Here is a 56999-nt window from a genome sequence, read left to right as displayed (position 1 = left end):
CAGCATGCTCATGGGCGCAGCGTAGTGGGCCCGGGCGGTGATGCCTACTAAATGATCATTGACCCGGCCGCAGTACTACCCGAAAGGGCCAATAAGCGTCGCGAGGAAGGCCGTCAGGCCGTCCGCCGGTGTATTCGCCGGTGCTTCCGTCAGTCCATTTCGAGGACGCGGGCGTGCAGTACCTGGCGTTGCTGGAGGGCCGCCCTGACCGCGCGGTGCAGACCGTCCTCCAGATACAGGTCGCCCTGCCACTTCACGACGTGCGCGAAGAGGTCGCCGTAGAACGTCGAGTCCTCGGCGAGGAGGGTTTCCAGGTCGAGCTGGCCCTTGGTCGTCACGAGCTGATCGAGGCGGACCGGGCGCGGCGCGACGTCCGCCCACTGCCGGGTGCTTTCCCGGCCGTGGTCGGGGTACGGCCGGCCGTTTCCGATGCGCTTGAAGATCACACGGAAAGCCTACCGGTCCAGACGTTCCGGGCGCAGCCATGGAGACGGAGTGCGACGCTGGAAAAGATGCCGTAAAGCGGGGCAAAACGGAAGAGGGGCCCGACATGAGCGACAGTGAGACCGTGCCATCGGCCACCACGGGGGCCGCCACGGGGTCCTTGCCACCGGCAAACGCGCCCGACTCGCCACCCCGCGCGCCTGGGAGCGCTCCCGCGCTGCCCCGGCCGGCCCTGGAGATCGCCGCCGGGTACGCGTTCACCGGCCCGGCGCTCGATCTGGGTGCCCTGCTGTGGGACGGGACGTGCCTCCCGGACGCCCAGATCCGGATCCCGCTTCCCATGCTCAACCGGCACGGTCTGGTCGCGGGCGCCACCGGCACCGGTAAGACCAAGACGCTCCAGCTGATCGCCGAACAGCTCAGCGCCCAGGGTGTGCCCGTTTTCCTGGCCGACGTGAAGGGCGACGTCTCCGGGATCTCCGCACCGGGCACGATGAACGACAGGGTCGGGTCCCGTGCCGCCGAGGTGCACCAGCGGTGGACGGCGACCGGATTCCCCGCCGAGTTCTACGCCCTCGGCGGTCTCGGCCACGGCATCCCGGTGCGGGCCACGATCACCAGCTTCGGCCCGCTGCTGCTGTCCAAGGTGCTCCAGCTCAACCAGACCCAGGAGCAGTCCCTCGGCCTGGTCTTCCACTACGCCGACCAGAAGGGGCTGGAGCTGGTCGACCTGAAGGACCTGCGGGCCGTCGTCGCCTTCCTCACCTCCGACGAGGGCAAGGAGGAACTGAAGGGCATCGGCGGACTGTCGACGGCCACGGCCGGGGTGATCCTGCGTTCCCTCACCGCCTTCGAGGCGCAGGGCATGGCGGACTTCTTCGGCGAACCTGAGTTCGACACGGCCGAGCTGCTGCGCATGGCGCCGGACGGGCGCGGCACGGTCTCCGTCCTCGAACTGCCCGCCGTACAGGACCGGCCGCAGCTGTTCTCGACCTTCCTGATGTGGCTGCTGGCCGACCTCTTCCACGACCTGCCGGAGGTCGGCGACGTCGACAAGCCCAAGTTGGTCTTCTTCTTCGACGAGGCGCATCTGCTCTTCAACGACGCGTCGAAGGCCTTCCTGGACGCGATCACCCAGACCGTGCGCCTCATCCGCTCGAAGGGGGTGGGCGTCTTCTTCGTGACGCAGACGCCGAAGGACGTCCCCGCCGATGTCCTCGCCCAGCTCGGCAACCGCGTCCAGCACGCGCTGCGCGCCTTCACCCCGGACGACCAGAAGGCCCTCAAGGCCACGGTGAAGACCTTCCCTAACTCGGCGTACGACCTGGAGGAACTGCTCACCGGCCTCGGAACGGGCGAGGCGGTCGTCACCGTCCTGAGCGAGAAGGGCGCCCCGACACCGGTCGCCGCGACCCGTCTGCGCGCCCCCGAGTCCCTGATGGGGCCGGTCGACGCGGCGGTCCTGGACCAGGCGGTCAGGGCCTCGCGGCTCCACGACCGTTACGCACAGGCTGTGGACAGAGAGTCGGCGTACGAGAAACTGGCGGCGGCGAAGCCCTCCGCCGGTGCCAGGGGCCCGGACGAGATGACGCCCGCGAAGCCCGATGCGCCCAAGGCACCCCATGCGTCCAAGGCGCCCAAGGAAGAGCGGTCTGTCGTCGAACAGGTGGCGGGCAGTGGCATGTTCAAGTCCCTGGCCCGTTCCCTCGGCACCCAGATCGGCCGGGAGATCACCCGCTCCCTCTTCGGCACCGCGCGGCGGGGACGGTAGTCACCGGGACCCCGCCCCCGCCGCCCGGTCAGCGGCCCGGCTCCTTCGGGGGCCGCTGCGGCTGGGCTTCCTTGGGCTGCGGTTTCGGTGCGTTGCGTGCGGCCTCGGCGCGCAGCAGGGCGCGCAGAACCGCGTAGGGGTCGATCGCCATGTCGGTGTTCCTTGTCCCGTGTGGCGTACTGGGCTTACCGGGCGTACTGACTGATGGACCGGGAGGAGCCGGTCCGTCAGCAGCGCAGGACGACCGAGCGCAGTACCACCGGGCGCAGGGCGAGCGTGGGCCGTGGCGGTGCGGGGAGCGGCCGGGCCGTCGCCGCCGACGGGCGCCGTACGGACGGTGGGCGGGGCGCGGGCCGCAGAGGTACGACGGGACGGTGGCCGTACCGGCCCGGCGGGCGCGGGGCGGTGTCGTGGACGTCGTACTCGGCGGCCGTACCGCTCGAAACGACCGACTCGGCGGTTTCGGAGTGCGCTGCCGTGCCCGGCAGGAGCAGGGCGAACAGCGCGAGCAGCGGGACGAGCACCCGGAGCCAGGCAGCCGGGCGCACGGCGTACGAGGTGTACGGGGTGCGCGCGGCGGGGCTCATGGGAGGTCATCTCCCCGCGACGGGCGCGGGGCCGATCACTCCGGCCCGAGATCCGCCCGCTCGGCCTACCGGCGGGCCCGGTCCGGCCGCCGCCTACTTGCCGGAGGCCTTCGCGGCCTTCGCCGCCGCCTTCATCTCCTGCTTGTGGGCACGGACCTTGGCCAGGGACTCGGGGCCGGTGATGTCGGCGACGGAACGGAAGGACTTCGGTTCGCCGTAGGCGCCGGCGGCCTCGCGCCAGCCCTTGGGCCGGACGCCGAGCTGCTTGCCGAGGAGGGCCAGGAAGATCTGGGCCTTCTGCTTGCCGAAGCCAGGCAGGTCGGTGAGGCGCTTCAGCAGTTCCTGGCCGGTCGCCGCGTCCCGCCAGACTCCCTCGGCGTCACCGTCGTAGTGCTCGACGAGGTACTGGCAGAGCTGCTGGACGCGCTTGGCCATCGACCCCGGGTAGCGGTGGACGGCCGGCTTGTCGGAGAGGAGCGCGGCGAAGGCGTCGGGGTCGTACGCCGCGATCTCGTGCGCGTCGAGATCGTCGGCGCCCAGGCGTTGGGCGACGGTCGCGGGCCCCTTGAACGCCCACTCCATCGGCACCTGCTGGTCGAGCAGCATGCCGGTCAGCGCGGCGAGCGGGCTGCGGCCGAGGAGTGCGTCGGCCTCGGGGTCCTGGGCGAGGTGGAGAGTGACGTCCATGGGTCGATCATGCCCCGATCGGGGCCGGGTCGCCCGGTCGCCCGGTCGCCGGGTCTCCGGGGCGCCCGGTCGTCGGCTACGGCTGCCAGTACCCGAGCCCGTGCACCCGCTGCTTCGGCAGCCCCGCCTCCTTGCGGAAGTAGCTGGTCAGGGAGCGGGTCGTGGCCGTGTCGCAGGCTATCCAGACGTACGGGTCGGCGGTGTGCCCCAGGAGGTCCGGGAAGGCGGAGCGGACCTCGGAGACCAGGTGGGCGCCCGCGTCCTTGCGGGGGACCGGGCGGAGGTCGTGGTGGCCGGGGACGGTGCGGAAGGGGTAGCCGTCGGTGCCGTGGTCCGACTCGAACCAGATCGTCGCCGGGGCCGGACCCAGCGCGTCCAGCAGGGAGTTGAGCGCGGGCAGCGATGCCGGGTCGCCGATCGCGAAGACGTGCGAGGGTTCCGGCTGGGGCCGCGTGAAGCCGGTTCCCTGGACCGTCGCCTCGATGGTGTCCCCGGGCTTCGCCGCCCGCGCCCAGTCGCTGGCGCATCCGTCGTGGAGCGCGAATTCGAGGCTGAACGTGCCCGCCTCCGGATCCGGGCCGACCAGTGTGTACGCCCGCTGGTGCGGCTTGCCCGCGTTGTCGAACCACAGCCGGACCCACATCGTGGGGTGGACGCCGGTGGCCGAGAGCATGCCCCCGTCGGTGAGGTGGAGACGCCGGTAGTGCGGCGTGACGTCCTCGGCGCCCGTCACGGTGAACACGAAGTCCTTGCCCCGGAAGAGCTTGAGGACCGCGCCCTCCCAGCCGCGTCCCTGCCCCTGCCCCTGCGCCATGGCTTCTTCACCTCTCGCGTACGCTTCCCACACGACTTACTTAGGTAAGGCTAACCTAAAGCATAGTTTCAGACCGCGTGAGGACACAGATATGGCCACCGAGCTCTACCGCGACGCCTGGGGGATCCCGCATCTGCGAGCGGGCGACGCGTTCGAACTCGCCCGTGGCCAGGGGCGCGTCACCGCCCTCGACCGGGCCTGGCAGCTGGAGGTCGAGCGCCACCGCGCGCGGGGCACCTCGGCCGCGTTCCTCGGCGCCGAGGCGGTCGCCTGGGACGTGTTCGCCCGACGCGCCCGCCTCGACGACACCGCCCGACGCTGCTACGCCACCCTGGAGGAGCGGGACCCCGAAACCGCTTCCTGGGTACGGGCGTACGTGGAGGGGGTCAACGAGGGGCTGGCGGAGGTCGGTGAGGCGCTGACGCAAGGGGCCGCCGTCGCACCGGAGTTCGCTGCGGCACCGGAGTTCGCCGCGACCGGGCTCGCCCCCGGCCGCTGGGAGCCCTGGACCCCGCTCGGCGTCTGGCTCGCCACGCACATCCTGTTCGCCGGATTCCCGGCCAAGCTCTGGCGCGAACGGGTCGCGGCTCATCTCGGCGCCGACGCCATCGCCCTGTTCGCCACCGACGGACCCGGCACCTCCGGCAGCAACGGCTGGCTGGTGAGCGGCGAACGGTCGGTCACCGGGCTCCCGTTGATCGCGGGCGACCCGCACCGCTACATCGAGGCACCCGGCGTCTACCAGCAAGTCCGGCTGTCCTGCCCCGAGTTCGACGTCGTCGGCCTGGCCGTCCCGGGCGTTCCCGGCATCGCCCACTTCGGCCACACCGGCACGGTCGCCTGGGCCATCACCAACGCCATGGCCGACTACCAGGACCTGTACGAGGAGCGCGTTCGGCGCACGGGAACTCCCCTTGCGGGCACGGGAGTCGAGGCCCTCGATCCCGATGGGGAGTGGCGGCCGGCCGACGTGCACATGGAGGTCGTCGAGGTCGCGGGCGGCGAGCCGGTCGAGGTGGAGGTGATCGAGACCGGGCGGGGACCGGTGGTGATCGGCCCGGACGAGCGCCCCCACGAGCGCCCTGACGGGCTCTCCGGTCGGCGCTCCGGTGATCATGCAGAAACGATTAGTCTGCGTTACCCGCCCCGCGTCACCGGCGACCTCGGCTTCTCCGCCCTGCTCCCCCTTCTCCGCGCCCGCCGCGTCGCCGACATCGACCGTGCCGTCGACCTGTGGGCCGAGCCCGTCAACGTCATTCAGGCCGCCGACACCGAGGGCGGGCTGCTGCACCGGGTCGCGGGCCACGTCCCCGTCCGCGCCGAGGCCAACCGGACCCGGCTCGTGCGGGCCTGGGAGCCCGGTCACGAGTGGCAGGGGCGGCACGAGACGCCGTACGGCACCGTCGACGACGGCCTCGCCGTCATGGCCAACCAGCGCGGCCCCGCGACCCCGCTCGGCGTCGAGTTCGCGCCGCCGCACCGGGCGGCCCGGATCCGCGCCCTGCTGACGGAGAAGGACCAGTGGTCGGCGGCCGACCTGCCCGCCCTCCACATGGACACCCACCTGGCCTCCGCCGCCCCGCTCCTCGACCTCCTCGCCGCCCTGGACGGCCTGACGGTCGAGGAGGCGGCCCTGCGCGACCAACTCCTGCGCTGGGACCGCCGGATGGACGCCGACAGCACACGGGCGGCGTCGTACGCGGCCCTGCGCTCCGCCGTCGTACGCCGCCTCGCCGCCCACCCGGCCTTCGCCGCCCTGGCCGCCCCGGCCGCCTGCCCGGAGGTCTTCCGCCCCTGGCTCGCCCTGCTCCCCCGGATCGGCTTCGCGCTCGAAGGGCTCCTGAAGGCACGGGAGTTGTACGGGATCGACCGTGCGGCCGCAGTGAGGGAAGCCCTTGCCGAGGTGGCTGCCGAGCCGACGACCGGCGCGGTCACCTGGGGCGAACGGCACCGCCTGTCCCCCTGGCGGGTCCCGGCCACCTCCACTCACTCCACTCACTCCACGCATTCCGCGCACGACGAGCCCGGGCTCTCCGGCGACCACGACTGCGTGCTCTGCACGTCGTCCGTCCCGGGGCTCACCGACCTCAGCGCGCGCGGGCCCGCCGCCCGGTACGTCTGGGATCTGGCCCGGCGCGAGGACAGCCTCTGGGTGGTGCCCTTCGGCGCCTCCGGGGTCCCGGGCTCCGCCCACCACCGCGACCAACTCCCCCTGTGGACAAGGGGGGACCTCGTCCCGGTCGTCACCGACTGGGCGCTGCTGACGCGGGAGCACCGCCCGGCGAGGCTTTCGAAGCCGTCGTACGCGGCCCGTGCCGCCCTGCACGAGCAGATGGCCGACGGGTTCGGGACCGTGCGCGTGCTGCGGCTCGACCCGGTCGCCGACGCCGGTGTGGTGCACGGCTGGGTGAGCGAGCCCCGGGCCGGATTCTGGGGCATGAACGGGCTCAGCGAGGAGCAGGTAGGCGAGATCTACGCCCACTTGGACACCCTCGACACCCATCACGCCCACCTGCTGGTGCAGGACGGTACGGCGGTCGGGCTCCTCCAGACGTACGAGCCCGCGGCCGACCGGGTGAGCGAGTGCTACGCCGTCGAGCCCGGCGACATCGGCGTACATCTGCTGCTCGCGCCCGCCGGGGCGGAGGGCGGGCGGCCCGGGTGGTCGGCCGCGCTGATGGCGGTGCTGGCGGAGTACGTGCTGGTCGGGCTCGGGCGGCGGCGGGTCGTGGTCGATCCCGACGTGGCGAACGAGAAGGCCGTCGCCCGGTTCCTGCGGCAGGGGTTCGTGGCCGGGCCCGTCGTCGTCCTGCCCGAGATCGACCTGCCGGACGTCTACCTGCCCGAGAAGCGCGCCCAACTGGCCTTTCTCACCCGCGAGGTAGCTTTTCCCGGGTGACTTCGACCTCAGGACAGCCGACACGTCCGACACACCCGGCAGGACACGCAACAGGACGCCCGGCAGGGCATCCGACGCCCGCCGATCTGATCGCCCACTACGGGCTGGAGCCGATCCCGCGGGAGGGCGGGCTGTTCCGGCGTACGTGGGCGGGGCCCGAGCGGGCCGACGGGCGGCCGGAGGGCTCGGCGATCGTCGCGCTGCTGACCGCCGAGCCCGGCGACTTCTCCGCGCTGCACCGGCTGCCGTCGGACGAGGTCTGGCACTTCTACCTCGGCGATCCGCTGGAACTGCTGCTCCTCGCGCCGGACGGCACCTCCCGGACGGCGCTGCTCGGACCGGGTCTTCTGCACGGCCAGGAGCCGCAGCTCACCGTTCCCGCCGGTACCTGGATGGGCGCGCGGGTCGTGGAGGGCGGCGGGTGGACGTTCTTCGGGTGCACGATGGCGCCCGGGTTCACGTACGAGGGGTACGTGCACGGGGACGCCGTCGAACTGGCCGCGCGTTATCCGGCCGAGGCGGGTCGTATCGGGGCACTGTGTCGCCCATGAGGTCTTCCGTGAGGTCGTCCATGAGGTCATCCGTGAGCCCTGCGGGTCTTCTCGCCGGTCAGGTCGCCCTGGTCACCGGGGGCGGTGGTGGGGTCGGGCGCGGGATCGCGTTGCGGTTCGCGGCGGAGGGGGCCGCCGTCGCCGTGCACTGCCGGACGTCGGACGAGGGTGCGCGGGAAGTGGCCGCCCGGATCGAGGAGTCGGGCGGACGGGCCGTCGTAGTGCGGGGAGATCTCACCGTCGAGGACGAGTGCCGGCGCGTGGTGCGGGAGGCCGCCGAGTGGGGTGGCGGGCGGCTCGACGCGCTGGTGAACAACGCGGGTGTGCAGCCGGTGCAGGAACTGGCCGGGATGACGGTCGCGGACTGGCGGGCCGTCGTCGACACCAACCTCCTCGGCGTCTTCGCCTGCACGCAGGCCGCGGCTGAGGTCATGCGCGAGCAGGACGGCGAGGGAGAGGGAGAGTGCGGGGGCGGGGGCGGGGCCGGGGGTGGGCGTGGGGGCAGTGTCACGCACATCGCGTCCATCGAGGCCGCGCACCCGGCGCCCGGCCACGCCCACTACTCCGCCTCGAAGGCGGCGGTCGTGATGCACGCCCGGTCGGCGGCTCTGGAGTACGGGCCGTACGGCATCCGAGTCAACACCGTCTCGCCCGGGCTCATCGACCGGGAAGGGCTGGCCGATGCCTGGCCGGAGGGGGTCAGGCGGTGGCAACGGGCGGCGCCCGTAGGGAGGTTGGGGCGGCCCGAGGACGTCGGTGACGCGTGCGTGTTCCTCGCCTCCCGGCTGGCGTCCTGGGTGAGCGGCCACGACCTGGTCGTGGACGGCGGGGTCTCCGCCCGTCCCACGTGGTGAAGGCCACGGCGAATACGGTTCCGGTGGGGTGAGCGGGGCGTCAGGATCGTCCGTACGTATACGAGAGCCGAAAAGTCCCGAAGACGGAGAAGGTACGTGGGCCGACTACGGAACGAAGGGCGCGACGAGCGACGAGCCGCAGGAGGCGAGCGCACGGGAATCGGCGAGTGGACGGAGATCGGCGAGCGGACGGGCGCAAGCAGCCTCCGGGGAGGAAGGTACGGCCGGGGAGTTCAGCGGCTGGCGCTGCTGGGCACCCTGTTGGTCCTGTTCCTCCTCGCCGGCGGGGCGGGTACCGCGTCCGCGCACGCCGCTCTCCGCGACACCGACCCCCGGGACGGAAGCGTCCTCAAGTCCGCGCCCCGGCAGGTCACCCTGACCTTCACCGAGTCCGTCGCCCTGCTCGACGACTCCTTCCGCCTCTTCGACCCCGGCAGCCGACGCGTGAGCACCGGCGAGGCCGAGCATGTGGACGGGCGGTCCGACGAGGTGCGCGTCAGCCTGCCGGGGGGTCTCGGCGAGGGCACGTTCACCGTGGCCTGGCGGGTCGTGTCGGCGGACAGCCACCCCATCTCGGGTGCCTTCACCTTCTCCATCGGCGAGCCTTCCGCGACCCCGGCCGCGATCGACACCGGCCCCACCGAGAACGCGGCCACCAGCGCTCTCTACGACATCGTCCGCTACCTGGCGTACGCGGCCCTGGCGTTGCTCGTCGGCACGGTCGTCTTCGTCCTCCTCTGCCGTCCGTCGAGCACGGACCCCCTGCGCAAACTGGTCCTGACGGGCTGGTGGACCCTCCTGGCGGCCACCCTCGCCCTGCTCCTGCTGCGCGGCCCGTACGAGGCCGGCACCGCACCCGCCGGCGCCTTCGACCTGTCCACCCTGGAACGGACCATGACCAGCAGGCCCGGCCTGGCACTCCTGGTCCGGCTCGCTCTGCTGGCCGCAACGGCCGTGCTGCTGACCGTGGTTGCGCGGCGAGGCCGACGTGCCGAGGACGAGACGGGCGAGCGCGGGAAACCGGTACTGCTCGCCGCCGGGGGTGTGCTCGCCCTCGGTCTCACACTGACGTGGGCCGCCGCCGAACACGCGTCGGCCGGTATCCAGGTGCCGGTGGCGATGGCGTCCTCGGTGCTGCATCTGCTCGCCATGTCCGCCTGGCTCGGCGGCCTCGCGGCCCTGCTCACCCTGCTCCAGGCGCCGGAGCCGCTCCCGGCGTCCACCGTCGCCCGCTTCTCCCGGCTGGCCTTCGCCTCCGTGGCCGTCCTGACCGTCACCGGCGTCTACCAGGCCTGGCGCGGCCTCGGCTCCTGGGACGCGATCACCGGTACGTCGTACGGCCGCATCCTGATCGCCAAGATGTGCGCGGTGGCGCTGCTGCTGGTGGCGGCCGGGTTCTCGCGCCGGTGGACGGGGCAGTCGCTGGTACCGGAGGCGGAGGCGGAGGCGGTGGAGGCGCAGACGCAGGCGAAGGTCGCGGGACGGGTGCCGGAGACGGTCGGCGGTCCGGCGACGCGGTCCGGCGCGGGCGACGCCGACGGTCCCGACGACGGCACCTCGGGCGACGGCACCTCGGGCCACGACATCTCGGCTCGCGAGGCCTCGGCTCGCGAGGCCTCGGATCACGAGATCTCCGGCCGGATCTCCGACGGCGGATCCCCGGATGACGAGTCCTCAGCTGACGGATCCTCGGACCACGTGCGTGCCTCCTACCGGCGTCGGCTCCGTCGTTCCGTGCTGGTCGAAGTGGCCGTCGGGATCGCGGTGTTGGTGATCACGACCGTCCTGACGACCACCCTGCCGGGCCGGGCCGCCGCCGAGGCGGCGGAGGCCGCCAAGGACGCGCCCGTACCCGGGGTGATCAGCGCGTCCACGACGACGATCCCCTTCGACGTCGGTACGCCGGGCGGCCACGGCAAGGTGCAGATCACTCTCGAACCCGGCCGGGTCGGCGAGAACAGTGTGCAGGCGGTGGTGTTCGGCCCCGACGACGGTTTCGCGGTCGTCCCCGAACTCCGCATCTCCTTCTCGCTCCCCAGCAAGGACATCGGCCCGCTCAACGCCGAAGTCACCGACCTGGGCGGCTATTGGGGCACCAACACCCTCAACCTGCCGATCGCCGGCACCTGGACCATGAAGGTGACGATCCGGACGTCGGACGTGGATCAGGTGAGTGTGTCCCGGAAGGTGAGGATCAGCGGCTGACCGGACGGGTCCGGGCCTGCCGGGAGCTGTCCCCGCCGTGGTCGTGCCGACGCGGAACCACACCGCCAGGACGATCGGGTACACCAGATAGCCGAACCGGGTGGCCGGTATCAGGCACATCGCCAGGCCCAGGCCGACGGCGAGCCGGTCGGCCGCCGCGCGGACCGTGTGCGGCGGCCGGACCACGAGGGAAACGGCCACCGCGACAGCGCTCGCGACCAGCAGGGCGACCGCGAGGACGAAGCCGCCGGGGACGTACTCCGCGAGCAGATGTCCGGGCAGCGGGCTCGCCGCCGGGGAGCGGACGCCGCCCCTGCCCAGCGGGAACAGGACCACGTGCTCGACGAAGGCGTGGGGGTCGGCCAGGGCGACCGGCACGACGGCCGCCGCTGACGTCAGGAGAGCGGTCGCCGTAGCCCGTACGGCCGTACGGCGTCCCGCTGTGACGGCGATCAGGGCGAGGCCGACCGGGAGGAGGGGCCAGGCGGTCCACTTCAGGGCCGCGGCGGCGCCCATCGCCAGCCCGGCCGCGATCCCGGTTCCGACCCCGGCTCTGGGCCCGGCTCCGGGCCGGGCCCCGGAACCGACTCGGCCCGCCAGTGCGAGCCCCAGGCACATCAGCCCGATCACCGGCAGGTCCACCCCGCCGACGGCGAGGGGCAGGGCCACGGCCGGGAAGGAGAGCAGCAGGCCCGCAGCGGTGCGGGGAGAGCCGACCGCAGTGCGGCGCGAGCCGGTCGCTTCGGCTTTTCCGGGCGTACGGCCCCTGATCGTGGCGTACATGCACGCGGCGAATACCGGGCAGAACCACAGCCGGGCGTCCGCGAGCGGGGCCAACGGGGTGCCGCCCAGGAGTGCGTCGGGGAGGCCGAAGAGGGCCATGCCGGGCAGGTACGGGTTGTAGTCGTCCACGGTGGCGGGGTGGGGGGAGTACGGGCTGCCCGTGTGCAGCAGCAGAGCGCCCGAGTGTTCGACGACCCCCACCTCGGGCTGGGCCCGGCCGAGCACTGTGAGCAGTGCCAGGGGAAGCAGCACCGCGCCGACGGTGGCCGTGAGCAGTGCTGCCCGGCTCTCCCAGGGGCGCGGGGCCCGGGCGGCCAGGATCGCCGCCGTGCCGTAGCCGAGGGCCGCGCAGACGCCCCACACCCGGTGCGCGGTCAGGGTCGTGGCCGACGACAGACCGAGCGCGAAGACCGCGCAGGCCAGCAGGTGGACGACGTCCCAGCGGACCGGGGGCCGGGGTGGAGACGCGCTGCGGGGACCCGCGGTGCCCGTGGGCGCCTTGGCGGTGGTCGTGCTGGGCATGGGCGGGCTCCTGCCGGTTCCGGCTGACGGTGGAGTGATCTCGCCCGACGTGTCACCTGACATCGCACCTGACATCGCGCCTCACAGGCCATCCGACGTGTCACCTGACGTGCCGCCCGACGTGATCACCACCAATGTCGCTTCCGGGCCGGTCCGCCCGCCTCGGCCGAAAGGTCGGCGTTTGTGGTGGGCGGGGCGGCGCCCTCGGCCGAACGGCCGAGGAAAGGGCTTACTCCGACTGTTTGCCGTCTGTCTGTTAGCAAACCTTCACATCCGCATGTCCATCACGTTTCAGGAACGGCGGACGTCAGCTCTTGACGCATGGCCGGACATGGGGCTGTTATTGCCGCCACGATGTTCGGTCAAGTTGATTTCTGGTCGATTTAGATCAGCATGGGCTAAGCGTAGTCGTGACCTTGCTCCCCGTTTCGGGGGGTCTGTCCTCAGGAGTCGTCATGCACCACACACCCTCCGGTCTGTCCGTCCCCGGCCCGAGCCGCCGCACCCTGCTGCGCGGCATCGGCGGCGCGGCGGCGCTCGGCGCGGCCGTTCCGCTGCTGAGCGCCTGCGGCGACAGCGACTCGGGTTCCGACACGAAGACCGTCACCCTCGGCTCGAACTCGTCGGACGCCGTCCCGAAGAAGGCCTTCGCCGAGATCTACGCGGCGTTCACGAAGAAGACCGGCGTCAAGGTCGACGTGAACACCAAGGACCACAACACGTTCCAGGAGCAGATCAACTCCTACCTCCAGGGCACCCCGGACGACGTGTTCACCTGGTTCGCCGGCTACCGCATGCAGTTCTTCGCTGGAAAGGGCCTGGCCAGCCCGATCGACGACGTGTGGCAGAAGATCGGGGGCAACTTCCCCGACGCGATGAAGCAGCTCAGCAAGGGCGCGGACGGCAAGTACTACTTCGTGCCGCTGTACACGTACCCGTGGGCGATGTTCTACCGGAAGAGCGTCTTCAAGGAGCGCGGCTACGAGGTGCCCACCACCTGGGCGCAGTTCATCGCGCTGTGCAAGCAGATGCAGAAGGACGGCCTCGTCCCGATCGCCTTCGGCGACAAGGACGCATGGCCCGCGCTCGGCACCTTCGACCAGATCAACTTCCGTACCAACGGCTACGACTTCCACGTCGAGCTGATGGCCGGAAAGGCATCCTGGACCGACGCGAAGGTTCGCGCCACGTTCGACAACTGGGCTGAAATTCTCCCCTACAGCCAGGAGGGATCGACCGGCCGCACGTGGCAGGACGCGGCCCAGACCCTCGTATCGAAGAAGGCCGGCATGTATCTGCTGGGCACCTTCGTGGGCCAGCAGTTCACGAACGCGACCGATGCGGCGGACCTCGATTTCTTCGCGTTCCCGGAGATCGACCCCTCCTTCGGGCAGGACACGGTCGAGGCGCCGACCGACGGCTTCATGCTCAGCAAGTCCCCGAAGAACAAGGCCGGTTCGGTCCAGCTGCTGGAGTTCCTGGGCACCCCGGAGGCCGAGCAGATCTACCTCAAGGCCGACCCGAACGTCGTCGCCGCCTCCAGCAACGCCGACACCTCCTCGTACAGCGCCCTTCAGAAGAAGGCGTACGCGATGATCAGCGGCGCGAAGAACCTCACCCAGTTCATGGACCGCGACAGCCGCCCGGACTTCACCTCCACGGTGATGCAGCCCGCGCTGCAGAAGTTCATCCGCGACCCCAAGGGGATCGACAGCCTGCTCTCGTCCATCGAGCGCCAGAAGAAGACGATCTTCGCCTCCTGATGAGCACCTTCGATTCGATCCCCGTGGTCCCGGGGGCGGCCGACACGCCGCCCCCGGGCGGTACCGGTACGCCCTCGTCCCCGCAGAGCCGCAAGCCGGCCTCGGGCCACCGCCGGCTGCTGACCCGCCGTGACCGGGTCGCCCTCGGCTTCATGGCGGGCCTGCCGACCTTCCTGCACATCGCCCTCGTGTGGGTGACGGCCCTCGCCTCGATCGGGCTGGCCTTCACCACCTGGGACGGCATCGGCTTCGACTCCATCAAGTGGGTCGGGCTCCAGAACTTCCGTGACCTCTTCGCCGACAACCCGCAGTTCTGGCCGGCCGTCCAGCACAACGTCATCTGGTTCGTCGTACTCATCGCGATCCCGACCCCGCTCGGCCTGTTCCTGGCCGTGCAGCTGGACAAGAACATCCGTTTCAGCCGGGTCTACCAGACGGCCTTCTTCCTCCCGGTCGTGGTCTCCATGGCCGTCATCGGCTTCGTCTGGCAGCTGGTCTACAACCCGGACACGGGCCTGATCAACAGCCTGATCGGGGCCAACAAGCCCGGCCACTACATCGACTGGATCGGCGATCCGGACCTCAACCTCTGGGCCATCCTCGTGGCCGCCTCCTGGCGGCACACCGGCTACATGATGATCCTCTACCTGGCCGGCCTGAAGGGTGTGGACCCGTCCCTGCGCGAGGCATCCTCGCTCGACGGCGCCAACGAGTGGCAGACGTTCAAGAACGTCATCTTCCCGACCCTGCGGCCCACCAACACCATCGTCCTGGTCGTCACGATCATCGAGTCGCTGCGTGCCTTCGACCTCGTGTACGTCTTCAACAAGGGCGCCCAGGGCACCGAACTCCTGTCGATCCTGGTCACGAACAACATCATCGGCGAGTCCAGCCGCATCGGATACGGCTCAGCGATCGCCGTCGTCCTGCTGGTCATCTCGCTCGTCGTGATCATCCCGTACCTGATCAGCACCTTCCGGAAGGAGCGGCGGGCATGAGCGCTCCCACCCTGGCCGCGCAGGGGCCCGTGAAGGGGCAGCGCGCCCCCGTCCGCCCCGCGCGCGTGCTGCTGCACGTGTTCCTCGTCGTCACGTCGCTGGCCTGGCTGGCGCCGCTGCTCTGGGCGGTCTACGCGGCGCTGCGCCCGTACTCCGAGACCAGCACCAAGGGCTATGTCTCCTGGCCCGACAAGCTGAGCTTCGACAACTTCACGAACGCGTTCACGCAGTCGGACATGACGCACTACTTCGTCAACACGCTGATCATCGCCGTCCCGGCGGTGCTGCTGACGCTGTTCCTGTCGTCGATGGTCGCCTTCTACGTCAGCCGCTTCGACTTCCGCGTCAACCTGTTCCTGCTGCTCCTCTTCACGGCCGGCAACCTGCTCCCGCAGCAGGTCATCATCACGCCGCTCTACCGCATGTACCTGCTCATCGACCTGCCGGGGATCACCGCGTCCGGCAAGCTGTACGACTCCGCGCTCGGCCTCGTCCTCATCCACATCGCGTTCCAGTCGGGCTTCTGCGCGTTCGTGCTCGCCAACTACATGCGGATGCTCCCGCACGAGCTGACCGAGGCCGCGCTCGTCGACGGCGCGTCGGTGTGGCGGATGTACTGGCAGATCGTGCTGCCGCTGTGCCGCCCCGCGATGGCGGCCCTCGCCACCCTCCTCTCCATCTGGATCTACAACGACTTCTTCTGGGCGCTCGTCCTGATCTCCACCGGCGAGAACATGCCGATCACCTCGGCCCTCAACAACCTCTCCGGCCAGTACTTCACCGACCCCAACCTGGTCGCCGCGGGTGCGCTGCTGACCGCGATCCCGACGCTGATCGTGTACTTCGCGCTGCAACGGCAGTTCGTCAGCGGCCTGACCCTGGGCGCCAACAAGGGCTGAGCCTTTCTCCGCTCCCCGCCCTCTGTCCTCTGCTCTCCGCTCCTTCGCCCTCCGTAAGAACAGGAATGCCGACCGATGAAGCGCGAACTCGCTGTCCCCGGTATCGCGTACGGGGGCGACTACAACCCCGAGCAGTGGCCCGAGGAGGTCTGGGCCGAGGACATGCGGCTGATGCGCGAGGCCGGGGTCACCATGGTGAGCGTCGGCATCTTCTCCTGGGCGCTGCTCGAACCGGCCGAGGGCGTCCACGACTTCGCCCGCATGGACCGTCTCCTCGACCTCCTCCACGAGAACGGCATAGCCGCCGACCTGGCCACACCCACGGCAGCGCCGCCGGCCTGGTTCTTCCGCGCCCACCCCGAGGCGCTCCCGGTGGACAAGGACGGGCGCCGGTTGTCGTACGGCAGCCGCCAGACGTTCTGCCCGAGCAGTCCGGCCTACCGGGAGGCGGCGCTGCGGATCGCGGGCGCGCTGGCGGAGCGGTACGCGGACCATCCGGCGGTCGCGATGTGGCACGTCCACAACGAGTACGGCTGCCACAACCCCGCCTGCTACTGCGACGAGAGCGCGGAGTCGTTCCGCCGCTGGCTGCGGGCACGGTACGGGGACGACCTGACGGCGCTGAACAACGCCTGGGGGACCACCTTCTGGAGCCAGTGGTACTACGACTGGGCCGAGATCATCCCGCCCCGCGCGACGGGCGCGGTGCCCAATCCGACCCACCAGCTGGACTGGCGCCGCTTCTGCAGCGACGAACTGCTCTCGCTGTACAAGGCGGAGCGGGATGTGCTGAGGGCGGCGGCCCCCGGGACTCCCGCCACCACGAACTTCATGGTGATGTACAACTTCGACGCGCTGGACTACTGGCGCTGGGCCCCGGAACTGGACGTCGTCGCGAACGACCACTACCTCCGCTCGACCGACCCCGAGTCGGAGATCGACATCGCGCTGAGCGGCGACCTGATGCGGTCGCTCGCGGGCGGCCCCTGGTTCCTGATGGAGCACTCCACGGGTGCGGTCAACTGGCAGCCGGTCAACAGGGCGAAGACGGCGGGGGAGTTGCGCCGCAACGCGCTGGCGCATGTCGCCCACGGAGCGGACGGCATCGCGTACTTCCAGTGGCGGGCCGCGAAGGCGGGCGCGGAACAGTGGCACTCGGCGATGCTCCCGCACGCCGGCACCGACAGCCGCATCTGGCAGGACGTGGTCCAACTTGGCGCGGACCTGCGGGCGTTGGCGGAGGTGCGCGGCAGCACGGGCACGGCTTCGGTGGCCATCGTCTGGGACTGGGACGCCCGTTGGGCCCTGGAACTCCCCTCCCAGCCGAACGGCGAACTCCGCTTCCAGGATCTCGTACGGGACTGGTACGAGCCGCTGTGGCGGTCGGGCGTGGCGGTGGACTTCGTACGCCCGGACGCCGAACTGGACGGATACCGGCTGGTGCTGGTCCCGAGCCTGTACCTGGTCGACGACGAGGGTGCCGTGAACCTCACGGGCTTCGCGGAGCGTGGCGGCACGCTGGCCGTCGGGTTCCACAGTGGTGCCGTGGACGCCAACTGCCATGTACGGCTGGGCGGTTACCCGGGCGCGTTCCGGGAGGCGCTGGGTGTGCGGGCCGATGAACTGTTCCCCTTGCTGCCGGGGGAGTCGGTCGGACTCGGCGATGGCGATGGCGACAGTGACGGCACGGGAACCCTCTGGTCGGAGCGGCTGCGGCTGGAGGAACCGGGGGCGGAGGCGGTGCTGTCGTACACGGACGGTCCGTTGGCCGGGGTACCGGCGGTGACGCGCAACCCGGTCGGCGCGGGCGCCGGTTGGTACCTGGCGACCCGGCCGGACGCCTCGACGCTGGGCGCGCTGCTCGCCCGTATGTGCGCGGAGGCGGGTGTCGAGGGGGTGCGGGCGACTCCGGTGGGCGTGGAGGCGGTGGTGCGGCGGGGTCCTGACGCGGACTTCCTGTTCGTCATCGACCACGCCGGGCAGGGCGCCGAGGTCGCGGTGGCGGCCGGGGCGACCGAACTCCTCACCGGGGAAGCGCCGGCCGACGGCCTGGTGCGGGTTCCGCCGGGCGGGGTGGCGGTCGTACGGGAGCCGCGACTCCCGTAGCGGGCGATGTGGTGACACTCGGTCGGGGGAACGAGTTCGCGCGGCAGTGGAAGCAGAAGTGGAAGCGGAAGCGGCCACTGGGCACACGCCACCGGAGCGCAGGTCCCGGGTTGCGGTGCGCCCGTTTGCCGAACCGGCAACGCACCTCGCGTACACCGCACCCCCACCGCACGATTGCCGGTGACCGCCGACACGGCCGTCCATCGACGACGTACGGAGACCCCCCGTGCCGCATCCACCCCCGCACCCCGGATCTCACCCCATCGCCCACCACCCCGTCGCCCATCCCCTCACCCACCGGCTCGTCCCCTCCCCCGCCGGCCGTATCCACCTGGTCGAACAGGGCACCGGCCCCCTGGTCCTGCTGGTGCACGGGTTCCCGGAGTCCTGGTACTCCTGGCGACACCAGCTGCCCGTCCTGGCCGCCGCCGGATACCGTGCCGTCGCCATCGACGTACGCGGCTACGGCCGTTCCTCGCGCCCCGAGGCGACGAGCGCGTACCGGATGCTCGACCTGGTCGACGACAACGTCGCCGTCGTGCACGCCCTGGGGGAGAGTTCCGCGGCAGTCGTCGGCCACGACTGGGGCGCGACGATCGCCGCGACCTCCGCACTGGTCCGCCCGGACGTGTTCAGCGCGGTCGCGCTGCTGAGCGTGCCGTACAGCCCACCCGGCGGACCCCGGCCCAGCGAGGTCTTCGCGCACATCGGTGGCGAGGACGAGGAGTTCTACGTCTCCTACTTCCAGGAGCCCGGCCGTGCGGAGGCCGAGATAGAACCCGACGTACGAGGCTGGCTGGCGGGCTTCTACGCCGCACTCTCCGCCGACACCATGCCCGAACCCGGCGCCCCGGACCCGCACTTCGTGACGCGCGGCGGAAGCGGGAGCGGAATCGGAAGCGGACAGGGAACACTGCGCGAGCGCTTTCCCGGCCGCCCACTGCCGGCTTGGCTCACCGAACGCGAACTCGACTTCTATGCCGGTGAGTTCGAGCGCACCGGCATGAGCGGCGCGCTCGCCCGCTACCGCAACATGGACCGCGACTGGCAGGACCTGGCGGACGGTGGCCACACCGGGGCTCCCGTCACCCGGCCGTCACTGTTCATCGGTGGCTCCCTGGACGCCTCCACCACCTGGCTGGCCGGCGCGATCGACGCCCACCCGGTCACCCTCCCCGCTCTCACCGGCTCCCACATCCTCGAAGGCTGCGGCCACTGGATCCAGCAGGAACGCCCCGAGGAGACCAACGCGCTGCTGTCTGACTGGCTCAAGTCCCTTCCCGAGTAAGGGGGTTCAACACGCACCGGCTTGGAGCAGGGGCGGAACCCGAAGCCCGACAAAGCCCAGGGTCAGGGACAGGGCCAGGGAAGAAAATCGCCGCCGTTCGAGCGAGTGCCGGCCTAGAGTCGGCGCGGTCATCAGCCTTCGGAAGGGTATGTGAATGCGCGACGCGGCCGACTTGTTGGTGGAGACCTACGCCCTCGGCGCCGGGCAGTGGACGATTACGCCCGTCACCCGTGGCGCGCTGGGCCAGATCTGGAAGCTGTCCGGAAACGGTTCCTCGTGGGCGATCAAGGAACTCCTCTTCGGCTGTGACGAGGAACAGGTCCGCCGGGAGGAGGCGTTGCGGCAGGCGGCGGAGGACCGGGGAATCGCGTCGCCGCGGCTGATCCCCGATCGCCACGGCACGTACGTCTCCCGCCTTCCGCCTTCCTTCGGCGGGTCCTGCGTCAAGCTGTACGACTGGATCGACGGCACCACGGCGGACGCGTCCGACCCGGACACCCTGGACTGGTTCGGCCGCACCATGGCACTTCTCCACAGGGCGGGAGAGGGAGCCGTTGAGGCGCCGAACCCCTGGTACGAGCGGTGCCCCCAGGAGGCCGACTGGCAGGACCTGCACCAGAGGATCCACCGGGCCGGTCTCCCGTGGGCAGACGCACTTGGTCGGTTCATCGGCACCTCCGCCGCGGAGCTGGCGCGATGGGTGACTCCCTCCGACCCCGACGGTCTGGTGATGTCGCATCTCGACCTGCAACCGCAGAACGTGCTGGTCGGTGCGAACGGGCCGGTTCTTCTCGACTGGGACAACGCGGGGCCCGCCTCGGCGGAGGGCGAACTCGCACGTGCCGTGTACGTATGGGCGGGCCGCAACCGGATCGACCCCGACGCCGCCCGGCGGCTGGCCCGGTCCTATCGACGTGCCGGAGGCCCCGCGGCCATCAGGGGCCCGCAGTCGTTCTCGATGCTCTTCGCGACGGAGCTGAACTTCATCCAGGTGCAGGCCGAGTGCGCCATCGATCCGAGCGTGACCGCCGCGCAGCGAGAGTTCGCGAGCAACCGGGTGGTCGCCTCGCTGTGCGGTCTGCCCGATCCGGCGGTCGTCTCCCGGCTGGTCGAGGCTGTGGAGGCGGTGTGGTGATCGGCGGGGCGCGAGCCGTACCGCCCGGGTGACGGGTGACCCGCGTGGAGGGCCAGGACCACGCACCGGCTCCTGGATCTCGCCGGAGTGGCGAACCCATCGCGAACCCGGTGACTCACCGAACCCGCGCCGTCCCCCTCAGGAACCTCTCGTCCTCCCGGCGGACCCACCCCCGAGGCCCAGCCGCCCGCAGCACGACGTCGAGTACGTTCTCGGCCCGGGCCGCGTAACTGTGCGAGAACCAGGGCATGTTGGCCTCCACCACCGCCCACTGCTCGCGCCCGCCCCGGTCGGGATCCTGGACGAGGCCGACGTCGACGGTGACCGCGCTGGGCAGGGAGTGCCGTTCCGCGGTGAGGAGCCGGTCCGCGAACCGGCGTACCTCCGGCTCCCGTCGGTCTCCGTCGAGCGGCGCCGGATCGAGACGCCCGTACACCGCGTACCGGCTGCCGGTCACCACCTGGCCGTCGAGCACGAACAGGCGGTACTCGACGGCGAAGGTGACGATGTCCGACACCAGTACCGGTGTGTCGGGGCCCATGTCCTCGCCCGTACGGGGAAGACGCGAACCGTCGGCGTACACCGCCGCCGGGAACGACTTGGCGCTCGGCGGTTTGACGAACACCGGGTGCCGGACCTGCCGCGCCTCCGCGAGGGTCGTCAGTTCCACGCGCCGTGCCGTGAACTCCTCCGGCAGCGCGGCGAGCCAGCCGTCCGGCGGTTCCAGCAGCCCGAGGCCGAGTGCACCGGCGACCCACCGGTCGTACGCCAGCGGGCCCCCGTACCAGTGCACCGCCCGGTCCCCAGAACCGGACAGGCCACTCAGGGCCGACGGGGTGGCCAGTGACCGCGTCTCCATGCCCCGTCCGGCCGCCGCCTCCGCGAGCAGCAGCGTCGTACTGGTCTGCTGACCGGAAGTCAGGAACACCGGAACCGGCCCTCCGTCGCCGCCCATGACTCGGCCTCCCGCCTCCCCTTGCCTGTTACGTCCCGCCCGGGAACAGGTACTCCGTCACCCGCCCCATCCCCCAAACCTCGCCGATCTTGTGCCGGATGTCGAACAGATTGGCCGCGTGCACCCCCGCGTCCCGGTCGCCCACCGCCTCCTCGACCACCACCGGGACGAACCCGTGCTGCATGGCGTCGAGCGCCGTCGCGCGTACGCAGCCGCTGGTCGTCAGGCCGGCGATGAGGAGGGTGTCGATGCCGTGGGAGGTGAGATACGTGGACAGGGCGGTGCCGAAGAAGGCGCTCGGGTACTGCTTCGTCACCGTCAACTCCGTTTCTCTCGGCGCCAGTCCCTCGATGAAGTCGGCGTACGGGCTGCCCGCGACGAACGCCCGCAGGCTCGGCACCTTGCGGTAGAAGACGCCTCCGTCGCTGCCGTCGGGGCGCAGGAGCACGCGCGTCACGATCACCGGGACTCTGGCCCGGCGGGCGACGGACAGCAGCTCCCCCATGGCCTTGGCGGCGTCCTCCGCGCCCGCCCCCGCGTAGAGGGGGCAGGCCGGATCGACGTACGCCCGGGCCGGGTCCACGAGGAGGAGCGCGGGGGAGGTGCCAGGGGTCAACCGACCGCCCAGACCGGCGCGTCGGTAGTCGTCCTCGGCGTCGTCCGCCTCACCGGTTCCCGGGACCGGGTTCACGTCGAACTCCCCCTCCCCGCACGGGACTTCATCAGTGGCTGAATGCGCGTCCCGAAGTTCTCCAGGCCCTCCAGGAAGTCGTCGAAGACCAGCATGATGCCCTTCGTGCCGGTGACTTCGGCCACCTCGTCGAGCATCCTCGCCACGCTCTCGTAGGAGCCGACCAGCGTGCCCATGTTGAAGTTGACCGCGCCCTCGGGCAGCGCGATCGTCCGCGCCGTCGACGTTCCCGTGGACGTCGTGTCGGTGGCCGTCTCGCCCGCCATGTAGGCCAGCGCCGCGCGGTCGGCGTTGTCGTGGTAGTCCTGCCACTTGGCCTGGGCTTCCTCGTCCGTCTCCGCCGCGATGATCATGAAGAGGGAGAGGGCGCCCACGTTCCGGCCCGTCCGCTCCGCCTCCGCCACCAGCGTCGCCGTGCTGCCCGCCAGCGCCGTCGGGGTGTTGACGCCGCTGCCCAGGATGAAGTTGTACTCCGCGTGCTCCGCGGCGAACTTCATGCCGGTGCCGCTCTGGCCGGCCGCGACGATGTCGATGTGCCCGTCCGCCGGGCGCGGGGAGAGGACGCAGTCGTCCATCTCGTAGAACTCGCCCTTGAAGTTGCTGACGCCGTCGCGCCACAGGTCCTTCATCACGGTGACGTACTCGACGGCTCGCGCGTAGCGGTTGCCGAAGTGGTCGTCGCCGGGCCACAGGCCCATCTGGGAGTACTCGCCGGGCGCCCAGCCCGTCACGATGTTGATGCCGAAGCGACCGGGGGCGATGGAGTCGACCGTGACCGCCATGCGCGCCACGATCGCCGGGGGCAGCGCCAGGATCGGCGTCGAGGCGTAGAGCTTGATGCGGTCGGTGACCGCCGCCAGGCCCGCCATCAGCGTGAACGACTCCAGGTTGTGGTCCCAGAACTCCGTCTCACCGCCGAAGCCCTTCAGCTTGATCATGGAGAGCGCGAAGTCCAGGTCATGGGCCTCCGCCTTCTGCACGATCGCCTTGTTGAGTTCGAAGCTCGGCATGTACTGGGGTGAACTCTTCGAGATCAGCCAGCCGTTGTTGCCGATGGGGATGAAAACGCCGATGTCCATGCCACTCCTTGGAGAGATCCTCTGGGCGGATCCTCTGGACGGATCCCAGATGTGAAGTCCTCGACAGTCAGTTACGTTCAAAAATCAACTGTCCTTCAACGGCAGGCTACTTGGCCCTGATGACGGTGGAATGTCACACAACCTGCGCACGGAGCAAGGCTGTTGACGTCTCCGGGTGCCGGTGAAGGTGGCCAGAGGTGAACGTGAGATTCCTGCAAAGTCCTGCTTGAGGTGCCATTCGAACGGTAAAACTTCAAACATGAACGCACGGCTGGCACTGCTCGGCTCGGTGGACCCCGGTGTCGCCGAGAGCGAGGTCTTCCGGCTGGCCCTCCAGCACGCGGTCGCGGAGCTGGGCGCGCTCGGGGGAACGATTCATCTCCGGGGCCCCATGTCGGCGCTGCGGCTGGTGTCGGCCACCGGTCTGCCCACGGCCCTCACCGGTCCCTGGGAGATCATCGACCAGGAGGGCCCGCTGGCCCCCGCCCGTGCCCTGTACGAGGAAAGCCACGAGGGCCGCGGGGTGTGGATACCGGGCGTGGCGGCCGACCGTGCCGATCCCACGATCCCCATCTGCCCGTCGAGCGCGCCCATTCCGGGCAGCGGACTCGCCGCCGTGCCGGTCATCCGCCGCGACCGCAGCATCGGCGCCCTCACCGTCATCACCGGTGACAACCGTGAACCGACGTACGCCCACTGGCGGTTCCTGCGGGCCGTCGTCGCCTGGGCCGAGGAACGCATGGTCCAGGCGCCGTTGCCGGCCGGTCCCGTGCACTCGGAGATGAGCGGGGACCGGCTCCGCCAGGCGCTGAAGGAGGTCCGCGTCGGGTCGTGGGACTGGCACATCAAGAACGGCGAACTCATCTGGGACGAAGCCGCGATGGAGCTGTACGGCACCCGCCCCGAGGAGTACACCGCCCGCGTCGAGAACTGGATGCGCTGCGTCCACCCCGATGATCTGGGGCCGACCCTGGCCCTCGTCGACCAGGCGATCCGCGGCCACTCGGTGTTCGAGGCCGAGTACCGCGTACGGGCCTTCGACGGAACGTACGGCTGGCACCAGGCACGCGGCCGGGCGACGTACGACGAGCACGGCGAGCCCCTGCGGATGATCGGCATGGGCTGGGACAGCAACGAGTCGCGGACCGCCCGGGACGCGCTCAGCCGCGCCCTGCGGCACATGAGCGACGGGTTCCTCGCGGTCGACGACGCCTGGCGGATCACCTTCGCCAACCTGGAGGCCGAACGCACTCTAGGTCTCTCCGAGGAGGAGCTGTTCGGACGGGTCCTGTGGGACCTGCCGACCGTGCGGGAACTGCCCGATCTGGAGAGGCGCTGCCGGAAGGCCGCCGCCGAGGACAAGTCGGTCGGCTTCGACATACGCGTGCCCGGCACCGGTCGCCGCCACCATCTGCGACTGGTCCCGGGCCCCGACGGCCGCACCCTCTACCTCCAGGACGTCACCGAGAAGCGGCGGCACGAGGAGGAACGGCGGGCCGCCGAGTACGACGCCTCCGAACGCGCCGCCCGCATCGCGGAGTTGACGGCCGGGCTCGCCAAGGCGACGACCTCGCGGGACGTCGTCGACGTGGTCGCCCGGCGCGTACTGCCGCCGTTCGCCGCAGCCGGCCTCATCGTCCAGACCATCGAGGACGACCGCCTGCGCACCGTCGGATCCATCGGCTACGACGAGGGCTTCCTCAGCCGGATCAGCGACGCCCCGCTGACGCCGGGCTGGCCCAGCTGTGACGTGATCATCAACGAGGCCCCCGCGTTCTTCACGTCCCCGGAGGAGTTCGCCGCCCACTATCCGCCGCTGGCCCGACTGCCCCGGCACAGCGGCAAATCGGCCTGGGCGTTCCTGCCGCTGACCGCGTCCGGCAACACCTTCGGGGTCTGCTCGGTCAGCTTCGACCGCCCGCGTGGTTTCACCGACGAGGAACGCACCCTCCTCACCACGATCAGCGCCCTCGTCGCCCAGGCACTGGCCCGCGCCCGCCTCTACGACGACGAGCGCAGCCGCTCCCGCGAACTCCAACGCGCCCTGCTGCCCAGCGAGTTGCCCGACCTGCCCGCCTGCACGGCCGCCGCCCGCTACCTCCCCGCCGCCCAGGGCGTGGACGTCGGCGGCGACTGGTACGACATCATCCCGCTCTCCGGCGGCCAGGTCGCCCTCGTCGTCGGCGACGTCATGGGCCACGGCCTGCCCCAGGCGGCCACCATGGGCCGGCTGCGCACCGCCGTCCACACCCTCGCCGACCTCGAACTGCCCCCCGACGAGATCATGAGCCACCTCAACGACATCGTCGGCAACATGGGCGAGGAGTCGTACGTCACCTGTCTGTACGCCCTCTACGACTCCATCACCCAGACCTGCTCCATCACCCGCGCCGGCCATCCCCCGCCGGCCGTCGTGCACCCAGACGGCACGGTGTACTTCCCGGCCCTCACCGCCGACCCGCCCCTCGGCGCAGCCGAACCCCCCTTCGAAACAGTCGAGTTGAAGGTCCCCGACGGCAGCCTGCTGGTGCTGTACACGGACGGTCTGGTCGAGTCGTCGAAGCGGGAGATCGACGAGGGCATGGGCCAACTGGCCCACCTGTTAAGAGGAGCGTACGAGGCCGGCACCGAAGGCGACCTCGCAGGACTCTGCGACACGCTCACCGCGGGACTGCTCCCCGCCGAGCAGCCGAACGCGGACGACGCGGCTCTCCTCATCGCCCGCCTGCACGCCCTGACCGGCGACCGGGTCGCCTCCTGGCCGCTGCCCGAGGACCCGAGGGCGGCCGGACAGGCCCGCCGCCATGTCCGCGAACAGCTCTCCGTCTGGGGCCTGGACGACCTCACGCCCACCACGGAACTCCTGGCCAGCGAGCTGGTCGGCAACGTCGTACGGCACGCCAAGGGACCCGTCCAACTCCGGCTGCTGCACGGCGCCGAGCTGATCTGCGAGGTATTCGACGGCAGCCTGACGATGCCTCGTATCCGCCGGGCGACGGAGACGGACGAGGGCGGCCGAGGGCTGCAACTGATCACCGCGCTGTCCCAGCGGTGGGGGACGCGTTACACGCCCACCGGCAAGTGCATCTGGACGGAACAGGCACTTCAGCCCCCGGTGGGCGGGCAGGGCGAAGCGCCCGGTGACGCGATGGAGCTGATGTTTCTGAACCCCGGCGACTTCGACGACCTGTCGGAGCTGAGAGGGCTCGGAGACCTGAACTGAGCCCTCTCGCCGGGTAGTTCCACAGCCGGGTGACTGGGTGACTGCGTGGCCGGGTGGCCGGTTGGCGTCACAGGCCCGCGCCCCTGTGGGGGCGGCTGCGGCGCGGCCTAGTTCTGGTAGACCTTGTCCGCTCCCGGGCCGCCCGAGAGGGTGTCCCTGCCGGGGCCGCCGTGCAGGGTGTCGTTGCCGCTGTTGCCGTAGAGCGTGTCGTTGCCGGCGTCACCGTAGAGACGGTCGTTGCCCTTTCCGCCGTAGAGGAAGTCGGCACCGGACTTTCCGTGCAGGATGTCGTTGCCGGCGTCGCCGTACAGCGCGTTCTCGTCCCCGTCACCGTCCCTGCCGCCGGTGAGCGAGTCGTTGCCGGCGCCGCCGTGACACACGGTCGCGCACCCGGTGAGGATGTCGTTCCCGGCGCCGCCGTACGCTCCGAGGCCCCAGACTCCGCCCCCGCCGCTGAGGCGGTCGTTGCCGTCCTGGCCGTAGAGCACGTCCCAACTGGTGCCCTGCAGAACGTCGTTGCCCTTGCCGCCGTAGATCGTGGCGTACGCGGTGTTGTCGGGGGCGATCGTCGCGGTGTCGTTGCCGTCGCCCAGGTCGACGTCGTAGATGTCGGAGTCGTCGGAGCCGACCGGGATGCCGACCGCGCAGCGGGCGACCGTGTGGTCGGCCGCCGACGGGTACACACACTCGTCGTTGCTCGCCGCGCTCGTGTCGATGGCGATGGGGGCGCGGTCGCGGAAGGTGAGGATGTAGTAGGCGTCGAACTCGTTGTCGCGGATCTCGACGGTCATCGAGACCGTCAGCCGGTTGGTCTGGCCCGAGGCGCCGTTGTACCAGAGCTCGCCGTCTGTGTGGCGCAGTGAGCCCGCGTTCGGCGTGGCCGCCTGGGCGGCGGGGGCCGTGAGCGCGGCGGCGCCCAGGGCGAAGGTGAGGGCGAGAGCGCTGGTGGTGGCGGTGGCGATCCTTCTGTGCGTACGCATGGCGAAGCAGCCCCTTCGGGGAGTGGTGCCGTGGATGGGTGTGTCGCGGGTGATCGTCGCTTCTGATTACCCGTTAGACAGCGGACCAGGGGCTGGGGTTGTACCGGAATTCCGAAACATGGTGGATCGCGGCGGAATCGCTGTGATCGACGGCTCCGGAGTGCCCCCGCACCGCCGTTCGCTCCTCTGGAGGACGGGCCTGACCTCTGGAAGTGAGGGCCGAGCGAGACGCGGGGACACACGGACACGGACACGGGTCAACGGGTCAACGGTTCAACGGATCGGCGGATCAGCAGCAGCCGCCCGCGACGGACGGTTCCTTGGAGCCGGTGTCGGCCTCGTCCGGGGCGGCGCAGCAGGTGCTGCCCCGCTGCTTGGCCAGGGAGTCGGCGTCGGCCTTGACGACGTAGACCTCCCAGGGTTCCTGGCCGGGTCCGTGGACCCAGACCTTGTCCTGGAGGGCGTAGCAACAGGTGGTGTCGTTCTCCACGTCGGTGGCCAGCCCCGACTCGCCCAGGCGGGCGGTGGCGGCGTGGACGGCCTCGGTGCTCCCGACCTCGACTCCGAGGTGGTCCATGCGCGTCGCCTCGTCCGCGCTGCCCTCGATGAGGACGAGCTTGAGCGGGGGTTCGGCGACGGCGAAGTTGGCGTATCCGTCGCGGAGTTTGGCGGGCTCGGTGCCGAAGAGCTTCGTGTAGAAGGCCACGGACGCGGCGAGGTCGGGGACGCGAAGGGCGAGTTGTACGCGTGATGTCATGGTGAACCTCCTGTGTTGGGTGGGGAGTTCAGCAGCCGCCGGACGACTCGGTGTTCTCCGGGCTCTCCGGCTCGTCGAACAGGCCCGCGCCGCCGCACACGCCGGTCTCCGGCAGGGTCAACTCGACGCGCCCGGCGGCCTCCTGGTCGCCCGCGAGCGCGGCGGCGACGGAACGGACCTGCTCGTAACCGGTCATGGCGAGGAAGGTCGGGGCGCGGCCGTACGACTTCATGCCGACCAGGTACACGCCCTCCTCGGGGTGCGAGAGCTCGTCCACGCCGTGCGGGGGGACGGTGCCGCAGGAGTGGACGTTCGGGTCGATCAGCGGGGCCAGGGCGACCGGCGCCTGGAGGCGCTCGTCGAGGCCGAGGCGGATTTCGGAGAGGAAGGTCAGATCGGGGCGGAAGCCGGTCAGGACGATGACCTCGTCGACCGGGTCGAGCCGGCGTCCGTCCTCCGCGACGAGGATCAGCCGGTCGCCGTCCCCGTCGCGGTCCACAGCCTGTGTACGGAATCCCGTGACCGCGTCGGCATGGCCGGCCTCGACGGCGGCCTGGGCGCGCAGCCCCAGCGCACCTCGGGCGGGAAGCCGATCGGCGTCCCCGCCGCCGTACGTGCCCGCCCCGATGCCGCGCCGCAGGATCCACACCGCGTGGGTGCCGTCCGCCTCCTTCGCGAGGTCGGCGAGGAGCGCGAGCGCGGTGAAGGCGGAGGCGCCCGAGCCGACGACAGCGGTGCGCCTGCCCGCGTAACGGGCGCGTACGACAGGGTCGTTGAGGTCGGGGACACGGTAGGAGACGTGCTCGGCGGCCGTCCTCTCGCCGAGCGCGGGCAGGCAGTCGGCGCCCATCGGGCCGGGGGTGGACCAGGTGCCGGAGGCGTCGACGACCGCGCGGGCGGTGATCCGCGCCTCGGCCCCGTCGACGGACCGGACGTGCACCGTGAACGGCTGCCCGGCACGCCCCGAGTCGACGATCCGGTCGCGTCCGGCGCGGGCGACGCCGGTCACCGTGGTGCCGTAGCGGACCCTGTCACCGAGGACGTCGGCGAGTGGCTGAAGGTACTTCTCGGCCCACTCTCCGCCGGTCGGGTAGGCGGCGGCGTCGGGGCGGACCCAGCCGGTCGGGGCGAGGAGTTTCTCGGCGGCCGGGTCGACTACCTCGCCCCAGGTCGAGAACAGCCGGACGTGGGACCACTCGCGCACGGCGCTGCCCGCGACCGGCCCGGCCTCCAGGACCAGGGGTTCGATGCCACGCTCGACGAGCCGGACGGCGGCGGCCAGACCGACGGGGCCGGCGCCGACGACCACGACGGGCAGCTGATCGATGGCAAGCGCGCTGGTACTGGACAAGGCCACGGGGTCCCCCTTGTTTCGATATCTGTCGATCTCCTGCGCTGCCAGCATGGCACCTGTATCGATGAGCGTCAACATAGACATTCATCGAATCAGCGGTCAGGTCACTCCGTCGCTGATTCGACATGTGTCAACATAGATGCATGTCGAATACGAATACGAAGGCGTCGCTGCTGCTGGCCCCAGCCCCAGCCCCAGCCCCAGCCCCAGACGCAGACGCAGCTCCCGCCTCCGCCTCCGTCCTCACCCTCGCCCCCAGTGAGGCTGTGGCGCCGTGCTGCCCGCCGCTGAGCGAGCGCCCGTTCACCGCGGACGAGGCCGAGACGGCCGCGCGGATGTTCAAGGCGCTCGGCGACCCGGTGCGGCTGCGGCTCTTCTCCGCCGTGGCCTCGCACGAGGGCGGCGAGGCGTGCGTCTGCGACATCTCCGACGTCGGGGTCTCCCAGCCGACCGTCTCCCACCACCTGAAGAAGCTCAAGGAGGCCGGTCTGCTCACCTCCGAGCGGCGCGGTACGTGGGTGTACTACCGGGTCGAGCCGTCGGTGCTGGCCGCGATGGGCAAGCTGCTGGGGACCGCCTCGACCGGCACCTGAGGGCGACCGACCCGGCCCTCTCCCGAGGGGGTGCCGTCAGTCGCCGGCGGGAGCGAACCTCCGCCGCCAGGCCAGGGAGACGTACACGAGCGCGACCAGGACCGGGACTTCGATGAGCGGGCCGACGACGCCGGACAGTGCCTGGCCGGAGGTGACGCCGAACGTGGCGATGGCGACCGCGATGGCCAGCTCGAAGTTGTTGCCGGCCGCGGTGAAGGCGAGGGTCGCCGTGCGGTCGTAGGGCAGGCCGATGACCCTGCCGAGGGCGAACGTGCCGAACCACATCACCGCGAAGTACACCAGCAGCGGCAGTGCGATACGGGCGACGTCGAGCGGCTGCGAGGTGATCGTCCTCCCTTGTAGGGCGAAGAGGACGACGATCGTGAAGAGCAGGCCGTACAGCGCCCAGGGGCCGATCCTCGGCAGGAAGCCGGACTCGTACCTCTCCCGGCCCAGCCTGCGCTCGCCGATACGGCGGGTGAGGAACCCGGCCAGCAGCGGGACGCCGAGGAAGACGACCACGTTCAGGGCGATCTTCCCCATGGAGATGTCCAGTCGCTCGCCGTCGCCGAGGCCCAGCCACCCCGGCAGCAGGTCCAGGTAGAACCAGCCGAGCAGGCCGAACGCCAGCACCTGGAAGACCGAGTTCAGGGCTACGAGCACGGCCGCTGCCTCGCGGTCGCCGCAGGCCAGGTCGTTCCAGATGATGACCATGGCGATGCAGCGGGCGAGGCCGACGATGATCAGGCCTGTGCGGTACTCGGGCAGGTCGGACAGGAAGATCCAGGCCAGCGCGAACATCACGGCCGGCCCGACGATCCAGTTGACGACCAGCGACGACACCATGAGCTTCTTGTCGCCGGTGACGGCGTCGAGCCTGTCGTAACGGACCTTGGCCAGGACCGGATACATCATGATCAGCAGGCCGACGGCGATCGGCAGCGAGATGCCGCCGACCTCGACCGCGGCCAGGGCGTCGTTCAGGCCGGGGACGGCGCGGCCGAGGCCGAGCCCGAGGGCCATCGCGACCAGGATCCATACCGCCAGGAAGCGGTCGAGCGTCGACAGCTTCGCGACGACCGAGGGCACCTCGGCGGTCGTGGTCGTGGTCGAGGCCGTCGTCGAGGCCGTGGACGCGGATGCTTCGGTGCTGCGGGTCACGGACAGGCCCTCTTGTTCCCGGCGGCGGTACGTGCGGACTCGGCCAGATCGGCGAACCGGCCTGCGAGTTGGGCGATGACATCCGGGCGCAGCCTGTAGTACGTGTACCGGCCGCAGGGCTCCGTCTCGACGAGACCGGCCTCGCGCAGCACCCTCAGATGGTTGGAGAGGTTGGTCTGCCGGGCACCGGTCTCCTCCATCAGGTGCGTGGTGCACAGCGTCTCTTTTGCGAGCAGGGTCACGATTTGGAGCCTGAGCGGGTCGGCCAGGACCCGGATCAGATCAGTGTCGACCGACGTCATCATGGGCTGATACTTTCACATCATTCTGTGCTGATGTCATTCTTGGCTGATGCGACCCGGGTGGGTGTCCGGGCGCGCGCAAGAACCCTTGACGAAGGAAGAATCGAAGTCGATGTCCTCCAGCTCGCCGCTCGCGTCCGTACTGTTCGTCTGTGTCCACAACGCCGGGCGCTCCCAGATGGCCGCCGGTTTCCTCGGGCACCTCGCGGGCGACCGGATCGAGGTCCGCTCCGCCGGGTCGATCCCCGGAGACCAGGTCAACCCGTCGGCGGTCGAGGCGATGAGGGAAGTCGGCGTCGACATCTCCGACGCCCAGCCGAAGATCCTCACCACCGAGGCCGTCCAGGCGTCCGACTACGTCATCACCATGGGCTGCGGCGACGCCTGCCCGGTCTTCCCCGGCAAGAAGTACCTCGACTGGGCCCTGGAGGACCCGGCGGGCAAGGGCGTCGAGGCCGTCCGCCCGATCCGGGACGAGATCAGGGGCCGTATCGAGGCCCTGATCGCGGAGATCGACGCCCAACGGGAGGCGTGACCTCCGGGATGTCGACGCCCTGTCACCCTCCCGTACCGGCTCAGCCGGCGTTCCCCTCGCCGTCCAAGTGCCGCATACCGTACGCGCGTTCCTCCGGGTGCCGCTCCAGCCGAGCCATCGTCCAGGCGGTACGGGCGTCGATGCCGGGGCCGAACGCGATCGCGCGGCGACGGGCCCGCCACGTCGTGCGCGGCGCGAGGACCCAGCGCACGAGAGGAAACCGTGGCGGGCCCGGACTGGAGCCGTACGCCACGCTTTCCGCGTTCGGCACCTGCGCCGACGCCGGCCACCGGGGCTGATCCGGCGGCCGGCCCGCCCCGGTGCCCCGGTGTCGGTTCACGCGGGGTGGTGCTGTCCGCGCAGGTCAGCACCACCCGGACGATGAGTCCTGGTCATCATGATCGGTTCTGCTTCGCCATCCGCTCACGCATCGCTCACGCACGTATCGCTCACGCATCACGCACGTATCGCTCACGCGGCTTTCGCGCGTCGCTCGCGGGTCCGGGGACTAGGCCACTACCTGCCACTGCTGGCAGTAGTTGTTCAGCCATGTCCAGAGGCGGACGTCGGTGCCGTCGGTGCTGGCGCAGTCCGCCACGTCCGCGACCTTGCCGCTGTTGGGGTTCGTCAGGCGCAGCCACCCGCTGTCGGTGTCGGTGAGCGACCACCGCTGGCAGGCGTTGTCCCACCACGTCCACTGCTGGATGTTGGTGCCGTCGGAGGTGCCGCAGTCATTGACGTCGAGCACCTTGTCGCTGACCGTGCTGACGATCCGGCTGGTGCCGTCACTCAGCGGTTCGATGCGCCAGCGCTGGTTGGCTCCGCCGGTACAGGTCCAGAGCTGGACGTTCGCCCCGTCGGCGGCCGACCAGTTGTTCACGTCGAGGCACTTGCCGGTGGCCCGGTTGACCAGCATGAAGTCGTTCGGCGTGTAGATGAAGCCGACCTTGTCGAGCTCGTCGCCGCTACGGCCGTGGAACCCGGCGATCTGCCAGCCCGCGGGCGCGTTGCGGGTGACGCAGTCCGACGTGGTGGAGCCGCCGGCGAGGGTGCGGCCGAGGCTGGTGGTGAACTTCGCGTAGAAGATCCGGGTGGTGTTGTTGTACTTGCCCTGGCACAGGTACGCGCTGGTCACGTACTCGGTGCTGCCCAGGGTCAGGGACGAGGCCGTGCCCCCGGTGCCGCCGTGGGTGAGCGTCGTGCCGTTGTTCAGGGTCACCGCGACCTGGTCGACCCGGTTCCCGGCGCGCAGGGAGATCGTGGTGGCCTGGGCGCCCCACGGCACGCCGGCGACGTCGGTGAAGTAGTCGCCGTGCGGGCCGCCGAACTGGTCGCTGAACTGGTAGGCGGGGTTCGTCTTCCAGGTGAAGGACGCGGTGATCGGGTCGTGGTCGGAGAGCATGAGACCGGTGCCGGACTCCAGGAACTTGGAGTGCTCGTTGTTGTAGCTCGTCGAGTCGAGGGTGACGAAGCTGTTGCCGCGGTAGAGGATCTTGTCGACGACCTCGCAGGTGTTGGGCACGGTGGCGCCGGTCTGGTCGCAGACGAGCGCGTCGCTGCCCTTGACGGGGGCCACGCCGCCCCGGATGTTCTTCACCCACGCGTCGGTGAGGCCGTTGGCGGCGGCGAACTCGGCGATGGTGTCGCCGGAGCGGGTGTAGCGGGTGTTGGTGTCACCCATCACGACGACGGCGTTGCCGGCGGAGTGGGACTGGATGAACGCCGTCAGCTGGTTGAGGTTGTCGGCGCGTGAGGCGAGGTCGCCGTCGCTGGTGCCGGCGTTGGTGTGCAGGTTGTAGAAGTCGACGTAGACGCCTTCGGCGAGGCGCTCACGCATGAAGGTGAACCCCTTGGGCGTCAGGCAGTCGCCGGAGTCCCACTGGCAGGAGTTCCAGCCGACCCGTTCGAAGTCGTCCTCGTCGTAGGAGATCTTCGAGAGGGTGTTGAGGCCGCTGCCGATTCCGGCGCCGCCGCTGGTGGGGGTGCGGTAGGCGTGGTTGGTGTCCCCGGCGTACAGGTAGGCGTGGTAGTTGAAGTCCTCCTGGACCTGGACGATGTCGTACGGCGCGATCCGCTGGCCGATCGCCGTCGTGGAGGTCTCGCGGTCGGTCGACGCGCTGGAGAGGATCTCCGGGAGCCCGGCGACGTTGTAGGACAGCACGTTGAACGTGCCGGATGCCGCCGCCGCGGTGGTGGTCGTAGCGGCGGCGGGCGTCGCCGTCGCGACGGTCGCGCCCAGGCCGGTGAGCGCGAGGGCGCCTGTGGCCAGACAGGAGAGAAGTCTTCGCATCGGTGTCTCCTTGGTGATGCGGTGTGGACGCCGGGCGGAAATATGTTCAGTGCATGCCAAACTGGATGCTTCGGGCATGCGTCGATCACTGCCGGGGCGCCACAGGGGAACTGGTGAGAGGGGGGCGCCTGTCCTGTCGGGGAGCGCAGGCGCGGTGCGACTGTACGCGTCGCCGGGCCTTGATGTAAGCGTTTGTGGAGGCCCTCTTCGGACTCACAGAAACGGGCCTCCACGGCACGGGTTTCCGGGAAAAGGGCCACCTCCCGCCCATCCACCGTCCGACGGTCGCCGACCCCGCAATCCGCCTCCCCCTCAGGCGGACGGAAGGCAACTCGGCCTGGAACTGAGAAGAATTGCCCGCCGACGGGACGGTGAATGGGACTGGTGCCGGTGACCATGCCGGCACCGGCATGGTCACCGGCACCGGCATGGTCATCGGAGCGCTGGGACGTCGTCTCGTCGTCGGCCGGGTCAGTACAGGGCCTTGTAGCCCTGCCAGCCGGTGGTGGCTATCGCGGTGCGGGGGCCGAAGGAGCCCCTGCCGTCGCCGTTGTTGCGCCACAGCCTGCCGGAGGTGTCACGGGAGACGATGTCGGCCTTTCCGTCCGAGGTGATGTCTCCGACGCCCACCACCACGTTGTAGGAGGTGCCCCAGTTGTCGGCCACCTTGACCCGAGCCCTGAAACCGCCGGCCGCCGTGCCCCCGTACCGCCACAGCTCGTTCGACGCGTCCTGCGCCAACAGGTCTCCGTACCCGTCACCGTTGAGGTCGCCGACGCCGACGATCTTCTTGTAGCCGGACCACTTGGCGATCCTCACTCGCGCCGAGAGGGTTCCGCTGCCGGTGGCCTTGTACAGGTAGATGTCGTTGGTGGACGCCCGGCGGGCGATCAGGTCCGCCCGGCCGTCACCGGTGATGTCGCCCGGTGAGGTCAGCACGTCGTACTGGTTCCAGCCCGTTCCCAGCGCGGTGTACGACGTGGACGTCGTCAGCGCCTTGCCGCACCCCGGCCGGTAGGCCCGCAGCGCACCGCTGCCGAGCCGCACGAGTACGTCGTCGCAGCGGTCGCCGCTCAGGTCCCCGAACGGCACCGCGGTGACCGAGGACGGCCAGCCCGATGCCGTCGTCCTCGTCGTGAACTTCCCGCTGCCGTCGCCCTGGTGGAAGGTGAGCGCGCCCGAAGGGGTGAGCGTGAGCAGGTCACCAATGCCGTCGGACCCGACATGGTCGCGTCGCACGGCGGCACCACCGGTCAGCCTCAGCGAGCCGGAAGCCGTCGCCGCCGCGCCCTGCCCGCCGGCCGGTGTCACGGTCAGCGACCAGGTGTAGGTGCCGTTCGCCACGTACGCGCCCGTCGACGTCCTGCCGTTCCAGGACGCTCGGACCGTGTCCTGGGCGGCATCGCCGGTCAGCGTGCGCACGGTGGCGCCCGTCGCCCTGTTCCTGAGCACCAGCGTCCACGACGACGCCGGCTTCGACAGCCACCACGTGCCGTCCCACGTGGACGACGGACTCAGCACGCTGACCGAGGGTTCCGTCTTCGCTCCGAGGACCGCGATGTCCGTGGATGGCGTACCACTCCGCACGATGTGGATGTCCTGGGAGTCGGGGTCCACGTAACCGACCAGTCCGGTGTACGGATCGACGTCCCAGACCCCGGCCTCGGCAGCCAGGGGCCGGCTCACCGCGGAGCCGCTGGCGACGTCCGTGAGGGTCAGTGACCCCGACGTGGAACCACGCGTAACCAGGAAGCCGTCACCGAGACGGTTCTCCCGTCCGGTCGGAGCGGCGACGAGCGTCTTCCTGCGGGCGTCGTACACGAAGGCCTTGGCCACCGACCCTTGTTGGGGAACCTCGCACGAGCCGGACCAGTACACCCAGCGTCCCACCGCCTGGAAGTCCCGGACACCGCAACCGCCGCCCACCCGGAACGAGGTGATGGCGTTGCCCGAACGCACCTCCGTGGCCGTCGCGGTGCCGCCGGACCAGGTCCACAGTGTCTCCCCCCACACGGCGGTGGGGGTGTCGAGAAGCCAGCCCTCGCGGGTGAGCACGACCTCGCGCGTGTCCAGATCCGCGACCATCAGGCCGTCTCCCGCCGCCGTGGGTCCGCGCCAGCTCGCGTACCGGCCGGCGGCGTCAAGGAGACCGTGGGTGTCATCGAGTCCGGAGGCGAACACGGTGCCGGGGAGCGACTCACCCCGGTCCAGGACGTACAGCTTCCCGTCCCAGGTCCGGTAGACGGCCCGCCCGTCACCTGTGCCCATGAGAGGGGGGCAGGACCCGTAGTCCCCGTTCATGATCCCGCATCGCGTGGTGCTCCCCCGGTCGGTGCGGGGGTCCGCGGCCAGGTCCCCTTCCGTGACCAGCGAGCGGCTGTACAGGTGCGTCGCCCCGTCGCCGGACTCGAACGTCATCAGCTGACCGCCGCTCAGATCGAGCGACTCGATCCCCATCGGCACGGCGGGCAGATCCACGATCCGGTGCATCAAGGGCAGACCGTCGGCTCCCGCCTCGATCCTGGCGATGCCGTAGTCGAGGGAGGACTCCCCACCGGCGAGAAGCAGGCCGCCGTCGGGGGTGACGAGGGCCTCGGGATTCGCCCGCCTCGCCAGGGGCAGTTCTCCGGAGCCGTCGAAGGGCAGCGCGAACACGCTCCAGACGGAGGACGCGCCGCGCCGCGCGACGACGAGCGCGTCACCGACGACCCCGAGGATCTTGTTCGCGGCATTGGCCGGGAACGGGATTTCGTGCGTGGGCACGTCGAACGCACCTACGGCGTACACCTGCACCGTTGACGCGGAGGACCTGCTGACGACGTAGTCGGGTCCCATCAGGGTGTACGAGTTCCCCACCTGCGGAGACAGGGCGGTGGCCACGCCGGTTTCGGGATCCACCCAGGCGTAGTGGGCATCGTGGTCAGGCTGGTAGGAGTGGACGAGGAGCCCGGAGGCGGTACCCCGGGGAAAGAAGGGGAACGTCGTTCCGTCCGGGAATCCGGTGACGGGCTTCTGCACCGTGCTGCCGTTCTCGTTGCGCAGCAGATACAGCTGCGTCCGTTCCCCGCCCGTGGAAGAGGCGGTCAGGACGGTGCGCCCGTACGTCTGCAGATAGCTCTGGCCCGCCGGAATCGCCACGGTCTCCGTCGTTCCGGTTCCCATGTCACGGAGCAGGACCTGCTCACCGCCGCCGTCCTGGGACGGCCCGGTGAGGGCGACGACGTCCGAAGCTGTGCCGTAGGTCCCCTGGGTCCGAGGCCCCAGCCGATCGCCTCCTTCCACCGGCTTGCGACTGCCGTCGTACCCGGTCCACCAGAGGCCGTACCCCGTGGCGGTGGAACGGTACTCAAGGAAGCCGGAGGTCCCGGCACTCTGCAGAGACGCCGTGCGCGGAGTCGTGCGCATGGTGGCCGGAAGGACGATCTCCGTTGCGGTCTCCGCGTGAGCGGGCGCCGCCAGCGGTACGGCGGACGCATAAAGCGTCAACCCGGTAATGGCGGCAAGCGAGCCACGCACGAAGGTATGACGAGTCACTTGGTTTCCCTCCCCCGCGGAGGGCCCCATCCCCCCGAACAAGCGGGCGAATGCTAGCAGTTGTGCGCTGCCGACGACCTGCCCGACCCGGTCGACCGACCCGGGCGAACGACAGCCGACGCCGCACACGCAAACACACCGACCAGGGGGCGCGCCCCACCGGTCGCCGGACTCCTCCACCATGGACAACAACCCAGGACAACGCGGCCCGAAAACCGTCGAAGGGCCCCACCGCGAACGGTGGGGCCCTTCGACATCGTGCCCGGTGAGGCACTGGCGGAGGATACGAGATTCGAACTCGTGAGGGGTTGCCCCCAACACGCTTTCCAACTGTGGTGGTGGGGCGGTGGGCTGAGTATCGGAGCGTTCACCTGCGGTCATGGGCGTTCGGCAGTGGGAGCGGCTACCGGCTTCGGTCTCGGCTGAACGACCGTGAACGGTGCTGAATGAGACGGAAACTGAGACGGGCGGCGGGGCCGGGGTCGCTAGCATCGTCGCTGTTGAAGGGGGAGTCATGGCGCTGGTCCGCAGGGGATCACGGCGGGTCGTTGTCGACAGCACGGTGTACCGCTGGCGGCTGCGGGGCAGACCAACGTACTTCCAGGGGCTGGCCTGGTCGCCGTGCGTGTTCGCGGTCGAGCACGCGGACACCCCAGGGACGACGCTCGTGGTCACCACCGACCGGCCGCATTCGAGCAACTGGATCGGTCGCGAGGCTGAGCCTGTACTGCCATCCGGTGTTGCCGCGGCTGTTCGGCTTGCCCTGCGTGAGGGCTGGAGTCCGACGGCTCCAGGCTCCGCGTTCCACCTCGACCAGTCCGCCGGCTTCACGCCCTCGTCCTGAGCGACGTAGAGACTGAGCACCGCTGTTAGGAGTTCGATCCGCACCTGCTTCGGCTGCGGTCGTCGACTGATGCAACGACCGGACGGAGTCGCTGGTGTGCGCCTCTGTCCGGCGTCGTTGATGTCAGCTGTGGATGTCAGAACCTTCTGATCTGTAGCCCTGCAGAGAGTCGGTCAGGGAGAGGCATTCCGGTCACTCGGGAGCGTCTGAAGGGGGGAGCAGGACGGCGGCAGTTGTTGGGGGTGCTGTATTCGGTTGCTGAACAGCTGCCGCAGTATCACGGGCATGGGCGAGGTTGGCACGGGTGGTGAGCGTGTCGGGGTGCTCGCTGCCCTGCAGCCGCTCCATGTCTGCCACCAACCGCTCCATCAGCTCGATCGCCTCGTCGGTCCGGCCCGCCTGCCAGTAGGAGGAGGCGAGGTTGCCGCGGGCGGTGAGCGTGGAGGGGTGCTCGCTGCCCTGCAGCCGCTCCCGATCGGCCACTACCCGCTCCTCGATCTCGATTGCCTCGTCGGTCCGGCCCGCCTGTCGGTAGGAGGAGGCGAGGTTGCCGTGGGTGGTGAGCGTGGAGGGATGCTCGCCGCCCAGCAGCCGCTCCATGTCTGCCACCAACCGCTCCATCAGCTCGATCGCCTCGTCGGTCCGGCCCGCCTGCCAGTAGGAGGAGGCGAGGTTGCCGCGGGCGGTGAGCGTGGAGGGGTGCTCGCTGCCCTGCAGCCGCTCCCGATCGGCCACTACCCGCTCCTCGATCTCGATTGCCTCGTCGGTCCGGCCCGCCTGTCGGTAGGAGGAGGCGAGGTTGCCGTGGGCGGTGAGCGTGGAGGGATGCTCGCCGCCCAGCAGCCGCTCCATGTCTGCCACCAACCGCTCCATCAGCTCGATCGCCTCGTCGGTCCGGCCCGCCAGTCGGTAGGAGATGGCGAGGTTGCCGTGGGCGGTGAGCGTGGAGGGATGCTCGCTGCCCAGCAGCCGCTCCATGTCTGCCACCAACCGCTCCATCAGCTCGATCGCCTCGCTGGTCCGGCCCGCCTGTCGGTAGGAGGTGGCGAGGTTGCCGTGGGCGGTGAGCGTGTCGGGGTGCTCGCTGCCCAGCAGCCGCTCCCGGTCGGCCACCACCCGCTCCTCGATCTCGATCACCTCACCACGCCGGCCCGCCTGTCGGTAGGAGGAGGCGAGGTTGCCGCGGGCGGTGAGCGTGGAGGGGTGCTCGCCGCCCAGCAGCCGCTCCATGTCGGCCACCAACCGCTCCTCGATCTCGATTGCCTCGCCGGTCCGGCCCGCCTGTCGGTAGGAGGTGGCGAGGTTGCCGCGGGCGATGAGCGTGTCGGGGTGCTCGCCGCCCAGCAGCCGCTCCCGGTCGGCCACTACCCGCTCCAGCAGCTCGATTGCCTCGTCGGTCCGGCCCGCCTGCTGGTAGGAGGTGGCGAGGTTGGCACGGGTGGTGAGCGTGTCGGGGTGCTCGCCGCCCAGCAGCCGCTCCCGGTCGGCCACTACCCGCTCCAGCAGCTCGATTGCCTCGTCGGTCCGGCCCGCCTGCTGGTAGGAGGAGGCGAGGTTGCCGTGGGTGGTGAGCGTGTCGGGGTGCTCGCTGCCCTGCAGCCGCTCCAGGTCGGCCACCACCCGCTCCAGCAGCTCGATCGCCTCGCTGGTCCGGCCCGCCTGCTGGTAGGCATTGGCGAGGTTGCCGCGGGCGGTGAGCGTGGAGGGGTGCTCGCTGCCCTGCAGCCGCTCCCGGTCGGCCACTACCCGCTCCAGCAGCTCGATCGCCTCGCTGGTCCGGCCCGCCTGCTGGTAGGCATTGGCGAGGTTGCCGCGGGCGGTGAGCGTGGAGGGGTGCTCGCCGCCCTGCAGCCGCTCCCAGTCGGCCACCACCCGCTCCTCGATCTCGATCACCTCACCACGCCGGCCCGCCTGTCGGTAGGAGGAGGCGAGGTTGCCGCGGGCGGTGAGCGTGGAGGGGTGCTCGCCGCCCAGCAGCCGCTCCATGTCGGCCACCAACCGCTCCTCGATCTCGATTGCCTCGCCGGTCCGGCCCGCCTGCTGGTAGGCATGGGCGAGGTTGCCGCGGGCGATGAGCGTGTCGGGGTGCTCGCCGCCCAGCAGCCGCTCACTTTCCGTAAGCATGTACTGCCAGTAGGCGGTGGCGGAGGCGGCCAGCCCGGCGTTGAGGAGGCTGTTGCCCGCGCGGTAAAGGACCGGGTGCCCATCCGGGTTCCAGAGGCAATCGTTGGAGTGACCGGAGAGCGCGCTGGTGTTGGCGCGCAGGACGGCGGCGTGGTCGGCGTGGTGCTGGTCAGGGTTGGGCCAGAGCTGGAGGAGGCCGTCGGCCACCGCGGTGGCGAGGGCTGGCATTTCGTCGGCAGGGATGGTTTCGCGGGTGGCGCGGGCAGTGAGGGCGTGCATGCTGACAGCGCGGGGTTCGGCCCGGGTGTCGCAGGTCAGCAGTGCGTAGCGGTGCAGGAGGCGGAGGGCCGTGTGGGCCTGCTCGGCTGTGGCTGGTGCGTGTGATGCGGTGGTGTCGCCTTGTGGGGCTAGGGCGTGGTGGGTGGTGAGGCGGTCCAGGAGGGCGGCGGTGTTCCACAAGGCGTGGGGGTGGCCGGCGGGGTCGAGGAGGGCGGTCAGGCGTAGGACTGTGGTGGCGAGGCCGGTGGTGTCGTTGGCTCGTACAGCGTCGAGGGAGAGCAAGAGTGCGGCGGTGACCTGCGTGGGCTGTTTCGGCTTGAGGTAGCCCTCCGTGTCTGCGGTCGGCGGCATGAGCTCTTCCAGGAGGGCATGCCGGTCGTTGTACCGGTTGAGGTACTGGGTGGAGGTGAGTTCTTCGTTGATCATGTGGGCGGCGGTCATGCCGAGGCCGAGAGGGTGGTGTCCTAGGGCGTGGGTGAGTTTGGGCGTGTGGTCGTCGAGGAGGTGGCCCATGTTCTCGGCGTTGAGGCGTTGGCGCAGGTAGGTGCCGGATTCGACGGGGGTGTAGACGTCGATGTCGATGCGGATGCGGCCGTTGCCGGTCAGGGAGGCGTCCCTGCTGCGCGTGGTGGCCAACACACGGCCGCTGCCGGTCTGGCTGGTGGGCCACAGTGGTTGGATGCCGTACGGGTCGGTGATGTCGTCCAGGACGACGAGCCATCGGCGGCTTGTGTTGCGCAGCCAGTCCAGCAGCAAGCGGGCGTCCGCTTCCAGATCCTCGCCGCTGGCGCCGGGCAGTTGCAGAGCGGTGGCAGTCTGCGCGTAAAGGGTGGTCACCTGTTGCACCTCGGCGGCAGCCACCCACAAGACCAGGTCGGTGCGATTTGTGACGGCGTTGGTGGCGTAGGCGGCGGCGAGCTGGGTCTTTCCGACCCCGCCCCCACCGGACAGCACGCGCGGCTGTTCCTGCGTCAGTACGACCGACCGGTTGTCCGACCACGCCGCGTCGATCCGGTCCCGCAGAACGCTGCGGGGCTGGAACGCCGTCGCCAGCTGGGGGATCGGTGTAGGCACCACCGACTGTGTCACGGCGTCTTCGTTTCGCTCTGTGTCCGCCTGCGCGGCGGTGATCTCCTCCAGAGACACAGTGGTGCCGGGATGGCCGTGCCGGGTGACCAGGTCGGTGAAGCCGGGCAGGCTGAGTGCTTCGTGGACGGGCGCGGCCTGCAGACGGCGACCGCCCATCGGCCGGTTGTCCTCAACCGCCACCCCGACCAGTCGGTCCCGGCAGAAGACCGCCGCCCCCGACGCGCCCGCCCACGGCCGCTCGCCGCCGTGTCCGAGGTCGGGCCACACCCGGCAGTCCAGGACCCAGTCGGACGACGACGTGGACACCACCGGCAGTTCGCCTCGCAAGTGCTCGACGTCCCCGCGGGCGGCTTCGTCGGCGAAGGCGGGGAAACCGGCTCCGTCGAATGGCAGCGGCACGATCCCTCCGGGCCGCCCCCATTGCACCGGACCACCCTCCACAGGGACAGGCTCCTCCAGCCACAACAGCGCCATGTCGAGAGCGTCTTTGGCCGGAATCCCCTTAAGGGGATCCGGCCAGCACACCTGGGCCCGCCGGTGCGCGACGTCACCGAAACGGGGATGCCCCACCCGCGCCTGCACCCGCAGCGCCCACCGCTGGTCCGTTAGCACCACATGCAGGGCCGTCAGCACGAGCTGGGGCCCGATCAGATAGCCGGAACCGGAGCCCCCCGGATCCCCGGTACGTACCCACACAAGGCGTCGTGCGTCCATCTCACCGCTCCCACGGCCGCTTCGCCCCAACTCCAGAACCTGACGCCCCATCCAGCACTTCAGCACCCGTGGACTGCTCGGACGCTTCAGCACCAGTGGACTTTGCGACGGTGGCGCCGGCATTGTCCTCCGCAGACGGGCGGCGGATCTTGGCACGGCTGCCGCCCAGGGCCTCGTCATGAACCTGCAGGCTCAGCGTCAGTGTCTGACGATGAGTGGCCTCCAACCTGCCACTCGCCTCCGCACCAGCCTTGACCCCAGGAAAGCCAACCTCGACCTTCACCTTGCCGTCACTACCGCGGCGGAACTCCACATCCAACGTCAGCTGTGCCTGCTCCACCTCGAACCGCAGCTGCTGGCCGGCCCCGTCGTCCTGCGCGGCATACAACTCACGCCGCAACTCCATCAACGCTTCCGCCAACGTGACCTTCGCTTCCACGGCAACCCCCATGTACCGCGCCGAACTGGCGCCCCAGAAAACAATCAGCATGTCCCATTCGTCATGCTCCCCGCAGCACTTCCGCACGGATCCACGGACGGTCCCAGGAGGGGCATCCCCACAGAGACACGGTGGGCTGTTCCGGAGTGGCGGCCTGGCGTCGTCTGCGGGACTGGACCGAGACCGGGTCTGGCCATAACTGCACGTCGCCTCGCTGGACCTGTACGAGCGTGCTGCGGATGGCTCGCGCATCCGAGCCTCATTCTGAAACGCTCAGCAAGCCGAAAGCCCTCAGCCCACCGCTCTCTCCAGTTCCCATCCCGTCCGCCGTCGACCCACACACCGTGGAGCGGGCGTGGTTCATGGCGTCCAGGTGGAGCGCGCCACTGTACGAACGACCTGGACGCCATGGGCCGCGTCTGCTCGGCTCTGCCTGGGTCGACGGCGGACGGGATGGGAGCTCCCCGCGCACGCCACTACGGGCCCGCAGTCGGGAACGGCGCCCCCTCCATCCCGGTGCCGGCCGATCCCCCGCCGGAGGCATCGCCTTGACCGCAGGCCGCTCTATGCGGTGATCGACTCATGGCTACCGGCCCTATCCACATGTGGGCGCGCGTCGGCGGCGGCAGCGCCGAGCGGGCCGAAGGCAGGAGCGCGGGCGCAGCCAGAGCCGGGAAGCGCGCCCGGCGGAGCGGAGCGCAGCCGGGGCTTGAACCAGTAGAGAAAGTTGTAACTCAGTCGGTCTGCTGTGGCTCGGTTCTGTGGCTGGTGTGAGCTTTGAAGTCGTATGCGCAGGCTGGAAGTTCGGCCGCCTGACGGTGTGCGAGGGGTAGAAAGAGCGCGGGTCGGACTGTCCAGGTGATGCGTGTGTCGGCGTGGGTGACGGACACCGTGCAGGGTTTCGCATGCAGGAGTGCTCTCCTAGTTTCGATGCGTCCCTCGTACAGCCATGCCCATGCCTCGTCGGAGGCGTCCGAGTCGAGCGCTGGTGAGATGGTCCGCAGCGCGATGGCGATCCATCTGTCTGCCTGGGGTGGCGAGTAGGCGTCGAAGGATGCCCGGAGTGCAGGTGGCTCTGCCTCGGTGAGGTCTTCGGTCCAGCACTCGCACCAGAAGCCCCGGCGGGGCCAGTTGGTCAGCACGGGTGGCCTCCCGGGCGGGTGTCGGTGAAGAGTTCTGCGGTCACCGTGTAGCCGCCCTGACTGCCGTGGACCACGACCCGGTGGGCGAGTGCGCTGACCATGCCCAGGCCCCGGCCGTGCTCCGCCTCCTGGTCCCGGTGCTCGACCTTCGGGGACGTGCCCGTGCCTCCGTCGTCGGTGACCGACAGGGCGATTACCTGCGCCGAGACCGCGAGCGCCAAGTGGAAACTGCCCGCCTCCAAGCCGCTGGCCGTATGGAGGACCGCGTTCGTGCTCAGCTCGCTCACGATCAGTTCGGCGTCGTCGGCCATGGGCGAACCGCGCAGGATGTCACGCGTCCAGCGGCGGGCCCGGCTGATCTCTTCTGGGAAACCTGGGCAAGTGAGTCCCCAGACCCGCGCTGTGCTCGTATACTCGTGCATACAAGTTCCTTCGTGCTGGTAGGCCGCCATGTGCAGCGGGTTCGGGCTAGACGAGTTTCACGCCGTCGTGGGCGCGGACGGCCGGCGGGGTGGTGGCGTCGAGTGCGTCCAGGACGCGGATCGCGTACGCCTCGTCGGCAAGCTCGGAGACTTCTTCACGGGTGGCCCAACGCAGCGCGCGGGTCTCGGTTCCGGTGGTGGGGGTGCCTTTGTCGGCCTCGCAGCGGAAGACCAGCGAGACGATCAGGCCCGTCATGTTCTTGTAGACGCCGGTGAGGGTCGCCGGAACTGTGATCTTGATGCCGGTTTCTTCGAGGACCTCGCGTTGCAGGGCCTCGGGGATGGTTTCCTCGCGTTCGAGGACGCCGCCCGGGGGTTCCCACTGGCCGTTGTCGCGGCGCTGGATCAACAGAGCGCGGCCCTGGTCGTCGACGATGACTCCGGCAACGCTCACGGAGTGCGGACGGTCAGTGCTCACGTTCCTCGGCCCTCTCAGGTGGCTAGGCTCTCCACCGTAGCAACAACACTCGCCCACTCGTCTAGATATCTGAAGGAGTACTCGTGACCTCACTCCCATCCGGCTTGCTCGGTGATCTAGACCCCACGAGCGATCGTGCGGTCTTCCGGCAGATCGCCGACCAGCTGCGCGAGGCCATCGACCGTGGGCGGTTCACCGAGGGCGCCAAGCTGCCCTCCGAAGCTGAGCTTGTCGAGCACTACGGCGTTTCCCGGATGACCGTCCGAAACTCCTTCTCCGTCCTCCAGGGCGAGGGGCTCGTGCACGCCGAGCACGGCAAGGGCGTGTTCGTACGGCCCCGGCCGCCCGTGCGGCGGCTCGCCTCCGACCGGTTCGCCCGGCGGCACAGAGAGCAGGGGAAATCCGCGTTCATCGTCGAAGCCGACGCCGCCGGCAGTCACCCCCAGGTCGACAGCCTTGAGGTCAAGGAGGAGAAGGCCAGCCAGGACATCTCCGCTCGCCTCGGCTCGGTACGTCGGGTGCTTGCCCGGCGGCGCCGGTATCTCCTCGACGGGAAGCCGGTCGAGTTCGCCGCCTCCTACCTCCCCCTCGACATCGCACGCGGTACAGCGATTGCTGAACCCAACCCCGGGCCCGGTGGCATCTACGCCCGTCTTGAGGAACTCGGTCACCGCCTCGACCACTTCGAGGAGGAGATCCGCGCCCGGATGCCCGCGCCGGCCGAGGTCAAGACGCTGCGGCTGGCCTCCGGTGTGCCCGTGATCCACCTGATCCGTACCGCGTACGACACCGAGGGGCGGGCCGTGGAGGTCTGCGACACCGTGATGGCGGCGGACGCGTACGTGCTGTCGTACCAGCTCCCGGCGACGTGAGCGCATGACGTGCGGTGGTGCGCGGGGCTCCTTCTCCGAACTCGTACACCCCAACAGGCATACTCGTATAGACGAGTGGGCAAGTTATGTGTCAGAGTGATCCACGTGAGCCCGGAAGATCGGGTGCGCGTCACGCATCTTGTATAGATGACTAGGTAGGAGAACTGTCTTGCGTACCATCCGTGTTGAGACCTCAGCCGCGACGATCCTGCTGACCGAGGCCCCCGAGCCCAAGGTCCGCGACCGTCAGACGGGCGAGATCGCCAAGGACGCCGTCAGCGGTGAAGCACTGATGACGATCGGAGTCGTCCACATCCAGGACGGCGAGTCGTCGCTGATCAAGGTCACCGTTCCCGAGGGCGGTGTCTCCGAGGGACTCGCTCTCGGCGCGCCCGTCTCGCTGCCGGGGCTTGTCGCCCGGCCGTGGGAGAGCGTGTTCAACGGGCAGCAGCGTCACGGCATCGCGTTCCGGGCCGCCGCTGTCACCCCGGCCGCGTTCCCCGCCGCGATAGGGGTCACCGCCTGATGAGCGACCTGACGACGCTTCTGGAAGTGGGGGGTCCTCTCGCCGCGCTCGGCGGTGGGGCCACCTACACCCGGGCCAAGTACCCGGCTGCGTACTGGTCCACGGTCGGCCTGCCGATCTCCACCGCCCGCCTGCTGGGCTCGTACACCTCGGTCATGGAGGCGTGCGGCCTGACTGTGGCTCCGTCCCGGCTGCGGGTGCTGGCCGTGAAGGCCACCACCCGGCGTGAGGTCCGGCCCGTACCGCCGCGCCGGGGCATCATCCGGCCCACCTCGACCGGGCTGCGGATACGTCTGCGGCTCGCGCCGGGGCAGGAACCCGCCGACGTCGCCGCCTCGGCCGAACGGCTGCGGCACGCCTGGGGCGTTCACGCCGTGTACGTCACGACCGTCAAGCCGGGCGTCGTCGAACTGCGGCTCGTCGGCTTCGACGTGCTGCGCCGGGTCCGTATGCCCCGCAAGGCCGATACCGGGTTTCTGAAGGTTCCTGTGGCGCTGCGGGAGGATGCGACCGCGTTCGTACGCGACTACCGGACCGTTCCACACCAACTCACCCTCGGCGCAACCCTGTCGGGCAAGTCCATGTACCTGCGCCACCTCGTCACCGGACTCGCCCGGCAACCCGTCGCCCTGGTCGGCATCGACTGCAAGCGCGGCGTCGAACTGGCACCCTTCGCCGCCCGGCTCTCCGCACTCGCCACCGACCCCGACCAGGCGGCCGAGCTACTGCTCGCGCTCATCAAGGAAATGGAGGACCGCTACGACCTGATCAAGGCCCGCCAGGGCATCGCACCCGGCACCCCGGACGAGGAGATCACCTCGGACATCTGGGGCCTGCCCGACAACCAACGCCCCGTACCCATCGTGCTGTTCGTCGACGAGGTGGCCGAACTCTTCCTCGTCGTCACGAAGAAGGAGGAGGAACGGCGGGACGAGATGGTCACCCAGCTCATCCGGCTTGCCCAGCTCGGTCGAGCCGCCGGCATCTACCTGGAGGTCTGCGGACAGCGCTTCGGCGCCGAACTCGGCAAGGGTGCCACCATGCTCCGCGCCCAGCTGACCGGCCGGGTCTGCCACCGCGTCAACGACGAAGCCTCCGCCAAGATGGCCCTCGGCGACATCGCCCCCGAAGCCGTCGGCGCCGCCTGCGCCATCGCTCCCGAACGCCCCGGCCTCGCCGTGGCCGGTGACACCTCCGGCGGCTGGTCCCGCATCCGCACCCCGTACCTCTCCCTCGGCGACGCCGCCGAGATCTGCCGCGAGTCGGCCCACCTGGTGCCCGACCTGCCCGCGCTCAAGCCCTTCCGGCCCGACGTGCCCGTACCGGCCGTGGAAGCACCGGCCCCGGCTCTCCAGCCGCGTCCCGTGACCGACTGACACTCCTCCCCGCCCAACTCCTGTCGCCGACTCCCTACCCCTCCCATGCCTGAACCCGGAAGGAGCGACACCACGCGCGCCCAACTGGCCCGCATCGACGCGGTACTTGTACAGGCGCTCATCGCCGCCGCACTGTCCTTCGCCCACCTGCACGACGTCGCCTCGGCAGCCGGACAGGACGGGTGGAAGGCGTGGGCATATCCCGTCTCGGTCGACCTGCTGCTCGTCGTCGCCTGGCGCCGACTGCGGTCCGGCCACACGAAAGCGGCTGCCTGGTGCTGGTTCGTCATCGCGCTCGCCGCGTCCCTCGGTGCCAACGTGGCTACCGCCGGACTCCTCGACATGACGGACGTGCCGGCCTGGCTGCGCATACTCGTCGCGGGCTGGCCTGCGGTCGCCTTCCTCGGCGGAACACTCCTCGCGCACTCCGCACCGACGGCGACATCCGAGAACGCCGCCGAGGTCATCGAGAGCATCGAGGACCAGGAGGACACGCCCGAACCTGCCCAACCGGCCCCGACCCCGGCTCCCGAACAACCCGCCGTATCTGTCCCGCCCGTCCCGGCCGCCCTGGTCCAGCACGCGCGGAAGGTCGCCGCCGAACACCACACCCGCACGGGAGCACCCATCGACACCCCCACCCTCCGCGCACGCCTCGGCGTCCCCGCCCACATGGCCGACGCCATCGCCGCCCAACTCTGAAGGCGGGCCCTGCCGGGAGGCTTTACCGCTTCCGGATCAGTCGCCGCGTTCCGATGACGGCCGAAATGATCAGTACTTCAAGGCAGCACGTGGTGATCACGGTGGCCCAGGACTCGCCCAACCACCACCTTCCCCCGGCACACGCGAGCCCGAGTATCAACGCGGCCGTACCGACTGCGGCCAGTTGCCGCGCCCCTTGTGACATGCCGGTCATTTACACACGTCCGCGCGCCCCCAGACAAGCGAGCAAAGGAAAGGAAACCGGCTGTGTCAGCCAACCGCCGCTTCCGCAACGTCACCCGCATCGGCCCCGTCCAGGTTGCCACGTCCTACGACGGCCGGGGCCGCGAGAAGCACACCGCCGCCTGCACCGCCCCACGCTGCGGCTTCTCCGCCGACTACGACAGCCGCGCCGCCGCCGAACTCGCCGCCCGCACCCACACCTGCTCTGTCCGCTGAAAGGACCCTGCACACCGTGACTGTCAGCCTGCCGCTCGTCTTCGTCCTCGGACTCATCGCCTGGGGAGCGGTCAAGTTCCTCGGCGTCCGCACCTGGATCGTCGTCGTGATCGCCCTGTTCGGCTTCCTGCTCTCGCGCACCTTCATGGCCCCGGCCATCGACTCCGGTACCCGCGACGGCGTGGACGTCATAAACGGCACACATAACTAGACGAGTAGATAAGGAGAAGCCTGCCGTGTTCCTGCCCAAGTACCCCGACACCCCCACCCCGCCGCCCGCACACACGCACACACCGGCCGACCAGGCCGCGCCCGTACGACGCTCACTCCCGGCGGTATCCATCAGCACCGGAGCCGTTGCGGCCGTAGTCGTGGGCGGTGTGGTCCTCACCGCGCTCCTGGCTGCCGTCGCCGTCTCGGCCATCTCCGTTGCCATCGCTGCCGTGGTCCTGCGCTCCCTCATCCGCGAGCAGCACCGGCGCTGAACGGCGCTCGGCTCCCGGGGCGGCCATGACACGGCCAAGCATCCGGCCGTCCCGGGGCCATCCCTCCTGACCAAGCAAGCCAGCCAGCCAGAAGGAGTACGCCATCTTCACCCGCACCACCACGCCTCCACTGCCGGAACTCGCCAAGCTGGCCCAGCACGGCACCCTGCCCGGTATCGTCCAGCAGCTCTCCGGCCTTGGCGGCTGCACCCACCCCATCCGCCTCGACGGCCACCGCACCGAGTACGACGTGAACGCCCGCACCGGCGAAATCGGCAACGTCCTCCACCACCTCGACTCCGCCACCCTCCCGGCCGGCCACCTCCTCGTTCGCTGCAACAACCGCCGCACCACCCGCTGCCCGGCCTGCTCCGAGGTCTACCGCCGCGACACCTTCCACCTGATCACCTCCGGCCTGCGCGGCGGCAAGGGCACCCCGGAACAAGTCGCCGCCCACCCCCGCGTCTTCGCCACCTTCACCGCACCCGGCTTCGGCCCCGTCCACAACCGCCCCACCGGCCCGGCCGGAACGGTCCGCCCCTGCCGCTGCGGCGCCCGCCACGACCAGGACGACGACGCCCTTGGCACCCCGCTCAACCCGGACACGTACGACTACGAAACCGCCGTCCTCTGGAACGCCCACGCCGGACCGCTCTGGCGACGCTTCTCCACCTACCTGCGCCGCGAGGTCGCCAAGCGGGCGGGCCTGTCACAGCGACGCTTCCGCGAACACGCGCGCGTGTCCTTCGCCAAGGTCGCCGAGTACCAGAAGCGCGGTGCCGTCCACTTCCACGCCGTCATACGCATCGACGGCCCGACCGGCGGCGACACCCCGCCCCCGGCCTGGGCGACCGCCGAACTCCTCACCGACGCCATCGAAGCGGCTGCCACCAAGGTCCGAGTAGACGGCCCGACCATCGACGGCCGCACCCACACCTTCACCTTCGGCCGCCAACTCGACGTACGCACCATCCGATCCGCCGATTTCAACGACGGCCAGGAGCTCACCGAACGCGCAGTAGCCGCGTACATCGCCAAGTACGCCACCAAGGGCGCCGAAGCTGCGACGGGCGCCCTCGACCGCCCGCTCAAGTTCGCCGCCGAACTCGCCCAGTTCGACATCAGCGACCACGCCCGCCGTCTCATCCGAACCGCCTGGACCCTCGGCGCCCGCAAGGACCTCGAACACCTCCGCCTGCGCGCCTGGGCCCACATGCTCGGCTTCCGCGGCCACTTCTCCACCAAGTCCCGCCGCTACTCCACCACCCTCGGCGCCCTACGCGATGCCCGCGCCGAATGGCGCCGCGCCCAACACAACGCCCCGCGAACGCAACACGAGACGGGCACGACATACGTCCTCGCCCACTGGGTCTTCGCCGGAACCGGCCTGTCCGACACCGAAGCCTGGCTTGCCGCATCCCTCGAACCCGCCCCCGGAACGGAAGGAGAGCCCACCCGTGGCTGAGCCCCAAGTCACCACCCTCCGGCCTGAATCCTCAGACCCGTCTTTGGCCCTCCTGACCGTCGAGGAGGCGGCCAGGCGCCTCCGTATCGGCCGTACGACGTGCTTCCGGCTCGTCCTCGCCGGAGAGATCGAGTCGGTCATGGTAGGTCGGCTGCGGCGCGTCCCGGCCGATGCCGTACCCACCTTCGTGGCCAAGCTGCGCCACCGACCTGCCCAAGCGGCCTGAGGGGGACAACATGGCAGAGAAGAACCGCACCCGTCAGCCCAACGGCGCCTCGTCGATCTACCTCGGCAAGGACGGCAAGTGGCACGGCCGAGTGACCGTCGGAGTCCGAGACGACGGGAAGCCCGACCGCCGCCACATCGAGCGCAAGACCAAGGCCGAAGTGACCAAGGCCGTCCGCGAGATGGAGCGGGCGCGAGACGACAAGAAGCTCAGGAAGCCGGGGCAGAGCTGGACGCTCCAAGCCTGGCTTGAGCACTGGGTCGAGAACATCGCCAAGCCGTACGTCTCCGAGAACACGTATGACGGCTATGAGGTCGACGTGCGCGTTCACCTCGTCCCCGGCCTGGGTGCCCACAAGCTCGACCGCCTGGAGCCGGAGCACCTCGAACGCTTCTACGGGAAAATGCAGGCATCCGGGAGCTCCGCCGGCACCGCCCACCACGCGCACCGGACGATCCGGGTCGCCCTCGGTGAGGCCGTCCGGCGTGGTCACGCCACCACGAACGCGGCGGAGATCGCGAAGGCTCCCCGCCTCGAAGAAGAGGACATCGAGCCCTACACGATCGAGGAGGTACAGCGACTGCTCGTCGAGGCGGCCAAGCTCCGCAACAGTGCGCGTTGGGTCGTCGCCCTGGCCCTGGGCCTCCGCCAAGGGGAAGCGCTCGGGCTCCACTGGGAAGACGTCGACCTGGACGCGGGATACGCACGCATCCGCAAGAACCGGCTCCGTCCCAAGTACGCGCACGGCTGCGGCGCCAATCCGTGCGGCCGTAAGGCGGGCTACTGCCCCAAGCGGGAACAGACCCGGCGCGAGCACAAGTCCACCAAGTCGCGCGCCGGACGGCGAACCATCGGCCTGCCCGATCCGCTGATCAAGATTCTCCGGCTGCATAAGGGGGCCCAGGAGCGGGAGCGGATCGCGGCTGGTGCCGACTGGGAGGGCAAGGGGTACATCTTCGCCTCGCCTATCGGCGGAGCGCTGAGCCCGAACACCGACTTCCACATCTGGAAGCGGCTGCTTCGGGATGCCGGGGTCCGGAACGGCCGTCTCCATGACGCTCGCCACACCGCCGCGACCGTCCTCCTGATCCTCGGAGTCCCGGACGTCGTAGTCGACGCCATCATGGGTTGGGAGCCTGGGGGAGCCGCCAGGATGCGTGCTCGGTACATGCATGTGACGGGCTCCATGCTCAAGAAGGTTGCCGACCAGGTTGGTCACGCGCTGTGGGACAGCGACCAGGTGTAATCGGCAAACGGAGACCTGATGATCACGGAAGCCCAGACCGCTAGTCGGTCTGGGCTTCCGCTTTGGTCCGGGAAATTCCAAGACCTTGTGACGTATCACTCTCTATCTTGTCTGGCATGTTGCTTCACCATGTCCGCCGCTACAGCCGTTTGGTCCCCGTTCGCCCTCTTCTCCTTGGGTGGAGGTGGGATCGTGGGGTCGTCATTGAACGGTGAGTCCTTGCGCCGCCGAGAGGCACTGCGGGGATTGCGACGCATGCGCGCTGTGCCTCCGGGTATGGCAGGACAGAATGCGCAGCGCTTGCGGACGTTCCAGGCAGCGCTGGAGCAGGCAGAGCAGTTCTTGAGCAGCGCTGAAAGCGCTGGGTACGAGACGAAGCCGGTCTTCGCGTTCTACGCGCTCTCGCAAGCGGGTCGAGCGATTGCGGCGGCCTCTGGGCACCTGACCGATGACGAATACCGTCCGTCGGGCCACGGTATGAGGGTCCTCAACACCCGTGATCAGACATGCCTGTGGGCGGCAGAGGTCGAGGTCAATAAGGCTGGCACCCCTCAGAGTGTGGCTCGGGCCATGGGCTCGCCTATGTGACCAGCGAAGACCAAGCTGACGCTTGCCGAGCTCTGGCCTTTGGTTCCCGAGACTGCCAGTGAACACCCGCCCTCGGCGGTGCTGAGTGACCTTCCTGCCCTCCGCTACGAGGCTCAGGGCACGGTTGGCGCGTGGGAGGTGGCTTATCTGTACGGAGTCCCGATGACCGTCTTCAGGCAGCGGGAGGATTCAAGCGCAGTGGCCAAGTGGCTGTCCCACTACCCCACGCTCTCCGGATGGCAAGGCGGCACGTCCACACACACCAGGACGGTGCCCACCTTCAACTGGTTCGGTGGTGAACTGCGGATGATGTTGCTGTGGTCGAGACCCAGTACTCATCAATCAAGGCAAGTTGATCCTGCCCAGTGGGTTCGGCACGCTGAGCAGTATCGCGGCGGCTGGTGGGTGCTGCCGGCCTACGCGGAGATGACTCAGCCCGTCCGAGCCATGATGGCGTGGTGGGCCGCGCTGTTGGCACTCTCTACTTTCGCTCGATACGAGCCGGAATCGTGGGCAGCGATGATCGACGTCGATAATCCGGGGTCCCCCGCTGTGGCGATTGAGCACTTCCTCGACACAGCCTTGGACGCCATCCCCGAGCTGGTGGGCGGAGCCCTGGCGTACGTGTCGGCGTTCGCCTACGACCCGTACGTTGCCGGGCAACCCTCTGCTCCGTGAGCAACTGAGACGGAAACTGAGACGGACAACGAAGAAGGGCCCCACCGCGAACGGTGGGGCCCTTCGACATCGTGCCCGGTGAGGCACTGGCGGAGGATACGAGATTCGAACTCGTGAGGGGTTGCCCCCAACACGCTTTCCAAGCGTGCGCCCTAGGCCACTAGGCGAATCCTCCGACGCGAACATTACATGACCGTGGGTGGTGCTTGCGAACTCGTTCGGACCCCCTGCGATCAGGTACGCTGGGCCCCAGCCCCTCACGCGGCGCTATCTGACTGAACTCCCCCAGGGCCGGAAGGCAGCAAGGGTAGGTTGGCTCTGGCGGGTGCGTGGGGGGTCTTCTGCATGCCTGGCCGGACTGGTTGGAGCGGTGTCCCGCGCGGGGTGAGTCGGGCGGGCGGGGTCGACTGTCAGTGGGGCCCGATATCGTCGTAAGCGTGTCGTCCCTTGCGCTGTACCGCCGCTATCGCCCGGAGTCGTTCGCCGAGGTCATCGGGCAGGAGCATGTAACCGACCCGCTGCAGCAGGCGCTGCGGAACAACCGGGTCAATCACGCGTACCTGTTCAGCGGGCCGCGCGGGTGCGGCAAGACGACCAGTGCGCGCATCCTGGCGCGCTGCCTGAACTGCGAGAAGGGGCCGACGCCGACGCCCTGCGGCGAGTGCCAGTCCTGTCAGGACCTCGCGCGCAACGGGCCGGGGTCGATCGATGTCATCGAGATCGACGCGGCGTCGCACGGTGGTGTGGACGACGCGCGTGACCTGCGCGAGAAGGCCTTCTTCGGGCCGGCGAGCAGTCGCTACAAGATCTACATCATCGACGAGGCCCACATGGTCACGCCGGCCGGTTTCAACGCGCTGCTCAAGGTCGTCGAGGAGCCCCCGGAGCACCTCAAGTTCATCTTCGCCACCACGGAACCCGAGAAGGTCATCGGGACGATCCGCTCCCGGACGCACCACTATCCCTTCCGGCTGGTCCCGCCGGGCACGCTCCGCGAGTACCTCGCCGAGGTCTGCGGGCACGAGAACATCCCGGTCGCCGACGGCGTGCTCCCGCTGGTCGTCCGGTCCGGCGCGGGTTCCGTACGAGACTCGATGTCCGTCATGGACCAGTTGCTGGCCGGCGCCGGTGCCGACGGCGTGACGTACGCCATGGCCACCTCCCTGCTCGGCTACACGGACGCCTCGCTGCTCGACTCCGTGGTCGAGGCGTTCGCCTCCGGGGACGGAGCGGCGGCCTTCGAGGTCGTGGACCGCATCATCGAGGGTGGCAACGACCCGCGCCGCTTCGTCGCCGACCTGCTCGAACGGCTGCGCGACCTGGTGATCCTCGCCGCCGTCCCGGACGCGGCGGAGAAGGGGCTCATCGACGCCCCGGTGGACGTGATCGAGCGCATGCAGGCCCAGGCCGGCGTCTTCGGCGCCGCCGAACTCAGCCGCGCCGCCGACCTCGTCAACGACGGGCTCACGGAGATGCGGGGCGCGACCTCGCCCCGGCTCCAGCTGGAGCTCATCTGCGCGCGCGTGCTGCTTCCCGCCGCGTACGGCGACGAGCGCTCGGTCATGGCCCGGCTCGACAAGCTGGAGCGCGGCGTCAACTTCTCCGGCGGTCCCGCGGTGGGCATGGGCGGCGCCGGAATCGCCATGGGGTACGTCCCGGGACCCGGTGTGCACGAGGGCCCGGTGTCCGGCGGTCCCGCGGGCGCGCCGGTGCCGGTGGGCGGCGGGGTCGCGGCGGCGCGGGCGGCTGTGCGCGGGGACGCGCCGGGCATGCCTGACCTGCCCGGTACGGCGGACACGGTCGGCGTGCCCACCCCGCACCCACAGTCGCACTCCCAACCGCACTCTCAACCGCAATCCCAACCGCAGTCGGCTGCTCCAGTGGCCCCGACCCCTCCTGCACCGGCCCCGGCTCCGGTGGCTCCCGCCCCGGCAGCCCCCGGTGCCTGGCCCACCGCGACCACCGCGGGCAGTGGCCGGCGTCCCGGTGGCTGGCCCACGGCCACACCTACGGGCGGCGGACAGCCACCGGCAGCCGGCACCGGTCCGGCGCCCGCTTCACCCGCTCCAGCAGCGGCCTACTCCCAGCCGCAGCCCCAGCCTCATTCCCATGCACCGGCCCAGGCCCAGGTCCCTGCCGCGCAGGCCGGAGCCCCCGTGCCCGGTGGCCTCGACCCCCGCATGCTCTGGCCGAACATCCTGGAGTCGGTGAAGAACCGCCGCCGGTTCACCTGGATCCTGCTCAGCCAGAACGCCCAGGTCAGCGGCTTCGACGGCACCACGCTCCAGCTGGGCTTCATGAACGCGGGCGCGCGGGACAACTTCTCCAGCAGTGGCAGCGAGGAAGTGCTGAAGCAGGCGCTGGCGGAACAGTTCAACGTCCAGTGGAGGATCGAGGCGGTCGTCGACCCGACGGGCGGCGGCCCGGCGGCCCCGGCGACCGGAGGCTACGGCGGGGGCGGCTCCTCCGGTGGCTACGCGGGCGGAGGGGGAGGCGGAGGTGGCTACGGCGGTGGCGCCTCGGCCTCGGCCCCCCAGCAGCAGCCCGCACAGTCGGCACCGGTGTCCGCACCAACCTCCGCTTCCGCGTCTGGGCCCGCGTCGGCATCGGCATCGGGCGCTCCCCGTCCCCAGTCCTCCGCTCCGGCGCCGCAGCGCTCGGCGCCGGAACCCCCGCCCGTCGCCCCCGAGGACGACACCGCCGAGGACGACGACCCCGACCTCGACGAGTCCGCCCTCTCCGGCCACGAACTGATCGTGCGTGAGCTGGGAGCGACGGTGGTGGAGGAGGTCTCGAACGAGTAGACGGGGGAGAGCGTGTCCGGCCCGTCCGGTGTCCGAGGACAACGTCACTCAGTGATTCGAGGACGACGTCACTTGAGGACCGCAGCGGCGTCCGGGGCGGGGTCCGGGGCGGCAGGCCCCAGTGGGGCCGCACCGACACCGGCAAGCGCTCCCCACCCCGACCACTAAGCTGACCCCCGTGAAGGTCCTCCTCATCGGTAACGGCGCCCGCGAACACGCCCTGTGCCGCTCCCTGTCCCTCGACCCCGACGTCACCGCGCTGTACTGCGCCCCCGGCAACG

51 protein-coding genes, 1 tRNA gene, 1 other RNA gene and 2 pseudogenes (2 of these 55 only partly in view) are annotated in these 56999 nt (G+C 70.1%); 30 read left to right on the top strand and 25 right to left on the bottom strand.

Annotated features, from left to right (window positions below; genetic code table 11):
* On the bottom strand, positions 1-12 hold the start of the coding sequence (locus OG595_RS20040; RefSeq protein ID WP_329273813.1) for a LytR C-terminal domain-containing protein. The gene continues 639 nt to the left of window position 1, outside the view; the window shows 12 of its 651 coding nt (coding positions 1-12); its start codon is at positions 10-12; the stop codon falls past the left edge of the window.
* Between the two features lie 137 nt (positions 13-149).
* The gene (locus tag OG595_RS20035; RefSeq protein ID WP_006377352.1) at positions 150-446 is read right to left on the bottom strand and encodes a type II toxin-antitoxin system VapB family antitoxin; all 297 of its coding nucleotides are present in this window, start codon (positions 444-446) and stop codon (positions 150-152) included.
* Between the two features lie 104 nt (positions 447-550).
* On the opposite strand from OG595_RS20035, the gene OG595_RS20030 reads away from it, so the two are divergent.
* The gene (locus tag OG595_RS20030; protein ID WP_329273812.1) at positions 551-2215 is read left to right on the top strand and encodes a helicase HerA-like domain-containing protein; all 1665 of its coding nucleotides are present in this window, start codon (positions 551-553) and stop codon (positions 2213-2215) included.
* 28 nt (positions 2216-2243) lie between these two features.
* Here the strand turns inward: OG595_RS20030 and OG595_RS20025 are convergent, their stop codons facing one another.
* The 4 genes from OG595_RS20025 to OG595_RS20010 form a co-directional block, all read right to left on the bottom strand.
* A complete protein-coding gene (locus OG595_RS20025) occupies positions 2244-2366 on the bottom strand; it encodes a hypothetical protein (protein WP_329273811.1) in 123 nt (40 codons plus the stop codon).
* Positions 2367-2442: 76 nt separating this feature from the next.
* The gene (locus tag OG595_RS20020) at positions 2443-2802 is read right to left on the bottom strand and encodes a hypothetical protein (RefSeq protein ID WP_329273810.1); all 360 of its coding nucleotides are present in this window, start codon (positions 2800-2802) and stop codon (positions 2443-2445) included.
* Positions 2803-2895: 93 nt separating this feature from the next.
* Complete coding sequence (locus OG595_RS20015; protein WP_329273809.1) at positions 2896-3489, bottom strand: HhH-GPD-type base excision DNA repair protein; 594 nt, start codon at positions 3487-3489, stop codon at positions 2896-2898.
* A 76-nt stretch (positions 3490-3565) separates the two neighbouring features.
* Complete coding sequence (locus tag OG595_RS20010; protein WP_329273808.1) at positions 3566-4303, bottom strand: siderophore-interacting protein; 738 nt, start codon at positions 4301-4303, stop codon at positions 3566-3568.
* A gap of 91 nt (positions 4304-4394) precedes the next feature.
* Between OG595_RS20010 and OG595_RS20005 the strand changes: the two genes are divergently transcribed.
* The 4 genes from OG595_RS20005 (at position 4395) to OG595_RS19990 (ending at position 10812) form a co-directional block, all read left to right on the top strand.
* Positions 4395-7202 carry a GNAT family N-acetyltransferase gene (locus OG595_RS20005; RefSeq protein WP_329273807.1) on the top strand — a complete coding sequence of 936 codons (2808 nt, stop codon included), beginning with the start codon at positions 4395-4397 and terminating at the stop codon, positions 7200-7202.
* 86 nt (positions 7203-7288) lie between these two features.
* The gene (locus OG595_RS20000) at positions 7289-7753 is read left to right on the top strand and encodes a cupin domain-containing protein (protein WP_329283059.1); all 465 of its coding nucleotides are present in this window, start codon (positions 7289-7291) and stop codon (positions 7751-7753) included.
* 20 nt (positions 7754-7773) lie between these two features.
* Positions 7774-8607: an SDR family NAD(P)-dependent oxidoreductase gene (locus OG595_RS19995; RefSeq protein WP_329273806.1), complete on the top strand. Its 834-nt coding sequence runs from the start codon at positions 7774-7776 to the stop codon at positions 8605-8607.
* A gap of 96 nt (positions 8608-8703) precedes the next feature.
* Positions 8704-10812, top strand: coding sequence for a copper resistance CopC/CopD family protein (locus tag OG595_RS19990; RefSeq protein ID WP_443073086.1), 2109 nt, complete (start codon positions 8704-8706; stop codon positions 10810-10812).
* A 168-nt stretch (positions 10813-10980) separates the two neighbouring features.
* On the opposite strand, the pseudogene OG595_RS19985 reads toward OG595_RS19990, so the two are convergent.
* Positions 10981-11694, bottom strand: a pseudogene (locus OG595_RS19985) (glycosyltransferase 87 family protein); the annotation flags it as partial.
* 878 nt (positions 11695-12572) lie between these two features.
* On the opposite strand from OG595_RS19985, the gene OG595_RS19980 reads away from it, so the two are divergent.
* The 6 genes from OG595_RS19980 to OG595_RS19955 all read left to right on the top strand — a co-directional run bounded on the left by OG595_RS19980 (position 12573) and on the right by OG595_RS19955 (position 20306).
* Positions 12573-13880 carry an ABC transporter substrate-binding protein gene (locus OG595_RS19980; RefSeq protein ID WP_329273805.1) on the top strand — a complete coding sequence of 436 codons (1308 nt, stop codon included), beginning with the start codon at positions 12573-12575 and terminating at the stop codon, positions 13878-13880.
* Complete coding sequence (locus tag OG595_RS19975) at positions 13880-14878, top strand: carbohydrate ABC transporter permease (RefSeq protein ID WP_329273804.1); 999 nt, start codon at positions 13880-13882, stop codon at positions 14876-14878. Before OG595_RS19980 ends, OG595_RS19975 begins: the two co-directional genes overlap by 1 nt.
* A complete protein-coding gene (locus tag OG595_RS19970) occupies positions 14875-15777 on the top strand; it encodes a carbohydrate ABC transporter permease (protein WP_329273802.1) in 903 nt (300 codons plus the stop codon). Before OG595_RS19975 ends, OG595_RS19970 begins: the two co-directional genes overlap by 4 nt.
* Before the next feature lie 75 nt (positions 15778-15852).
* Entirely contained in the window at positions 15853-17883 is a 2031-nt protein-coding gene (locus tag OG595_RS19965; RefSeq protein WP_329273801.1) for a beta-galactosidase, read from the top strand.
* 226 nt (positions 17884-18109) lie between these two features.
* Entirely contained in the window at positions 18110-19171 is a 1062-nt protein-coding gene (locus tag OG595_RS19960; protein ID WP_443073085.1) for an alpha/beta fold hydrolase, read from the top strand.
* 154 nt (positions 19172-19325) lie between these two features.
* Positions 19326-20306 carry a phosphotransferase enzyme family protein gene (locus OG595_RS19955; protein WP_329273800.1) on the top strand — a complete coding sequence of 327 codons (981 nt, stop codon included), beginning with the start codon at positions 19326-19328 and terminating at the stop codon, positions 20304-20306.
* 115 nt (positions 20307-20421) lie between these two features.
* On the opposite strand, the gene OG595_RS19950 is transcribed toward OG595_RS19955, so the two are convergent.
* From OG595_RS19950 to rutA, 3 genes are read right to left on the bottom strand one after another with little or no spacing between them, the layout of a single operon-like run.
* Positions 20422-21261 (bottom strand): ATP-grasp domain-containing protein, encoded by an 840-nt coding sequence (locus OG595_RS19950; RefSeq protein ID WP_329273799.1) that lies wholly within the window; start codon positions 21259-21261, stop codon positions 20422-20424.
* A gap of 28 nt (positions 21262-21289) precedes the next feature.
* Positions 21290-21952 carry an isochorismatase family protein gene (locus OG595_RS19945; protein ID WP_329273797.1) on the bottom strand — a complete coding sequence of 221 codons (663 nt, stop codon included), beginning with the start codon at positions 21950-21952 and terminating at the stop codon, positions 21290-21292.
* Positions 21949-23031, bottom strand: a complete 1083-nt coding sequence (rutA, locus tag OG595_RS19940) for a pyrimidine utilization protein A (RefSeq protein WP_329273795.1) — start codon at positions 23029-23031, stop codon at positions 21949-21951. The genes OG595_RS19945 and rutA overlap by 4 nt, the downstream gene beginning before the upstream one ends.
* Positions 23032-23290: 259 nt before the next feature.
* On the opposite strand from rutA, the gene OG595_RS19935 reads away from it, so the two are divergent.
* Positions 23291-26254, top strand: coding sequence for a SpoIIE family protein phosphatase (locus OG595_RS19935; RefSeq protein WP_329273794.1), 2964 nt, complete (start codon positions 23291-23293; stop codon positions 26252-26254).
* Between the two features lie 107 nt (positions 26255-26361).
* Here the strand turns inward: OG595_RS19935 and OG595_RS19930 are convergent, their stop codons facing one another.
* From OG595_RS19930 to OG595_RS19920, 3 genes are all read right to left on the bottom strand, one after another.
* Entirely contained in the window at positions 26362-27234 is an 873-nt protein-coding gene (locus OG595_RS19930) for a calcium-binding protein (RefSeq protein WP_329273793.1), read from the bottom strand.
* Between the two features lie 289 nt (positions 27235-27523).
* Positions 27524-27991, bottom strand: coding sequence for an ArsI/CadI family heavy metal resistance metalloenzyme (locus tag OG595_RS19925; protein ID WP_329273791.1), 468 nt, complete (start codon positions 27989-27991; stop codon positions 27524-27526).
* 28 nt (positions 27992-28019) lie between these two features.
* Positions 28020-29429 (bottom strand): NAD(P)-binding domain-containing protein, encoded by a 1410-nt coding sequence (locus tag OG595_RS19920; protein WP_443073083.1) that lies wholly within the window; start codon positions 29427-29429, stop codon positions 28020-28022.
* Between the two features lie 59 nt (positions 29430-29488).
* Between OG595_RS19920 and OG595_RS19915 the strand changes: the two genes are divergently transcribed.
* The gene (locus tag OG595_RS19915) at positions 29489-29938 is read left to right on the top strand and encodes an ArsR/SmtB family transcription factor (RefSeq protein ID WP_329273790.1); all 450 of its coding nucleotides are present in this window, start codon (positions 29489-29491) and stop codon (positions 29936-29938) included.
* 36 nt (positions 29939-29974) lie between these two features.
* Here the strand turns inward: OG595_RS19915 and arsB are convergent, their stop codons facing one another.
* Positions 29975-31027, bottom strand: a complete 1053-nt coding sequence (arsB, locus tag OG595_RS19910) for an ACR3 family arsenite efflux transporter (RefSeq protein WP_329283051.1) — start codon at positions 31025-31027, stop codon at positions 29975-29977.
* Positions 31028-31095: 68 nt separating this feature from the next.
* Complete coding sequence (locus tag OG595_RS19905) at positions 31096-31404, bottom strand: ArsR/SmtB family transcription factor (protein WP_329273788.1); 309 nt, start codon at positions 31402-31404, stop codon at positions 31096-31098.
* 109 nt (positions 31405-31513) lie between these two features.
* Here OG595_RS19905 and OG595_RS19900 point away from each other — a divergent pair, with 109 nt between their 5' ends.
* Positions 31514-31936, top strand: coding sequence for an arsenate reductase ArsC (locus OG595_RS19900; protein ID WP_329273787.1), 423 nt, complete (start codon positions 31514-31516; stop codon positions 31934-31936).
* A 40-nt stretch (positions 31937-31976) separates the two neighbouring features.
* Here the strand turns inward: OG595_RS19900 and OG595_RS19895 are convergent, their stop codons facing one another.
* The 4 genes and pseudogenes from OG595_RS19895 to OG595_RS19880 form a co-directional block, all read right to left on the bottom strand.
* Positions 31977-32147: a hypothetical protein gene (locus OG595_RS19895; protein ID WP_329273785.1), complete on the bottom strand. Its 171-nt coding sequence runs from the start codon at positions 32145-32147 to the stop codon at positions 31977-31979.
* Between the two features lie 297 nt (positions 32148-32444).
* Positions 32445-32852, bottom strand: coding sequence for an RICIN domain-containing protein (locus OG595_RS19890; protein WP_329283049.1), 408 nt, complete (start codon positions 32850-32852; stop codon positions 32445-32447).
* A gap of 12 nt (positions 32853-32864) precedes the next feature.
* Positions 32865-34226, bottom strand: a pseudogene (locus OG595_RS19885) (jacalin-like lectin); the annotation flags it as partial.
* A gap of 471 nt (positions 34227-34697) precedes the next feature.
* Positions 34698-37712 carry an FG-GAP-like repeat-containing protein gene (locus OG595_RS19880; protein ID WP_329273783.1) on the bottom strand — a complete coding sequence of 1005 codons (3015 nt, stop codon included), beginning with the start codon at positions 37710-37712 and terminating at the stop codon, positions 34698-34700.
* 562 nt (positions 37713-38274) lie between these two features.
* Between OG595_RS19880 and OG595_RS19875 the strand changes: the two genes are divergently transcribed.
* Positions 38275-38604, top strand: coding sequence for a hypothetical protein (locus OG595_RS19875; RefSeq protein ID WP_329273782.1), 330 nt, complete (start codon positions 38275-38277; stop codon positions 38602-38604).
* A 192-nt stretch (positions 38605-38796) separates the two neighbouring features.
* Here the strand turns inward: OG595_RS19875 and fxsT are convergent, their stop codons facing one another.
* From fxsT to OG595_RS19845, 5 genes are all read right to left on the bottom strand, one after another.
* Positions 38797-42810 (bottom strand): FxSxx-COOH system tetratricopeptide repeat protein, encoded by a 4014-nt coding sequence (gene fxsT / locus OG595_RS19870; RefSeq protein ID WP_329273781.1) that lies wholly within the window; start codon positions 42808-42810, stop codon positions 38797-38799.
* A gap of 1 nt (position 42811) precedes the next feature.
* Positions 42812-43300, bottom strand: a complete 489-nt coding sequence (locus OG595_RS19865) for a trypco2 family protein (RefSeq protein ID WP_329273780.1) — start codon at positions 43298-43300, stop codon at positions 42812-42814.
* A 683-nt stretch (positions 43301-43983) separates the two neighbouring features.
* Positions 43984-44391, bottom strand: coding sequence for a hypothetical protein (locus tag OG595_RS19855; protein ID WP_329273779.1), 408 nt, complete (start codon positions 44389-44391; stop codon positions 43984-43986).
* Complete coding sequence (locus OG595_RS19850; protein WP_329273777.1) at positions 44385-44813, bottom strand: ATP-binding protein; 429 nt, start codon at positions 44811-44813, stop codon at positions 44385-44387. Before OG595_RS19850 ends, OG595_RS19855 begins: the two co-directional genes overlap by 7 nt.
* Positions 44814-44859: 46 nt before the next feature.
* A complete protein-coding gene (locus OG595_RS19845) occupies positions 44860-45267 on the bottom strand; it encodes an NUDIX hydrolase (RefSeq protein WP_329283047.1) in 408 nt (135 codons plus the stop codon).
* Between the two features lie 107 nt (positions 45268-45374).
* Between OG595_RS19845 and OG595_RS19840 the strand changes: the two genes are divergently transcribed.
* The 12 genes from OG595_RS19840 to OG595_RS19790 all read left to right on the top strand — a co-directional run bounded on the left by OG595_RS19840 (position 45375) and on the right by OG595_RS19790 (position 53914).
* The gene (locus tag OG595_RS19840) at positions 45375-46163 is read left to right on the top strand and encodes a GntR family transcriptional regulator (RefSeq protein WP_329273776.1); all 789 of its coding nucleotides are present in this window, start codon (positions 45375-45377) and stop codon (positions 46161-46163) included.
* A gap of 169 nt (positions 46164-46332) precedes the next feature.
* On the top strand, positions 46333-46689 hold the full coding sequence (locus OG595_RS19835; RefSeq protein WP_329273774.1) for an SCO3933 family regulatory protein: 357 nt from the start codon (positions 46333-46335) through the stop codon (positions 46687-46689).
* On the top strand, positions 46689-48065 hold the full coding sequence (locus tag OG595_RS19830; RefSeq protein WP_329273772.1) for an FtsK/SpoIIIE domain-containing protein: 1377 nt from the start codon (positions 46689-46691) through the stop codon (positions 48063-48065). The genes OG595_RS19835 and OG595_RS19830 overlap by 1 nt, the downstream gene beginning before the upstream one ends.
* Before the next feature lie 45 nt (positions 48066-48110).
* The gene (locus OG595_RS19825) at positions 48111-48767 is read left to right on the top strand and encodes a DUF2637 domain-containing protein (protein ID WP_329273771.1); all 657 of its coding nucleotides are present in this window, start codon (positions 48111-48113) and stop codon (positions 48765-48767) included.
* Between the two features lie 267 nt (positions 48768-49034).
* Entirely contained in the window at positions 49035-49226 is a 192-nt protein-coding gene (locus OG595_RS19820) for a mobile element transfer protein (protein WP_329273769.1), read from the top strand.
* Positions 49227-49242: 16 nt separating this feature from the next.
* Positions 49243-49437, top strand: a complete 195-nt coding sequence (locus tag OG595_RS19815) for a hypothetical protein (protein ID WP_319289474.1) — start codon at positions 49243-49245, stop codon at positions 49435-49437.
* Positions 49438-49462: 25 nt separating this feature from the next.
* Positions 49463-49711: a SpdD protein gene (locus OG595_RS19810; protein ID WP_329273766.1), complete on the top strand. Its 249-nt coding sequence runs from the start codon at positions 49463-49465 to the stop codon at positions 49709-49711.
* Positions 49712-49859: 148 nt separating this feature from the next.
* Entirely contained in the window at positions 49860-51176 is a 1317-nt protein-coding gene (locus OG595_RS19805) for a replication initiator (protein ID WP_329283045.1), read from the top strand.
* Positions 51169-51402 carry an excisionase family DNA-binding protein gene (locus tag OG595_RS19800; RefSeq protein ID WP_329273764.1) on the top strand — a complete coding sequence of 78 codons (234 nt, stop codon included), beginning with the start codon at positions 51169-51171 and terminating at the stop codon, positions 51400-51402. The genes OG595_RS19805 and OG595_RS19800 overlap by 8 nt, the downstream gene beginning before the upstream one ends.
* Positions 51403-51412: 10 nt before the next feature.
* On the top strand, positions 51413-52648 hold the full coding sequence (locus OG595_RS19795) for a tyrosine-type recombinase/integrase (RefSeq protein ID WP_329273762.1): 1236 nt from the start codon (positions 51413-51415) through the stop codon (positions 52646-52648).
* An 18-nt stretch (positions 52649-52666) separates the two neighbouring features.
* Positions 52667-53236 (top strand): YaaC family protein, encoded by a 570-nt coding sequence (locus tag OG595_RS45375; protein WP_443073082.1) that lies wholly within the window; start codon positions 52667-52669, stop codon positions 53234-53236.
* A gap of 162 nt (positions 53237-53398) precedes the next feature.
* A complete protein-coding gene (locus tag OG595_RS19790; protein WP_329273760.1) occupies positions 53399-53914 on the top strand; it encodes a YaaC family protein in 516 nt (171 codons plus the stop codon).
* A gap of 87 nt (positions 53915-54001) precedes the next feature.
* Here OG595_RS19790 and OG595_RS19785 read toward each other — a convergent pair.
* Positions 54002-54089, bottom strand: a tRNA-Ser gene (locus OG595_RS19785).
* Positions 54090-54162: 73 nt separating this feature from the next.
* Between OG595_RS19785 and ffs the strand changes: the two genes are divergently transcribed.
* The 3 genes from ffs to purD form a co-directional block, all read left to right on the top strand.
* An RNA gene (gene ffs / locus OG595_RS19780) (signal recognition particle sRNA small type) lies at positions 54163-54259 on the top strand.
* A gap of 92 nt (positions 54260-54351) precedes the next feature.
* Positions 54352-56718 carry a DNA polymerase III subunit gamma and tau gene (locus OG595_RS19775; RefSeq protein WP_329273758.1) on the top strand — a complete coding sequence of 789 codons (2367 nt, stop codon included), beginning with the start codon at positions 54352-54354 and terminating at the stop codon, positions 56716-56718.
* 178 nt (positions 56719-56896) lie between these two features.
* Positions 56897-56999, top strand: the 5' portion of a protein-coding gene (gene purD, locus OG595_RS19770) for a phosphoribosylamine--glycine ligase (RefSeq protein WP_329273757.1). The gene runs 1151 nt beyond the window's last position; the window shows 103 of its 1254 coding nt (coding positions 1-103); it begins with the start codon at positions 56897-56899; its stop codon lies beyond the right edge, outside the window.

The sequence above is a fragment of the Streptomyces sp. NBC_01451 genome (assembly GCF_036227485.1).
Classification (GTDB): domain Bacteria; phylum Actinomycetota; class Actinomycetes; order Streptomycetales; family Streptomycetaceae; genus Streptomyces.
The sequence above is the reverse complement of the archived record's forward strand: the minus strand, read 5'-3'. Positions and strand labels throughout refer to the sequence as shown.

What these genes read in the sequence shown, in the direction of transcription:
- OG595_RS19830 (WP_329273772.1), top strand. Translation starts at nt 46,689, where the DNA reads ATGAGCGACCTGACGACGCTTCTGGAAGTGGGGGGTCCTCTCGCCGCG.
- OG595_RS19865 (WP_329273780.1), bottom strand. Translation starts at nt 43,300, where the DNA reads ATGCTGATTGTTTTCTGGGGCGCCAGTTCGGCGCGGTACATGGGGGTT.
- OG595_RS19925 (WP_329273791.1), bottom strand. Translation starts at nt 27,991, where the DNA reads ATGACATCACGCGTACAACTCGCCCTTCGCGTCCCCGACCTCGCCGCG.
- OG595_RS19980 (WP_329273805.1), top strand. Translation starts at nt 12,573, where the DNA reads ATGCACCACACACCCTCCGGTCTGTCCGTCCCCGGCCCGAGCCGCCGC.
- OG595_RS19935 (WP_329273794.1), top strand. Translation starts at nt 23,291, where the DNA reads ATGAACGCACGGCTGGCACTGCTCGGCTCGGTGGACCCCGGTGTCGCC.
- OG595_RS19790 (WP_329273760.1), top strand. Translation starts at nt 53,399, where the DNA reads ATGACCGTCTTCAGGCAGCGGGAGGATTCAAGCGCAGTGGCCAAGTGG.
- OG595_RS20005 (WP_329273807.1), top strand. Translation starts at nt 4,395, where the DNA reads ATGGCCACCGAGCTCTACCGCGACGCCTGGGGGATCCCGCATCTGCGA.
- OG595_RS45375 (WP_443073082.1), top strand. Translation starts at nt 52,667, where the DNA reads ATGATCACGGAAGCCCAGACCGCTAGTCGGTCTGGGCTTCCGCTTTGG.
- OG595_RS19955 (WP_329273800.1), top strand. Translation starts at nt 19,326, where the DNA reads ATGCGCGACGCGGCCGACTTGTTGGTGGAGACCTACGCCCTCGGCGCC.
- OG595_RS19850 (WP_329273777.1), bottom strand. Translation starts at nt 44,813, where the DNA reads ATGCACGAGTATACGAGCACAGCGCGGGTCTGGGGACTCACTTGCCCA.
- OG595_RS20015 (WP_329273809.1), bottom strand. Translation starts at nt 3,489, where the DNA reads ATGGACGTCACTCTCCACCTCGCCCAGGACCCCGAGGCCGACGCACTC.
- OG595_RS19965 (WP_329273801.1), top strand. Translation starts at nt 15,853, where the DNA reads ATGAAGCGCGAACTCGCTGTCCCCGGTATCGCGTACGGGGGCGACTAC.
- OG595_RS19795 (WP_329273762.1), top strand. Translation starts at nt 51,413, where the DNA reads ATGGCAGAGAAGAACCGCACCCGTCAGCCCAACGGCGCCTCGTCGATC.
- OG595_RS20025 (WP_329273811.1), bottom strand. Translation starts at nt 2,366, where the DNA reads ATGGCGATCGACCCCTACGCGGTTCTGCGCGCCCTGCTGCGCGCCGAG.
- OG595_RS19970 (WP_329273802.1), top strand. Translation starts at nt 14,875, where the DNA reads ATGAGCGCTCCCACCCTGGCCGCGCAGGGGCCCGTGAAGGGGCAGCGC.
- rutA (WP_329273795.1), bottom strand. Translation starts at nt 23,031, where the DNA reads ATGGACATCGGCGTTTTCATCCCCATCGGCAACAACGGCTGGCTGATC.
- OG595_RS19975 (WP_329273804.1), top strand. Translation starts at nt 13,880, where the DNA reads ATGAGCACCTTCGATTCGATCCCCGTGGTCCCGGGGGCGGCCGACACG.
- OG595_RS20030 (WP_329273812.1), top strand. Translation starts at nt 551, where the DNA reads ATGAGCGACAGTGAGACCGTGCCATCGGCCACCACGGGGGCCGCCACG.
- OG595_RS19950 (WP_329273799.1), bottom strand. Translation starts at nt 21,261, where the DNA reads ATGGGCGGCGACGGAGGGCCGGTTCCGGTGTTCCTGACTTCCGGTCAG.
- OG595_RS19875 (WP_329273782.1), top strand. Translation starts at nt 38,275, where the DNA reads ATGGCGCTGGTCCGCAGGGGATCACGGCGGGTCGTTGTCGACAGCACG.
- OG595_RS19825 (WP_329273771.1), top strand. Translation starts at nt 48,111, where the DNA reads ATGCCTGAACCCGGAAGGAGCGACACCACGCGCGCCCAACTGGCCCGC.
- OG595_RS19915 (WP_329273790.1), top strand. Translation starts at nt 29,489, where the DNA reads ATGTCGAATACGAATACGAAGGCGTCGCTGCTGCTGGCCCCAGCCCCA.
- OG595_RS19900 (WP_329273787.1), top strand. Translation starts at nt 31,514, where the DNA reads ATGTCCTCCAGCTCGCCGCTCGCGTCCGTACTGTTCGTCTGTGTCCAC.
- fxsT (WP_329273781.1), bottom strand. Translation starts at nt 42,810, where the DNA reads ATGGACGCACGACGCCTTGTGTGGGTACGTACCGGGGATCCGGGGGGC.
- OG595_RS19995 (WP_329273806.1), top strand. Translation starts at nt 7,774, where the DNA reads ATGAGGTCATCCGTGAGCCCTGCGGGTCTTCTCGCCGGTCAGGTCGCC.
- OG595_RS19905 (WP_329273788.1), bottom strand. Translation starts at nt 31,404, where the DNA reads ATGATGACGTCGGTCGACACTGATCTGATCCGGGTCCTGGCCGACCCG.
- OG595_RS19890 (WP_329283049.1), bottom strand. Translation starts at nt 32,852, where the DNA reads ATGCTGGTCAACCGGGCCACCGGCAAGTGCCTCGACGTGAACAACTGG.
- OG595_RS19930 (WP_329273793.1), bottom strand. Translation starts at nt 27,234, where the DNA reads ATGCGTACGCACAGAAGGATCGCCACCGCCACCACCAGCGCTCTCGCC.
- OG595_RS20020 (WP_329273810.1), bottom strand. Translation starts at nt 2,802, where the DNA reads ATGAGCCCCGCCGCGCGCACCCCGTACACCTCGTACGCCGTGCGCCCG.
- OG595_RS19920 (WP_443073083.1), bottom strand. Translation starts at nt 29,429, where the DNA reads ATGTCTATGTTGACGCTCATCGATACAGGTGCCATGCTGGCAGCGCAG.
- OG595_RS20010 (WP_329273808.1), bottom strand. Translation starts at nt 4,303, where the DNA reads ATGGCGCAGGGGCAGGGGCAGGGACGCGGCTGGGAGGGCGCGGTCCTC.